At 70.8% G+C, this 51,087-nt stretch carries 49 protein-coding genes and 2 pseudogenes (1 of these 51 only partly in view); 23 read left to right on the top strand and 28 right to left on the bottom strand.

The window, feature by feature from the left end; translation table 11 throughout:
* Positions 1–113: 113 nt before the first annotated feature.
* On the bottom strand, positions 114–887 hold the full coding sequence (locus ACLQ26_RS31130; RefSeq protein WP_425747933.1) for an MBL fold metallo-hydrolase: 774 nt from the start codon (positions 885–887) through the stop codon (positions 114–116).
* Positions 888–1,058: 171 nt separating this feature from the next.
* On the opposite strand from ACLQ26_RS31130, the gene ACLQ26_RS31125 reads away from it, so the two are divergent.
* Positions 1,059–2,276, top strand: a complete 1,218-nt coding sequence (locus ACLQ26_RS31125; RefSeq protein ID WP_344354626.1) for an NADP-dependent isocitrate dehydrogenase — start codon at positions 1,059–1,061, stop codon at positions 2,274–2,276.
* 305 nt (positions 2,277–2,581) lie between these two features.
* Here the strand turns inward: ACLQ26_RS31125 and galT are convergent, their stop codons facing one another.
* The 3 genes from galT to cysC all read right to left on the bottom strand — a co-directional run bounded on the left by galT (position 2,582) and on the right by cysC (position 6,121).
* Complete coding sequence (gene galT / locus ACLQ26_RS31120; protein WP_425747930.1) at positions 2,582–3,658, bottom strand: galactose-1-phosphate uridylyltransferase; 1,077 nt, start codon at positions 3,656–3,658, stop codon at positions 2,582–2,584.
* Positions 3,655–4,479: a DeoR/GlpR family DNA-binding transcription regulator gene (locus tag ACLQ26_RS31115; RefSeq protein ID WP_425747929.1), complete on the bottom strand. Its 825-nt coding sequence runs from the start codon at positions 4,477–4,479 to the stop codon at positions 3,655–3,657. Before ACLQ26_RS31115 ends, galT begins: the two co-directional genes overlap by 4 nt.
* Positions 4,480–4,591: 112 nt before the next feature.
* Positions 4,592–6,121, bottom strand: coding sequence for an adenylyl-sulfate kinase (cysC, locus tag ACLQ26_RS31110; protein ID WP_425747928.1), 1,530 nt, complete (start codon positions 6,119–6,121; stop codon positions 4,592–4,594).
* Between the two features lie 248 nt (positions 6,122–6,369).
* Between cysC and ACLQ26_RS31105 the strand changes: the two genes are divergently transcribed.
* The 5 genes from ACLQ26_RS31105 (at position 6,370) to ACLQ26_RS31085 (ending at position 10,543) form a co-directional block, all read left to right on the top strand.
* Positions 6,370–7,284, top strand: a complete 915-nt coding sequence (locus ACLQ26_RS31105; protein ID WP_425747927.1) for an ABC transporter ATP-binding protein — start codon at positions 6,370–6,372, stop codon at positions 7,282–7,284.
* Entirely contained in the window at positions 7,277–8,182 is a 906-nt protein-coding gene (locus tag ACLQ26_RS31100; RefSeq protein ID WP_425747925.1) for an ABC transporter permease, read from the top strand. The genes ACLQ26_RS31105 and ACLQ26_RS31100 overlap by 8 nt, the downstream gene beginning before the upstream one ends.
* Positions 8,182–9,093: an ABC transporter ATP-binding protein gene (locus ACLQ26_RS31095; RefSeq protein ID WP_425747924.1), complete on the top strand. Its 912-nt coding sequence runs from the start codon at positions 8,182–8,184 to the stop codon at positions 9,091–9,093. Before ACLQ26_RS31100 ends, ACLQ26_RS31095 begins: the two co-directional genes overlap by 1 nt.
* Before the next feature lies 1 nt (position 9,094).
* Positions 9,095–9,805 (top strand): ABC transporter permease subunit, encoded by a 711-nt coding sequence (locus tag ACLQ26_RS31090; RefSeq protein ID WP_393301467.1) that lies wholly within the window; start codon positions 9,095–9,097, stop codon positions 9,803–9,805.
* A 93-nt stretch (positions 9,806–9,898) separates the two neighbouring features.
* A complete protein-coding gene (locus ACLQ26_RS31085) occupies positions 9,899–10,543 on the top strand; it encodes a hypothetical protein (RefSeq protein WP_425747922.1) in 645 nt (214 codons plus the stop codon).
* An 81-nt stretch (positions 10,544–10,624) separates the two neighbouring features.
* On the opposite strand, the gene valS is transcribed toward ACLQ26_RS31085, so the two are convergent.
* The 7 genes and pseudogenes from valS to ACLQ26_RS31050 all read right to left on the bottom strand — a co-directional run bounded on the left by valS (position 10,625) and on the right by ACLQ26_RS31050 (position 20,607).
* On the bottom strand, positions 10,625–13,189 hold the full coding sequence (valS, locus tag ACLQ26_RS31080; RefSeq protein WP_425747921.1) for a valine--tRNA ligase: 2,565 nt from the start codon (positions 13,187–13,189) through the stop codon (positions 10,625–10,627).
* Positions 13,190–13,244: 55 nt separating this feature from the next.
* A complete protein-coding gene (locus ACLQ26_RS31075; protein ID WP_425747920.1) occupies positions 13,245–15,125 on the bottom strand; it encodes an ABC transporter ATP-binding protein in 1,881 nt (626 codons plus the stop codon).
* Positions 15,122–17,002: an ABC transporter ATP-binding protein gene (locus tag ACLQ26_RS31070; protein ID WP_425747919.1), complete on the bottom strand. Its 1,881-nt coding sequence runs from the start codon at positions 17,000–17,002 to the stop codon at positions 15,122–15,124. Before ACLQ26_RS31070 ends, ACLQ26_RS31075 begins: the two co-directional genes overlap by 4 nt.
* Before the next feature lie 37 nt (positions 17,003–17,039).
* A complete protein-coding gene (locus ACLQ26_RS31065; RefSeq protein ID WP_425747918.1) occupies positions 17,040–17,549 on the bottom strand; it encodes a methylated-DNA--[protein]-cysteine S-methyltransferase in 510 nt (169 codons plus the stop codon).
* Positions 17,546–17,902: pseudogene (locus tag ACLQ26_RS31060) on the bottom strand (DNA-3-methyladenine glycosylase family protein); the annotation flags it as partial. The pseudogene ACLQ26_RS31060 and the gene ACLQ26_RS31065, both read right to left, overlap by 4 nt.
* A 92-nt stretch (positions 17,903–17,994) precedes the next feature.
* Positions 17,995–19,018, bottom strand: a pseudogene (locus ACLQ26_RS31055) (bifunctional transcriptional activator/DNA repair enzyme AdaA); the annotation flags it as partial.
* A 98-nt stretch (positions 19,019–19,116) separates the two neighbouring features.
* The gene (locus ACLQ26_RS31050; RefSeq protein WP_425747917.1) at positions 19,117–20,607 is read right to left on the bottom strand and encodes an FAD-binding oxidoreductase; all 1,491 of its coding nucleotides are present in this window, start codon (positions 20,605–20,607) and stop codon (positions 19,117–19,119) included.
* Between the two features lie 205 nt (positions 20,608–20,812).
* Between ACLQ26_RS31050 and ACLQ26_RS31045 the strand changes: the two genes are divergently transcribed.
* Both ACLQ26_RS31045 and ACLQ26_RS31040 read left to right on the top strand, forming a co-directional pair.
* Positions 20,813–21,316, top strand: a complete 504-nt coding sequence (locus ACLQ26_RS31045) for a hypothetical protein (RefSeq protein ID WP_425747916.1) — start codon at positions 20,813–20,815, stop codon at positions 21,314–21,316.
* Positions 21,317–21,445: 129 nt separating this feature from the next.
* Positions 21,446–22,180, top strand: a complete 735-nt coding sequence (locus ACLQ26_RS31040) for a Type 1 glutamine amidotransferase-like domain-containing protein (RefSeq protein WP_425747915.1) — start codon at positions 21,446–21,448, stop codon at positions 22,178–22,180.
* Between the two features lie 7 nt (positions 22,181–22,187).
* Here ACLQ26_RS31040 and ACLQ26_RS31035 read toward each other — a convergent pair whose 3' ends face one another.
* On the bottom strand, positions 22,188–22,535 hold the full coding sequence (locus ACLQ26_RS31035; protein ID WP_425747914.1) for a hypothetical protein: 348 nt from the start codon (positions 22,533–22,535) through the stop codon (positions 22,188–22,190).
* A 126-nt stretch (positions 22,536–22,661) separates the two neighbouring features.
* On the opposite strand from ACLQ26_RS31035, the gene ychF reads away from it, so the two are divergent.
* Positions 22,662–23,747: a redox-regulated ATPase YchF gene (gene ychF, locus ACLQ26_RS31030; RefSeq protein ID WP_425747913.1), complete on the top strand. Its 1,086-nt coding sequence runs from the start codon at positions 22,662–22,664 to the stop codon at positions 23,745–23,747.
* Positions 23,748–23,907: 160 nt separating this feature from the next.
* On the opposite strand, the gene ACLQ26_RS31025 is transcribed toward ychF, so the two are convergent.
* Positions 23,908–24,912: a DUF7161 family protein gene (locus ACLQ26_RS31025; protein WP_425747912.1), complete on the bottom strand. Its 1,005-nt coding sequence runs from the start codon at positions 24,910–24,912 to the stop codon at positions 23,908–23,910.
* A gap of 199 nt (positions 24,913–25,111) precedes the next feature.
* Between ACLQ26_RS31025 and ACLQ26_RS31020 the strand changes: the two genes are divergently transcribed.
* Together ACLQ26_RS31020 and ACLQ26_RS31015 are read left to right on the top strand one after the other, a co-directional pair.
* On the top strand, positions 25,112–26,683 hold the full coding sequence (locus ACLQ26_RS31020; RefSeq protein ID WP_425747911.1) for a mucoidy inhibitor MuiA family protein: 1,572 nt from the start codon (positions 25,112–25,114) through the stop codon (positions 26,681–26,683).
* A 121-nt stretch (positions 26,684–26,804) separates the two neighbouring features.
* The gene (locus ACLQ26_RS31015; RefSeq protein WP_425747910.1) at positions 26,805–27,563 is read left to right on the top strand and encodes a class I SAM-dependent methyltransferase; all 759 of its coding nucleotides are present in this window, start codon (positions 26,805–26,807) and stop codon (positions 27,561–27,563) included.
* Between the two features lie 161 nt (positions 27,564–27,724).
* Here the strand turns inward: ACLQ26_RS31015 and ACLQ26_RS31010 are convergent, their stop codons facing one another.
* Positions 27,725–28,351, bottom strand: a complete 627-nt coding sequence (locus tag ACLQ26_RS31010; protein WP_425747909.1) for a hypothetical protein — start codon at positions 28,349–28,351, stop codon at positions 27,725–27,727.
* A gap of 227 nt (positions 28,352–28,578) precedes the next feature.
* Here ACLQ26_RS31010 and ACLQ26_RS31005 point away from each other — a divergent pair, with 227 nt between their 5' ends.
* Positions 28,579–29,085 (top strand): SRPBCC family protein, encoded by a 507-nt coding sequence (locus ACLQ26_RS31005; protein ID WP_425747908.1) that lies wholly within the window; start codon positions 28,579–28,581, stop codon positions 29,083–29,085.
* Between the two features lie 230 nt (positions 29,086–29,315).
* Positions 29,316–29,645 carry a hypothetical protein gene (locus tag ACLQ26_RS31000; RefSeq protein WP_425747907.1) on the top strand — a complete coding sequence of 110 codons (330 nt, stop codon included), beginning with the start codon at positions 29,316–29,318 and terminating at the stop codon, positions 29,643–29,645.
* 174 nt (positions 29,646–29,819) lie between these two features.
* Here ACLQ26_RS31000 and ACLQ26_RS30995 read toward each other — a convergent pair whose 3' ends face one another.
* Complete coding sequence (locus ACLQ26_RS30995; RefSeq protein ID WP_425747906.1) at positions 29,820–30,578, bottom strand: helix-turn-helix domain-containing protein; 759 nt, start codon at positions 30,576–30,578, stop codon at positions 29,820–29,822.
* Positions 30,579–30,938: 360 nt separating this feature from the next.
* On the opposite strand from ACLQ26_RS30995, the gene ACLQ26_RS30990 reads away from it, so the two are divergent.
* Both ACLQ26_RS30990 and ACLQ26_RS30985 read left to right on the top strand, forming a co-directional pair.
* Positions 30,939–32,129 carry a helix-turn-helix domain-containing protein gene (locus ACLQ26_RS30990; protein ID WP_425747905.1) on the top strand — a complete coding sequence of 397 codons (1,191 nt, stop codon included), beginning with the start codon at positions 30,939–30,941 and terminating at the stop codon, positions 32,127–32,129.
* A gap of 194 nt (positions 32,130–32,323) precedes the next feature.
* Positions 32,324–32,665 (top strand): hypothetical protein, encoded by a 342-nt coding sequence (locus ACLQ26_RS30985; protein ID WP_425747903.1) that lies wholly within the window; start codon positions 32,324–32,326, stop codon positions 32,663–32,665.
* Between the two features lie 21 nt (positions 32,666–32,686).
* On the opposite strand, the gene ACLQ26_RS30980 is transcribed toward ACLQ26_RS30985, so the two are convergent.
* Together ACLQ26_RS30980 and ACLQ26_RS30975 are read right to left on the bottom strand one after the other, a co-directional pair.
* Complete coding sequence (locus ACLQ26_RS30980; RefSeq protein ID WP_425747902.1) at positions 32,687–33,085, bottom strand: hypothetical protein; 399 nt, start codon at positions 33,083–33,085, stop codon at positions 32,687–32,689.
* Between the two features lie 87 nt (positions 33,086–33,172).
* Positions 33,173–33,547 carry a VOC family protein gene (locus tag ACLQ26_RS30975; RefSeq protein WP_425747901.1) on the bottom strand — a complete coding sequence of 125 codons (375 nt, stop codon included), beginning with the start codon at positions 33,545–33,547 and terminating at the stop codon, positions 33,173–33,175.
* Between the two features lie 132 nt (positions 33,548–33,679).
* On the opposite strand from ACLQ26_RS30975, the gene ACLQ26_RS30970 reads away from it, so the two are divergent.
* Positions 33,680–34,120 (top strand): SRPBCC family protein, encoded by a 441-nt coding sequence (locus tag ACLQ26_RS30970; protein WP_425747899.1) that lies wholly within the window; start codon positions 33,680–33,682, stop codon positions 34,118–34,120.
* Here ACLQ26_RS30970 and ACLQ26_RS30965 read toward each other — a convergent pair.
* The 4 genes from ACLQ26_RS30965 to ACLQ26_RS30950 form a co-directional block, all read right to left on the bottom strand.
* Positions 34,104–35,375, bottom strand: a complete 1,272-nt coding sequence (locus ACLQ26_RS30965) for an MFS transporter (protein WP_425747898.1) — start codon at positions 35,373–35,375, stop codon at positions 34,104–34,106. The two genes, ACLQ26_RS30970 and ACLQ26_RS30965, sit on opposite strands and share 17 nt — an antisense overlap.
* Positions 35,376–35,535: 160 nt before the next feature.
* Positions 35,536–36,267: a class I SAM-dependent methyltransferase gene (locus ACLQ26_RS30960; RefSeq protein WP_266246034.1), complete on the bottom strand. Its 732-nt coding sequence runs from the start codon at positions 36,265–36,267 to the stop codon at positions 35,536–35,538.
* Positions 36,268–36,502: 235 nt separating this feature from the next.
* Positions 36,503–36,865 carry a PH domain-containing protein gene (locus tag ACLQ26_RS30955; RefSeq protein WP_007464929.1) on the bottom strand — a complete coding sequence of 121 codons (363 nt, stop codon included), beginning with the start codon at positions 36,863–36,865 and terminating at the stop codon, positions 36,503–36,505.
* Between the two features lie 51 nt (positions 36,866–36,916).
* A complete protein-coding gene (locus ACLQ26_RS30950) occupies positions 36,917–37,801 on the bottom strand; it encodes a LysR family transcriptional regulator (RefSeq protein WP_425747897.1) in 885 nt (294 codons plus the stop codon).
* A gap of 115 nt (positions 37,802–37,916) precedes the next feature.
* On the opposite strand from ACLQ26_RS30950, the gene ACLQ26_RS30945 reads away from it, so the two are divergent.
* The gene (locus ACLQ26_RS30945) at positions 37,917–38,270 is read left to right on the top strand and encodes a DUF1801 domain-containing protein (RefSeq protein WP_425747896.1); all 354 of its coding nucleotides are present in this window, start codon (positions 37,917–37,919) and stop codon (positions 38,268–38,270) included.
* Positions 38,267–38,689: a VOC family protein gene (locus ACLQ26_RS30940; protein ID WP_425747895.1), complete on the top strand. Its 423-nt coding sequence runs from the start codon at positions 38,267–38,269 to the stop codon at positions 38,687–38,689. Before ACLQ26_RS30945 ends, ACLQ26_RS30940 begins: the two co-directional genes overlap by 4 nt.
* On the opposite strand, the gene ACLQ26_RS30935 is transcribed toward ACLQ26_RS30940, so the two are convergent.
* A complete protein-coding gene (locus ACLQ26_RS30935) occupies positions 38,676–38,984 on the bottom strand; it encodes a 4a-hydroxytetrahydrobiopterin dehydratase (protein WP_393301546.1) in 309 nt (102 codons plus the stop codon). The two genes, ACLQ26_RS30940 and ACLQ26_RS30935, sit on opposite strands and share 14 nt — an antisense overlap.
* A 183-nt stretch (positions 38,985–39,167) precedes the next feature.
* On the opposite strand from ACLQ26_RS30935, the gene ACLQ26_RS30930 reads away from it, so the two are divergent.
* Entirely contained in the window at positions 39,168–39,608 is a 441-nt protein-coding gene (locus ACLQ26_RS30930; protein ID WP_425747894.1) for a (deoxy)nucleoside triphosphate pyrophosphohydrolase, read from the top strand.
* Positions 39,609–39,720: 112 nt separating this feature from the next.
* Here the strand turns inward: ACLQ26_RS30930 and ACLQ26_RS30925 are convergent, their stop codons facing one another.
* From ACLQ26_RS30925 to ACLQ26_RS30900, 6 genes are all read right to left on the bottom strand, one after another.
* A complete protein-coding gene (locus ACLQ26_RS30925; protein WP_344354645.1) occupies positions 39,721–40,788 on the bottom strand; it encodes a succinate dehydrogenase/fumarate reductase iron-sulfur subunit in 1,068 nt (355 codons plus the stop codon).
* Positions 40,785–42,713: a fumarate reductase/succinate dehydrogenase flavoprotein subunit gene (locus tag ACLQ26_RS30920; protein ID WP_425747893.1), complete on the bottom strand. Its 1,929-nt coding sequence runs from the start codon at positions 42,711–42,713 to the stop codon at positions 40,785–40,787. The genes ACLQ26_RS30925 and ACLQ26_RS30920 overlap by 4 nt, the downstream gene beginning before the upstream one ends.
* 12 nt (positions 42,714–42,725) lie before the next feature.
* Positions 42,726–43,532, bottom strand: coding sequence for a hypothetical protein (locus ACLQ26_RS30915; RefSeq protein WP_425747892.1), 807 nt, complete (start codon positions 43,530–43,532; stop codon positions 42,726–42,728).
* Positions 43,533–43,769: 237 nt separating this feature from the next.
* Complete coding sequence (locus ACLQ26_RS30910; protein ID WP_425747891.1) at positions 43,770–45,182, bottom strand: TldD/PmbA family protein; 1,413 nt, start codon at positions 45,180–45,182, stop codon at positions 43,770–43,772.
* Positions 45,179–46,615 (bottom strand): TldD/PmbA family protein, encoded by a 1,437-nt coding sequence (locus ACLQ26_RS30905; RefSeq protein ID WP_425747890.1) that lies wholly within the window; start codon positions 46,613–46,615, stop codon positions 45,179–45,181. The genes ACLQ26_RS30910 and ACLQ26_RS30905 overlap by 4 nt, the downstream gene beginning before the upstream one ends.
* A gap of 32 nt (positions 46,616–46,647) precedes the next feature.
* Positions 46,648–47,196 carry a Uma2 family endonuclease gene (locus ACLQ26_RS30900; protein ID WP_425747889.1) on the bottom strand — a complete coding sequence of 183 codons (549 nt, stop codon included), beginning with the start codon at positions 47,194–47,196 and terminating at the stop codon, positions 46,648–46,650.
* Positions 47,197–47,421: 225 nt separating this feature from the next.
* Here ACLQ26_RS30900 and ACLQ26_RS30895 point away from each other — a divergent pair, with 225 nt between their 5' ends.
* The 4 genes in view from ACLQ26_RS30895 to ACLQ26_RS30880 are tightly spaced (at most 10 nt apart) and all read left to right on the top strand, a layout consistent with a single transcriptional unit that may run on beyond the window.
* Positions 47,422–48,465 (top strand): ABC transporter ATP-binding protein, encoded by a 1,044-nt coding sequence (locus ACLQ26_RS30895; protein WP_425747888.1) that lies wholly within the window; start codon positions 47,422–47,424, stop codon positions 48,463–48,465.
* Entirely contained in the window at positions 48,462–49,565 is a 1,104-nt protein-coding gene (locus ACLQ26_RS30890; protein WP_425747887.1) for an ABC transporter ATP-binding protein, read from the top strand. The genes ACLQ26_RS30895 and ACLQ26_RS30890 overlap by 4 nt, the downstream gene beginning before the upstream one ends.
* Positions 49,562–50,569 (top strand): ABC transporter permease, encoded by a 1,008-nt coding sequence (locus ACLQ26_RS30885; protein WP_425747886.1) that lies wholly within the window; start codon positions 49,562–49,564, stop codon positions 50,567–50,569. Before ACLQ26_RS30890 ends, ACLQ26_RS30885 begins: the two co-directional genes overlap by 4 nt.
* A 10-nt stretch (positions 50,570–50,579) precedes the next feature.
* Positions 50,580–51,087, top strand: the 5' portion of a protein-coding gene (locus tag ACLQ26_RS30880) for an ABC transporter permease (RefSeq protein WP_425747884.1). The gene runs 479 nt beyond the window's last position; 508 of the gene's 987 nt are visible here — the first part of the coding sequence; the start codon lies at positions 50,580–50,582; its stop codon lies off the right edge, out of view.

The raw sequence follows: 51,087 nt of genomic DNA, 5'->3' as shown, positions 1-51,087 counted from the left end.
TCGACTGGGCAACCCCAGCCGAACGCCTGGACCACCTCATCGCCGCCTAACGATTGCACTCACCCCTTGACCCCAAGAGATCAACAGCCCCGTTAACCCCATGATCAACTCGCTCACAGGGGGGTGAAGGGGGTGAAGGGGGTGGAGAGGTGGGGAGTTGCCAGGACGGTGGGGTTGTGGGTTTGTAGGGCGGTCACGCGGGAGGCGCGGGCTGCGTCCTGGTCTTCCTCGTGGGCGTACGCCAGGGTGGGGTCGATCAGTTGCACCAGGTGCACCAGGAGGTCGCCGGTGAGCAGCATCCGCTCGTCGGCCGCGGTCAGCAGCACCGACTGGTGGCCGGGGGTGTGCCCGGGAGTGGGCAGCAGTCGTACCGCAGGGGTCAGGGTTGTCTCGCCGTCGACCACCCGGAGCTGGCCGGCGGCGCGCAACGGCGCGATCAGACCGGCCGGCAGCCCCGGGTTGATCACCTCGGCAGCCACCAGCTCGGTGCGCTGGAGCAGGTAACTCGCGTTCGGGAAGTACGGCCGGCCCGGCGTGCCGGTGACCGCCCAGCCGATGTGGTCGCTGTGCAGGTGGGTCAGCACGACGGTGTCGACGTCGGCCGGGTCGATGCCGGCGGCGGCCAGCTCGGCGGGCAGACGGCCGGGCACCGGTGCCCAGCTCGCGGCCGGGGAGTCGGCCGGGCCGACCCCCGCGTCGACAAGGGTGACCGGTCCGTCGCCGGAGCGGATCGCGAAACTGCGAAACGGCAGCCACCACCGCCCGTCGGCGGTGACCGAGGCGGGGTCGCGGCGGTCGGCCTCCTGCCACTGGGCGGCCGTGGCCTGCGGAAATGCCTCCGCGCGGGGTTGGAAGAAGACACCCTCGGCGTCCGTGAGGGCGGTCACCGTGATAGACCCGAGGGTGCGGCTCGGTGGCATCGGGCCATGATTCCAGGGCATTCCTGTTCCGCGCAGCCCGGTTTCCGCCGGTCGGTCGAGGCCGGCTGGGGGCTGCCGGCCCAATTGCAGTACGCTCGTACTGCTTGAGCACGTGTCCCCCGAGAGGAGCGCCGGCCGATGGCGAAGATCAAGGTAAACAACCCGGTCGTGGAGCTCGACGGCGACGAGATGACCCGGATCATCTGGAAGCAGATCCGCGAGCAGCTGATCCTGCCCTACCTCGACGTCGACCTGCACTACTACGACCTGTCGATCCAGTACCGCGACGAGACCGACGACCAGGTCACCATCGACGCCGCCAACGCCATCAAGGAGCACGGCGTCGGCGTCAAGTGCGCCACCATCACCCCGGACGAGGCCCGGGTGGAGGAGTTCGGCCTGAAGAAGATGTGGCGGTCGCCCAACGGCACCATCCGCAACATCCTCGGCGGCGTCGTCTTCCGCGAGCCGATCATCATGTCCAACGTGCCGCGGCTGGTCCCCGGCTGGACCAAGCCGATCATCATCGGCCGGCACGCCCACGGTGACCAGTACAAGGCCACCGACTTCGTCGTCCCCGGCCCGGGCACGGTGACCATCACCTACACCCCGGCCGACGGCGGGGCGCCGATGGAGATGGAGGTCGCCAACTTCCCCGGCGGCGGCATCGCCATGGGCATGTACAACTTCGACGACTCGATCCGCGACTTCGCCCGGGCGTCGTTCCGGTACGGGCTGGACCGCAACTACCCGGTCTACCTGTCCACCAAGAACACCATCCTCAAGGCGTACGACGGCCGGTTCAAGGACATCTTCGCCGAGGTGTTCGAGACCGAGTTCAAGGCCGAGTTCGACGCCGCCGGCATCACCTACGAGCACCGGCTCATCGACGACATGGTCGCCGCCGCGCTCAAGTGGGAGGGCGGCTACGTCTGGGCCTGCAAGAACTACGACGGTGACGTGCAGTCCGACACCGTCGCGCAGGGCTTCGGCTCGCTGGGTCTGATGACCTCGGTCCTGCTCTCCCCGGACGGCCGTACCGTCGAGGCCGAGGCCGCGCACGGCACTGTCACCCGGCACTACCGGCAGTACCAGAAGGGCGAGAAGACCTCGACCAACCCGATCGCGTCGATCTACGCCTGGACCCGTGGCCTGGCCCACCGGGGCAAGCTGGACGGCACGCCGGCGGTGACCGAGTTCGCCAACACCCTGGAGCAGGTAATCGTCGACACCGTCGAGGGCGGCCAGATGACCAAGGACCTCGCGCTGCTCATCTCGCGCGACGCCCCGTGGCTGACCACCGACGAGTTCATGAACGCGCTCGACGAGAACCTCGCCCGCAGGCTCGCCGCCTGATCCGACAGCACCAGCACCGGAGCCCGTCGGCACCCGCCGGCGGGCTCCGGCGTGTCCGCCGGGTGACACGTCTGCGGCGTCACCGGGCCCAGCGCGCCTCGTTGACCAGGGTGGACGAGATGCCAGTCGCGTCCACGGAAGGTTGACCGCGGTCGACCGCGGCGTGCGTGCCGATCAGGCAGCCTTCCCGGCTGTGTCGAGCACAGCCAGCCGTCCCTTCCCTGCGGGGGGCCCTGTCCCGGGCCCCCCGCGCCCTGTTCCCGCCCGGCCCGCGCCCACGTTGAGGACGCGCGGCGAAGAGCCGTTCAGGCGGCGCGGAGCAGTTCGGCGGCGCGCTCGGGAGAGATGTCGTTGATGAAGACGCCCATCCCCGACTCGGAGCCGGCCAGGTACTTCAACTTGTCCTTGGCCCGCCGGATGCTGAACAGCTGAAGGTGCAGGTGGCCCAGCTCGCGGTCGATCCGCACCGGCGCCTGGTGCCACGCCGCGATGTAGGGCATCGGCATGTCGAACAGTCCGTCGAATCGGCGCAGCAGGTCCAGGTAGAGCGGTGCGAAGGCGTCCCGCTCGCTGTCGGTGAGCGCCGGGATGTCCGGCACCACGCGGCGCGGCGCGACATGCACCTCGAACGGCCAGCGGGCCGCCGCCGGCACGAACGCCGTCCAGTGGTCGTTCTCGGTGACCACCCGGTCGCCGGTCGCGCGCTCGGCGGCCAGCACGTCCGCGTACAGGTTGCCCCCGCCGGTCCGCTCGGCGTGCCGGCGCGCCGCGGCCAGCAGCGCCCGGGTGCGCGGCGTCACGAAGGGGTACGCGTAGATCTGCCCGTGCGGGTGGTGCAGCGTGACACCGATCTCGACGCCCCGGTTCTCGAAGCAGAACACCTGCTCGACGCCGGGCAGCTCGCCGAGCACCTCGGTCCGGTCGGCGAGTGCGTCCAACACGGTGCGGACGCGACGGGGCGGGAGGCTGGCGAAGGAGGCGTTGTGGTCGGAGGTGAAGCAGACCACCTCGCACCGGCCCACGCCCGGCCGAACCGGCGTGAACGGGGTGATCTCCCCGGGCTCGTCGGCGACACGGCCGCTCAGCGACGGGAACCGGTTCTCGAAGACCACCACGTCGTAGTCCGGAGCGGGGATCTCGGTCAGTCGGTCGCCCTGCGACGGGTCGAGCGGGCACTCGTTCGCGGGTGGAAGGAAGGTGCGGGTCTGCCGATGCACGGCCACTGCCACCCACTCGTCGGTAAGCGGGTCGTAGCGCAGTTGCGACGCGGGCGGCGGTGGCGGCAGGTCCCTGCGGTCCGGCTGGTCACGGACGGCGTCGTCGTTCTCGTCGAAGTAGATCAGCTCCCGGCCGTCGGCCAGGTCGATCGCGGTGCGCTTCACTTCGCCGTCCCCTCACTCGTCGGCGTGCGCGTCGCGCGGCCCGCCCCTGTTGCCTTTGCCATGATCAATTCGCCCACCTGTTCGCCGAGTACCCGTCGTGCGGGCGGTGGCAACGCCTCGTCGCTGACCAGTACGTGTGCCGCCGCCAGCTCGACGATCGAGGAGATGCCCACCGTGCCCCACTTCGTGTGGTCGGCGAGCACCACCAGCCGGTCCGCCGCGGCCACCAGCGCCCGGTCGATCTCCGCCTCCATGAGGTTCGGGGTGGTGAAGCCGGCCCGCTCGGTGATGCCGTGGACGCCGAGGAAGAGCAGGTCCAGGTGCAGCCGCCGGACGGCGCCGACCGCGAGCGGGCCGACCAGCGCGTCGGACGGCGTCCGCACGCCGCCGGTGAGCACCACAGTCTGGTCGGGCCGGCCTCCGCCGTGCAGGATCTCGGCCACCGGCAGCGAGTTGGTCACCACTGTCAGGCCGGGGACGTCCACCAGCCGTCGGGCCAGTTCGGCGGTGGTGGTGCCGGCAGAGAGGGCGACCGCCGAACCGGGCCGGACGAGCTGCGCCGCCCGGTCCGCGATGGCTGCCTTCTCCGGCAGTTGGCGGACCGACTTGGCGTGGAAGCCCGGCTCGTCGGTCGAGCTGGGGCCGGCCGCTGTGGCGCCGCCGTGCACCTTGGCCAGCAGGCCGCGCTCGTGGAGGGCCTCCAGGTCGCGCCGGATGGTCATGTCGGAGACGCCGAACTCGGTCGCGAGGTCGGTCACCCGAACGCCACCGGAGACCCGGACCCGATCCAGGATGGCCGACTGCCGCTGCTGAGCGAGCATCCGCCGTGCCTCCCCGGGTTCCACGTACTCTCACGCGGTCGAACGTGTTCCAACAAAGATGAACACTAGCGCGTGCCCGGAACCGGCGGAAGGAAAGGGGTGGGGCGACGCCTCAGGCCGACTGAATCTTCAACTCCACCCACCCGCTCTCGGTGAGGTGGTGCAGCACGGCCTGTACCGCGTCGGCGACGCTCAGATCGGTGGTGTCGAGCACCAGGTCCGCGTCCGTCGGCTCCTCGTACGGGTCGTCGATACCGGTCATGCCGGTGAGCAGGCCGGCGCGAGCCCGCGCGTACAGGCCCTTGCGGTCCCGCTGTTCGCACACCTCCAGCGGCGTCGCCACGTGCACCAGCACGAAACCCGCCCCGGCGGCCAGGGCCATCTCCCGTGCCGTCGCGCGGGCCGCCGCGTACGGGGCGATCGGGCAGCAGATGCCCACCCCGTGGTGCCGGGCGATCTCGGCCGCCACCCAGCCGATCCGCCGGACGTTGAGGTCCCGGTCGGCCTTGCTGAAGCCCAGCCCGGCGGAGAGCTCCCGGCGTACCACGTCCCCGTCGAGCAGGGTCACCGTCCGGTCGCCGCTCTCCCGCAGCGTGTCGGCCAGCCCGCGGGCGATTGTGGACTTGCCGGAGCCGGAGAGGCCGGTCAGGAAGACCACCAGCCCTCGATGCCGGCGTGGCGGCCGGGCCCGGGCCAACTCCTTCGCCACCGCCGGAGGGGTGTGCCACTCCGGCAGCGGGAAACCCCTGTCGAGCAGGTCGTCGATCTCGTCCTGGGTGAGGGCGAGGCGGCGGTTACGCGGCGGGATGTCCTCCCGCCAGCGCCACTGCCCGTCCCGGTTGTCGTACGCCAACTCGCGCGGCACCAGCACCCGTAACCCGGCGCCGGAGAGCATCTCCCCCGTGGAGAGCAGGTGGGTGACCCCGTACGCGGCGGAGACGCGCGCACGCAGCAGGGCGTCGCTGATCTCCTCCCGGCGATGCGACAGCGGCACGGCCACCAGGGTGGCCGGGGGCATCCGGTCGCGGGCGGCGAAGATCGTACGCACCAGCGCCTCCGGCGCGAGCCCGCCGACACCGCCCTCGCCGACCGGGATCATCACCAGCAGGTGCGCGGCCAGGGTGCGGGCGGCGTGCGCGATCTGGGCGAGCTGCGGCCGGTGCAGTGGACGATCGGCGATGACCCCGAGCACCCGACCCGGGGGCAGCAGCGCGCGGACCTCCTCCGGGCTGCGACGCAACCGCTGGAAGGGGCCGTGACCGCCGTCGCCGAGCCGACGGAGTTGACCGCCCAGACCCGCCACGCCCTCGCGTACCGGCCAGACGTCCGCGACGTCCAGGGCGGCGGCCGGCGCGCCCTCGCCGTCGGTCAGCACCAGCGCCCGGCGGGCCTCATCGCGCGGGTCGAAGCCCTGGGCCAGCGTGGCCGGCACCTGCAGGGTCACCGGAACCTGCCACGGCGTGCCGTCGGCCAGTCGGCCACGTCGGCTCACCGACACCAGGTCGGCGCGGGTCATGAAGCCGGTCAGGGGGGCGTACGCGCCGGTCAGCAGCAGCTCCAGATCCGCGAGCTCACCGGGACGCGGCGTGTACGCCGGCGCGTCCCGGAGCACCTCGTCGGGCAGCACCCAGCCGTTGCTCATCCACGCCCCCCACTCGCTGACCGGCACACAGTTTCGCAGCCGACCGCCGATCGGTCGAGGCCGCCACTCCACGACTCGCGCGGCCGGTCGGCGCCGGAACCGGCGGCGGAGTCTGGCCGAGCGCGCGACCGGCGCAAACGTTCGTCGTTGCCGTCGGTGGACCCTAGGGGTGGATCGCCGCGAGGATCAGGGGAGCGCCGGGGGCGCGCCGGTGTCGCCACTGGGCATCGACTCCCTACGCTGGCGTCGTGACACTGATCGCGACCCAGTCGCTCACCAAGACGTACGGAGGTCGAGTCACCGCGCTCACCGACCTCACCGTCGCCGTCGAGCCCGGGATCATCGGCCTGGTGGGCGCGAACGGCGCCGGCAAATCCACCTTGATCAAGATCCTGCTCGGCCTGATCCCCCCGACAAGTGGCCAGGTCTCGGTGCTCGGCATCGACCCGACCGCCGAACCGGCAGCGGTCCGTGCGCGCGTCGGTTACATGCCCGAGCACGACTGCCTCCCACCGGACCTGTCCGCCGCCGAGCTGGTCACCCACCTCGGTCGGATGAGTGGTCTGCCGCGCACGGCGGCCCGTGAGCGCGCCTCGGAGGCGCTGCGTCACGTCGGGCTCTACGAGGAGCGCTACCGCCCGGTCGGCGGCTACTCCACAGGCATGAAGCAGCGGGTCAAGCTGGCCCAGGCGCTGGTGCACGACCCCGACCTGCTGTTGCTCGACGAGCCGACCAACGGACTGGACCCGGCCGGCCGCGACGCCATGCTGGCGCTGGTGCACCGGATCGGCACCGAGTTCGGCATCTCTGTGCTGGTGTGCTCACACCTGCTGGGCGAGGTCGAGCGGATCTGCGACACGCTTATCGCCATCGACGGCGGCAAACTGCTGCGCGCCGACCACATCTCCGCGATGACCTCGGCCACCGACGTGCTGGCCGTCGAGGTCAGCGAGGGCACCGAAGAGCTGGCCGCCCGGCTCGCAGAGCTGAACCTGCCGGTGGCGCGGGACGGGCGGCTGCTCCTCGTACCGCTCGCCGACGACAGCACCTACGACCTGATCCTCGGCGCGGTCGCCGAACTGGACCTGCCTCTGCACCGGCTGGACCAGCGCCGGCACCGGGTGGCCGAACTCTTCGCCACGAGGGAGCTCACCCATGCCTGAGCTGTCATCCGCCGCCGTGCGGCCCACGCCGACAGGCGTCATCCACGACATCGGCTACCAGCGCTACGAGGGCCCACGGTTGGGTCGCCGGCACGTCTTCGGCGCGCTCTACCTGCACGGGCTGCGCACGATCTTCGGATTCGGGCGCAGCGCCAAGGCCAAGATCTTCCCGTGGCTGGTGGTCGGCATCGTCACCCTGGTCGCGGCGGCCCTGGCGGCGGTACGCAGCCAGCTCGGCGAGCCGGTCGCCACGTACGCCCAGTTCGCCGACGCGATGAGCTGGCTGGTGCTGTTCTTCGTCGCGGTGGCCGCGCCGGAGCTGGTCTCCCGGGACCTGCGCAGCGGTGTGCTGCCGCTGTACTTCTCCCGACCGCTGCCCCGCTCCGACTACGCGCTCGCCAAGTTGCTGGCGCTGGTCACCGGCCTCTGGCTGCTGCTCGGTGGGCCGCAGTTGGTGATGTTCCTGGGCGCCGCGTTCACCACCAAGGACGGCCTGCACGGGGTCTGGAACGAGCTGCTCGACCTGCTTCCCGGTCTGCTCTACGCCGGGCTGTGGGCGGTGGTCTTCGCCTCGGTGGGGCTGCTCATCGCGTCGCTGACCGGCAAGCGCGCGTTCGCCGCCGGCGGCGTGGTCGCGGTCTTCCTGATGACGACGCCGATCGTCGGGGTGCTGAGCATCCTGCCGTCGCATACGGCCAACCAGCTGGCCGGATTGGCCTCGCCCAGCACGCTGGTGCAGGGAGTGGGCATCTGGTCGCTCGGTGACCTGCTTGTCGAGGGCGATCCGGGCGAGATGATGATCGGCGGGTTCGGCCCGGTCTACGCCCTGGTCGCGGTGCTGCTGGTCGCCGGCGCGACCGCCCTCCTGCTGGCCCGCTACCGGAAGGTCGCCTCCTGATGAGCACGCTGAGCCTGACCGGGGTGTCCCGGTGGTACGGCAACGTGGTGGCCGTCAACGACATCAGCATGGCCCTCGGGTCGGGCGTGACAGGTCTGCTCGGCCCGAACGGCGCCGGCAAGACCACGCTGCTGCACATGATGGCCGGGTTCCTCGCCCCGTCGCGCGGCACGGTGACCCTCGACGACGAGCCGACCTGGCGCAACCCCGACGTCTACCGCCGGCTGGGGCTGGTCAGCGAGCGGGAGGCGGTGCAGGGTTTCCTCACCGCGTACGAGTTCGTGCTCGCCAGCGCGAAGCTGCACCGGCTGGCCGACCCGGCGGCGGCGGCCCGACGGGCCATCGACCTGGTGGAGTTGGAGTCGGCGCAGGACCGCCGGATCGGCACGTACTCCAAGGGCATGCGTCAGCGCGCCCGGGTCGCGGCAGCGCTTGTGCACGACCCGCAGGTGCTGTTGCTCGACGAGCCGTTCAACGGCATGGACCCGCGTCAGCGGCTGCACATGATGGATCTGCTGCACTCCCTCGGCGACGACGGCCGGACGATCCTGTTCAGCTCGCACATCCTGGAGGAGGTCGAGCAGGTCTCCGGCACGGTGCAGGTGATGGTGGCCGGTCGACTGGCGGCCTCCGGTGACTTCCGGACCATCCGCCGGCTGATGACCAACCGTCCGCACGTCTTCGCGGTGCGCTCCACCGATGACCGGGCGCTTGCCGTCGCCCTGATCGCCGAGGCGTCGGTGAGCGGCGTCGAGCTGGACCGCACCGGCCTGACCGTGCGCGCCGGCGACTACGGCGCCTTCACCCGGGCGCTGCCCCGGATTGCCCTGAGCCAGGGCATCCGGGTGCGTCAGTTGGTGCCGTCCGACGAGTCCCTGGAGAGCGTCTTCTCCTACCTGGTGGAGGCCTGAGATGTCGACCATTACCTGGATCACCGCGCGCGGGCTGTTCGGCCGGCGCCGGTTCCTGCTGCTGCTTCCGCTGCCGTTGGTTCTGCTCGGGCTTGCCATCCTCTGCCGGTCGCTGGACGTGGACCCGGGCCAGTGGGGGCCGCCGGTGCTTGTCGGCCTCGGCCTGGCGGTGGTGCTGCCGGTGGTGGCGTTGATCATCGGCACCGGCGTGCTGGGCGCGGAGATCGACGACGGCACGGTGGTGCACATCCTGACCAAGCCGCTGCCGCGCTGGCAGATCATCCTGCCGAAGCTCGCGGTCGCCGCCGGGGTCACCGCGGCAACCGTCGCGGTGCCGCTCTACGTCGCGGGCGTGCTTGCCGATTCGGTACGCCTCGGTCTGGCGCTGGCGTTCGCGGCGGCGCTCGGCGCGCTGGCGTACTCGGCGCTGTTCCTCGCGCTCAGCCTGGTCACCCGGCGGCCGGTACTGCTCGGCCTGGTCTACGTGCTGATCTGGGAGGGGCTGCTGGGCAACTTCGTCAGCGGCACGAAGGTGCTCTCCATCCAGCAGTACGTGATCGCCCTCGCCGACCGGCTCGCCCCCAGCGGGCTGCTGGAGACCACCGTTTCGGTGCCGGTGGCGTCCGTGATGACAGTGCTGATCAGTGTCGGCTTCACCGTGCTGGCGATCGATCGTCTGCGCTCGTTCAGCGTGGCCGGCGAGACGAGCTGACGCCGGTGCGGGGTAGGGGTCCGGCCAGCCTCCGGCGACGGGTAGGGCTGGCCGGATGGACCGGACGGGGTGCCAGGGGACACGCTCGTGGCTGTGAGTGTCGAAGCGGAGTGGACGTCGTTGGCTGAGCCGTACTCCCGGAGTAGCCGGCCGTGGCTCACGAGCCTGGCGGCCGCCGGGCTGGCGTGCGCGACTGTCGCGACGGCCGCCCAGGGCAGTGGCCGGTTCCACTGGTGGGCCGGTTTCATCCTGATCCCGGCCGCGTTGATCGCGGCCAGCGGCGGGCCGTTGCTGGCCCGCGGCGGCGGTCGGGCCTTCGCCGGGTACGTCGTCGCCTGCGTCGGCACGCTTGTGTTCGTGGTGGGTGCGCTGCTGATGTTCGGGGCGATGGGGAAGGGCTGGCCGCTGCTCGTGGCGCTGCCCTGCCTGGCGGTCGCCGGCACGTACGGGTGGCGGGCCGCCCACCCGCTGGCCCGTGGCCTGCACCGCGCGGTGGCGCTGCTCGCGCTCACCGGCGCGCTGCTCGGCGCGACCCTGCAACTGATCCACATCCGTCTGATCCACCTGGAGACGGGCTGGTGGGGGGTGTTCCTGATGCTGGCCGGCGCGATCGTGCTGGGCAACGCGGGCGAGCTGACCCGGCACCGGATGCCGTACCGGCTCCAGGCGATCACCCTGCTGGTCGGCCCGGCCGTGGCGGCCATCCTGCTCGGCCTGCGCTTCCTGCGCGGCTGGTGAACGACGGGTCCGCCGCCGCCCCCGGGGGGTGGGCGGCGGCGCACCCGTCGCGCCCGCGGCCGCACGGGCGGCGGGCGCCGGTCAGAAGGCGCAGGCGATGACGAGTTCCGGGGTGCGGTCCGGGAGCAGGTCGAGCTTGCCGATCCGGCCGGCCGCGCGCAGATCGTCGGCGACAAGGGTGAGCTGCTCCAGCAGCGCCGCCGGGCCCAGCGCCTCGGCCAGCGGCACGTCCGCCTTCATGGACAGCTTCCGCTCCGACTTGGCCCGCCGCACCTGGCCCAACGCGTCACCCGCGAGCCGCAGCAGCGCCGGCTCGCCCGTCCCCTCGATCGTCCGGGCCACCTCGTAGGTGGTGGGCCAGGGCGCGCTGTGCACCGACCCGTACCGCCACCACGACCAGATCTCCTCCGTGACGTACGGCAACACCGGGGCGAACAGCCGCAGCTGCACCGAAAGCGCGCTGGCCAGCGCCGCACGCGCCGAGTCGGCCGCCGCTCCGGTGCCGTACGCACGTTCCTTGACCAACTCGATGTAGTCGTCGCAGAAGCGCCAGAAGAACGCCTCGGTGGCCTGCAACGCGGCCGTGTGGTCGTAGGAGTCGAAGGCGGTACTCGCGGCGCTGACCACGGTGCCCAGCTCGGCGAGCATGGCCCGGTCCAGCGGGACGGTCGCCACCGCGCGCAACGCGTCCCCGGCGCCCAGGCCGAGGGCGAACTTCGTCGCGTTGAGCAGCTTGGTGGCCAGCCGCCGACCGACCTTGATCTGCGCCGGGTCGAAGGCCAGGTCCATGCCGGGCTTGCCACTTGCCGCCCAGTAGCGCACCGCGTCCGAGCCGTGCTGCTCCAACAGGGCCAGCGGGGTGACCACGTTGCCCTTGGCCTTGGACATCTTCTTGTGGTCCGGGTCGAGGATCCAACCCGAGAGCACGGTGTCCCGCCAGGGCAGCACCCCGTGCTCGAAGTGCGACCGGACCACTGTGTCGAACAGCCAGGTCCGGATGATCTCCTGCCCCTGCGGGCGCAGGTCCATCGGGAAGACCTTCGCGAACAGGTCCGGGTCGGTCTCCCAGCCGCCGACGATCTGCGGGGTCAGCGACGAGGTGGCCCAGGTGTCAAGCACGTCCGGGTCACCGAGGAAACCGCCCGGTCGACCGCGCTGCGACTCGTCGAAACCGGGCGCTGGCTCGCTTGATGGATCGACCGGCAGCGCGGACTCGTCGGGCGTGAGAGGGTGGGACCAGTCCGGTTCGCCAGCGTCGTCGAGCCGGTACCACACAGGCACCGGCACCCCGAAGAAGCGCTGCCGACTGACCAGCCAGTCGCCGGTCAGGCCGCCCACCCAGTTGTCGTAGCGGTGCTTCATGTGCGCCGGCACCCAGTGCAGCTCCGCGCCCCGGGCCAGCAGCGTCGCCCGCAGGTCGGCGTCCCGCCCGCCATTGCGCAGATACCACTGGCGGGTCGAGACGATCTCCAATGGCCGGTCGCCGCGTTCGTAGAACTTCACCGGATGGGTGATCGGGCGTGGCTCACCGATCAGGTCACCCGCGTCGGCGAGCATCCCGACGATCTCCCGACGGGCGCCGTTGACGGTCTGCCCGGCCAGCGCCGCGTACGGCGCGGCCGGCACCCCGGCCGGCGGCTCGGGCAGCAGCCGGCCGTCGCGGCCGACGACCACCCGCGTGTCGAGTTCGAGATCCCGCCACCAGGTCACGTCGCTCAGGTCACCGAACGTGCAGACCATCGCGACGCCGGTGCCCTTGCCCGGCTCGGCGAGCGGATGGGCGCGCACCGGCACCTCGACGTCGAACAGCGGGCTGCGCACAGTCGTGCCCACCAGGTCGGCGTACCGCTCGTCGTCGGGGTGACAGACAAGCGCGACACAGGCCGGCAACAACTCCGGCCGGGTGGTGTCGATGAGCACCTCGCGCCCGCCCGGCCCGGCGAACCGCAACCGGTGGTACGCGCCGGGGCGCTCCCGGTCCTCCAACTCGGCCTGGGCGACGGCGGTGGCGAAGCCGACGTCCCACAGCGTCGGCGCCTCCGCCTGGTACGCCTCACCGCGGCGCAGGTTACGCACGAAAGCCCGCTGACTGGTGGCGCGGGCCACCCGGCCGATGGTCGTGTACGTCAGCGACCAGTCCACGGAGAGCCCGAGCCGCCGCCAGAGGGCCTCGAAGACCTGCTCGTCGGCGACCGTCAGCAGCTCACACAGCTCGATGAAGTTGCGCCGCGAGATCGGCGTGGGGTCGCGGCGCGCGGCCTCGTCGACAGGGGTGGCCGGGGGCCGCCACACCGGGTCGTACGCCAGCGCCGGATCGCAGCGCACCCCGTACACGTTCTGCACCCGACGCTCGGTGGGTAGGCCGTTGTCGTCCCAGCCGATCGGGTAGAAGACGGCCTTGCCGCGCATCCGCTGATAGCGGGCGATGGTGTCGGTGTGCGTGTACGAGAAGACGTGCCCCATGTGCAGCTCGCCCGATACGGTCGGCGGCGGGGTGTCGATGGCGTACACGTCGCCCCGCTTCTTCGAGCGGTCGAACGCGTACGTGCCGTCCTCCTGCCAGCGGCGCGCCCAGCGCTCCTCGAGCCCGTCCAGACTCGGACGCTCGGGAACGCCGGCGCGGGCCGTCCTCGCCGTATCGGTCATCTGCCGATCGTAGGCACCAGCAGGGTGTCGAGCCACGGAGTTGCGCATCGCCGGCTCACACGAGCGAGTCGCGCCACTGCCGGTGCAGGGCCGCGTAGCGACCGTCGGTGGCGGCCAGCACGGCGGGTGGGCCGTCCTCGACGACCTGCCCGCCGTCGATGACGAGCACCCGGTCGGCGGTTTCCACCGTGGACAGCCGGTGTGCGATCACCAGCGCGGTACGGTCCCGCAGGATGGTGCCGAGCGCCCGCTGCACCAGCCGTTCCGTCGGGACGTCCAGTGACGACGTCGCCTCGTCGAGGATCAGCACTGTCGGGTCGGCCAGGAACGCCCGGGCGAACGCGACCAGTTGCCGCTGCCCGGCGGAGAGCCGGCCGCCGCGCCTGTGCACCTGCGTCGCGTACCCGTCGGGCAGCGCCGCGATGAACTCGTCCGCGCCGATCGCCTGGGCGGCGGCGCGCACCTCGGCGTCGTCGGCGTCCGGCCTGCCGAACCTGATGTTCTCCGCCACCGTGCCGCTGAACAGGTGGTTCTCCTGGGTCACCAGCACGACCGCGCGGCGCAGGTCGGCGTCGGCCACCTCGCGGAGGTCGATCCCGTCCAGCAGGACGCTGCCGGCGTCCGGGTCGTGGAACCGGGCGACCAGCTTGGCGATCGTCGACTTGCCCGCGCCGGTCGGTCCGATCAGCGCCACCGTCTGCCCGGCCGGCACCTCAAGGTCCAGCTCGGCGAGGATGGGCGTGTCGGCGCGGTAGCCGAAGGAGACGCCCCGAAAGGTCAGCTCACCGTGACCGGGGCCGGTCGGCAGCGGCACCGGCCGGGCGGGCTCGGCCACCGCGGGCCGCTCGTCGAGCACTCCGGCCAGCTTCTCCAGCGCCGCCGTCGCCGACTGCAACGAGTTGTAGAACTGGCTCAGCTCCTGCATCGGTTCGAAGAAGCGGCGCAGGTAGAGCAGGAACGCGGCGAGCACTCCGATCTCGGTCTGCCCGCCGAGCACCCGCCAGCCGCCGTAGCAGAGCACTACCGCGACCGTGACGTTGCCGATCAGCTTGATCGCCGGCGAGTACGTGGCGATCAGCCGGAACGCGTGCAGAGAGCTCTGCCGGTAGTCGTCCCCGAGCGTCACGAAGATCCGCTGGTTGCGGGGTTCCCGGCGGAACGTCTGCACGGCCCGGATGCCGCGCATCGACTCGACGAAGTGCACGATGACAAGCGCGACGGCCTCCCGGGTCCGCCGGTACGCGCTCGCCGACGCCCGCGCGAACCAGCGGGAGAGCCAGAACAGGAACGGGAACGCGAATAGCGTCACCGCGGCCAGCGGCAGGTCCAGCCAGAGCAGAATGCCGGCCACCGACAGGATCGACAGCGCGGCCAGCACGAGGCTGTCGATCCCACCGTCGACCAGCTCGGCGATCGAGTCCAGGTCGCTGGTGAGCCGGGACACCATCCGACCGGACGTGTACCGCTCGTGGAAGCTGACCGACAGTCGTAGGAAGTGCCCGAACACCCGCTGCCGCAAATCCAGGAGTACGGCCTGGCCGATCCGGGCGGAGAGGGCGAGGAAACCGCGGCGGGCCGCGTATTCGGTCAGGGCGGCCACGGCGAACGCCCCGGCGACGGCGACCAGCGGGGTGGCGTTCCCGGCGCGTAGCGGCGCGATGGCCCGGTCGATGCCGATCATGACCAGGTACGGGCCGGCCATCGCGGCGGCGTTCTGCGCCAGCAGCAGGCCGACCGCCGCGGTGAGCCGACTCCGGTGCGGGCGCAGCAGATCGGCCAGCAGGGCCCGGCTGTGCCGGCGTAGCCGGGCCACCGCCTCGGGGGTGGTCTCCTCGGCCCGGCTCCGGTCGGCCTCCGGGTCGGTGGCCGTTCCCCGCCAGCGGGTCAGCTCCGGCTCCTCTGCGCCAGGCGGGTCGGCCTGCTCGGCGGAGTTCATGAGCGCACCAGCCCCCAGTCGTCCGGGGTGGACGCACCCGGCCCCGCCGTCCCGGTGCGCCCCTGTTCCGGCTCGGCGCCTCCGGCCGGCGGCGCGGGTGGTGGCTCGGCGGCCAGCAACGCCCGGTAGGCGGGCACGCTGGCCAGCAGTTCCGAGTGCCTGCCGATCGCGGCGATCCGTCCACCGTCGAGCAGTGCGACGCGGTCGGCAAGCGCGATCGTCGACGGCCGGTGCACCACCAGCAACGCGGTGCTGGCCCGCAGAACCTGCCGCAGTGCCGCCTCGACAAGCGCCTCGGTGTGTACGTCGAGGGCGGAGAGCGGGTCGTCGAGCACCAGCAGCGCCGGGCGGCCGAGCACCGCCCGCGCCAGCGCCAACCGCTGCCGCTGACCACCGGAGAGGGACAACCCCTGCTCACCCACGCGGGTCGCCAGGCCCCACGGCAGGTCGTACGCGAAATCGGCCTGGGCCAGCGCGAGGGCAGCGTCTACCTCGTCGTCGCCGGCGTCCGGGCGGCCCAGGGTGAGGTTCTCCCGCACCGACATGGAGAAGAGCGTGGGCTCCTCGAACGCCATACCTACCAGTCGGCGCAGCGAGGCCAGCCGTAGTTCGCGCAGGTCGTGCCCGTCCAGGGTGATCCGGCCGCCGGTCACCTCGTGCAGCCGGGGCACCAGGGAGAGCAGTGTGCTCTTGCCGCAGCCGGTGGCCCCGACCAGGGCCAGGGTCTCGCCCGGCTCGATGGTCAGGTCGATTCCGTGCAGTACGGCGGCGCTGGCCCCCGGGTAACGGAAGTCGACAAGTTCGAAGCGGAGCCGGCCGTTGACCGCGTCGCGGGTAAGCGTTCGCGCGTTCGGAGCGTCCACGATCTGCGGCGGAGTGTCCAGCACCTCCTGGATGCGGTCCGCGGCGGTGGCCGCCTCCTGGCCGTTGGCGATGATCCAGCCCAGCGACTGCACCGGCCAGATGAGCATCAGTTGGAGGCTGGCGAACGCCACCAGTTCGCCGATGGTGAGCACGCCCTGGGCTGCGGCGGCTGCCCCAGCCACCAGCACCACACCCAGGGTCACGTTGGGCACGAGGTCGAGCAGCGCCGAGCTGTTGGCAAGCAGTCGGCCCTTGCCCACGGCGGTGTCGTGCAGGGTCCGCGCCCCAGCGGCGAAGCGGGCCGCCAACTCGGGCCCCCGGCCGTACGCCTTCATGGTGCGCAGGCCCTGCGCGGTCTCCTCGACCAGGGTCGCCACGTCGCCCTGCTGGTCCTGCATCCGGCGGGACGCGGTGTGGTAGTGCCTGCCGAAGCGGCGGGTGATCAGCAGCAGGGGCACGGCGCTGGCCGCGACCAGCAGCCCGAGCACCGCGTGCAGATGGACCAGCAGCAGCACCACCACCACGTAGGTGGTCAGGTTGAGCACCAGGAAGAAGACGCCGAACGAGAGGAACCGCCGGAGCACCGACAGGTCACTGGTGATCCGGGAGAGCAGTTGGCCGGACTGCCAGCGGTCGTGGAAGCTGGCCGGCAGCCGTTGCAGGTGTGCGTAGACGTCGGCGCGCAGTGCCGCCTCCATGCCCACCGACGAGGAGGACTGCACCCATCGGCGGATGAAGATGAGCACCGCCTCGACCACGCCGAGCAGCAGCGCCAGGCCGCCGAGCTGGAGCAGGCCGGCGGGCTCGTGGCGGGCCACCGGCCCGTCCACCACCCGCTGCACCACGAGCGGTACGGCGATCCCGGCGGCCGTGCCGGCGAGCCCCGCGACAAGCAACCAGGCGAACTCGACGGCGTACGGGCGCAGGTAGCGGCGCAGCCGCCAGAGGTTGTGCACGGGGTGGCGGCCCGCGGCGACCGGGGCGGCCCGGTCGCCGTCGCTCTCCACAGGCACTACCCGACGGTAGCGTCAATAGGTGTCGATGCTGCTGTCAGCTTGCTGTCAACCGCCGCTCATGACCGAGAAGCCACTTCTTCACGTCCAGCCCCCAGCGGTACCCGCCGAGCGTGCCGTCGGTGCGCAGCACCCGGTGGCAGGGCACGAACAGCGCGGCCGCGTTGCGGGCACAGGCTGCCGCCGCGGCGCGCACCGCCGGTGGCCGTCCGGCCAGCGCCGCGTATCCGGTGTAGGTGACCGGGGTGCCCGCCGGAACCTCCCGCAGCACCTGCCAGGCGTGCGCCATGAACTCACCGCCGGTCTGCTGTCGTACCGGCACCGAGTCGATGGCGGTGAGGTCGCCGTCCAGGTAGGAGCGGACGGCCACGGTGGCCGGCCCGAGGTCGGCGCGTTGCCGCAGCGGCGCCCGCAGGGTCGGGTGGATCAGGGGCAGCAGCGCCGCCGGGTCGGGTGTGAAACCGGCCGCCAGAACCTCGCCGTCCGGGCCGGCGAGGATGCTCAGCGGGCCGGTCGGGGTGGTCAGTACGGTGCTGTCGATGCTCATGCCGCTCTCCAGAGTCTGATCGTGGCGTAGGACCGCCAGGGGCGCCACCGTTCGGCGTGCGCGGTGAGGGTCGTGTCGGGCAGGCCGAGCGCGGCTGCGCCACGGCGGATCGCGAGGTCGGTGTCGAGGAGCACGTCCGGGTCGCCGAGGGCGCGCATGGCGAGGTAGCTGGCGGTCCACGGACCGATGCCGGGCAGCGCGAGCAGCCGCCGTACGGTCTCCTCCCGGTCACCCCCCGGCGCCAGGTCGAGCGTCCCGTCCACGACGGCGAGCGCAAGCCCCCGAATGGTCTCCCGCCGCCGACCAGGCATCCCGAACGCGGAGTCCGGCAACCCCAGAACCTCCTCCGGGCTGAGGAACCCCCGCAGGTCGGCCCGTTGATCATGAAGTTGTTGTCGCGACACGCCGTCGTCGGTGGTAATAACTTCATGATCAACGCGGGTGGTCAGGAGGCGGGTCAGGGTGGTTCTCGCGGACGTTACCGAGACCTGTTGGCCTATTACGGCTCTTACCGCCATCTCGAAGCCGTCTACCGCGCGGGGGACGCGGATGCCGGGCTCGGCGGCCACCACCGGGGCCAGCGCCGGGTCCGCCGCGAGCGTGGCGTCGACCGCTACCGGGTCCGCGTCGAGATCGAGCAGGCGTCGGCAGCGGGCCACCGCCGGCGCGAGGTCGCGCAGGTCGGCCAGGCGCAGCGTCGCCGCCACGTGCCCGTCCGCCGGGGTCAGCGCCACCTGGCCGACGCCGTGTGGCAACCGCAACCCCCGGTGGTACGTCCCGTCGCGCACCTCCTCCACCCCGGGCAGCGCGCGCAGCGCGAGGAAGTCCAGGAGCGCCCGGGCGTGCAGCGGCGGACGGTACGCCAGCCGGAGCGTGATCGTTCCCGCCCCGACCGCCGCCAGGTGCCGACCACGGGCCGTCCGCAGCTCCGACGGTGCGCTCGCGTACACCTCGCGGATTGTGTCGTTGAACTGCCGCACGCTGCCGAAGCCGGCGGCGAACGCGATCTCGGCCATGCCGAGGCCTGTCGTCTCGATCAGGATCCGGGCGGTCTGCGCCCGCTGGGCCCGGGCCAGCGCGAGCGGCCCGGCACCCATCTCGGCGCGCAGCATCCGGTGCAGGTGCCGTTCGGTGTAGCCGAGGCGGGCGGCCAGCCCCGGTACGCCGTCCCGGTCGACCACCCCGTCGGCGATCAGTCGCATCGCTCGGCCGACCACGTCGGCGCGGACGTCCCACTGCGGCGAGCCGGGTGCGGCGTCCGGCCGGCAGCGGCGGCAGGCGCGCAACCCGGCGCCCTGTGCGGCGGCGGCCGACGGAAAGAACCGGACGTTGCGCCGCTTGGGCGTGGTCGCCGGGCAGGACGGCCGGCAGTAGATCCCGGTCGACGTCACGCCCGTGTAGAACCAGCCGTCGAACCGCTGGTCACGGCTGTCCACCGCTCGGTAGCACCGTTCGAAGTCCATCTCCACGTCACCCATGGTGCCCCGCTGGTCGGGCCCTCGGCTGGCGGGAATCGGACCTGGGCGTGCGCGGCCGCCCGTCTGATGATTCGCGAGGCTGGCGCTACTCAGCGGCGGCGGCGCCGGTGGGGCTGACCGGACCGCTGCCCGGACTGCGCGGGCTGCCCGGACCGGGCGGGTTGCCCGGACCGGGCGGGTTGGCCGGCCTGGGCGGGTTGGCCGGCCTGGGCGGACTGGCTGGACCGCCTCGGCTGCTTCGACCGGCTCGACTGCCCCGACCGGCTCGACTGCCCCGACCGGTTGGTCTGGCCGTCGAGCAGGGGCGAGCGGAACACGGCGTCCGGGTCGTACCGCTTCCACAGCCGGCGCACCCGGGCGCCGGTCTCGCCCGGGTAGATCCGCGCGAACGCGGCCGGGTCCGGTCGGCTCTCGAAGTTGACGTACTCGCCGTCGGCACGCACGCCGACGGCCCGCCAGGCGATGTCCAACGCACCGTGGCCCTGCGGTGGGAACGTCGAGGCGATGACAAGGGTGTGCTGGTGCCGATGCCGGTAGGCCGTCGCGTCCGCGGCTACGTCGTTTACCGCTCCGCCGACCGAGCGCAGTTGGACCACCGCCCGGCCCGGCCCGGTGGTCGCCCGCATGACCGCTCGGGCGGAGGCCGGGTCCAGCTCGGTGAACAGGCCGTTGGTGGTCGTACCCCGTTGCTGTCCGACGTTCGGGTGCAGGTGCGCCGTCGGCACCAGCGTCGGGTAGGGCAGCAGGTCGCTGCGGTGTTCGAGCACCTTCCCGATGGCCAGCAGCGGCTCCACGACGGGCCGGACGCGACGCAGGCTCTCCGCGGCCACCACTGCGGTGACGGACATGAGCGTCGAGCGGCCCTCGGCGAACAGCACGGCGGCGGCGGACAGCTCCCGGGGGGCCCGCGCCAGGTAGCTCGCCCACTCGTGGACGGTACGGCCGTCCGGGTGCGCCTCGATGACCAGCTGCGCCACGCCGACGTTGCGCTGCTCGGCGGCCTCGATCTCGAACGCCACCACCACACCGGCTCCCGCGCCGGCACCCCGGACCAGCCAGAAGAGCTCGGGTTCGTGCGCCGCGTCCGCGCGTACCAACGTTCCGTCGGCGAGCACGACCTCCACCGCGCGGACGCGGTCGATGGTGAGGCCGTGGGCGCGTACCAGCCAGCCGACGCCGCCACCGGTGGCCAACCCGCCGACGCCGACACCGCCGTAATCGCCCGAGCTGACCATCAGGCCGTACGGGGCCAGCGCCTTCGCGACGTTCGCCCAGCGGGCACCGGCCTCGACCCGGACCAGCCCGGCCCGCTCGTCGAGCACTCGCACCCGGTTGAGCATCGACAGGTCGATGACGATCCCGCCGTTGTTCGAGGAGGCTCCGGAGAAGCCGTGCCCGCCACTGCGGACGGCGATCGGCAGCCGCTGCTCCCGCGCGTACCGGATCGCGTCGGTCACCTGACCGATGGTCTTGGGCAGCAGAACGGCGGCCGGCGAGGCCGTCGTCGTGTACGTGGAGCGCAGCTGCGCGTACCGACGGTCGCCGGGCGTGACGATCTGCCCGGTCAGCGACTGAGGCACCCGGCCCAAACCCATACCTCACCCTCCCACCCCACCCCCTCCCTCCCCGAACGGTGATCAAGAGGTTTGCGTCACGACGCCTCGTGTCCGGTGACGCAAACCTCTTGGTCACCAGGGGGAAAGGGGGCCGGGTGGGGGGTTTCCGCCCGGAAGTGTCGGTCGTGGCGGGTAACGTCCGGCCACCAACTCAAGAAGGGGTACGGCGATGGCGAGCGTGGCGGGTCGGGCGACGGCATCGACACCTGGCGCGTTCCCGCCGCTGCCCCGCGCCGTGGTGCAGTCCTTCTACCGCCGCATGCGGGCCGTCGCGCCGGCCGCCGTCGGCGCCATCGAGCGGGACCGGGCGGGTGACCCCGAGCGGGCGTTCGCCGACACCGCCTGCGGCCGGCTCGCCCGCTCGCTCGACGACGCCGGTCTGCGGGCGCTCGGCATGTGGACGCACCACTGGTGCATGCGCTTCTACGACGACGACACCCGGGCGGCCCGGCGGCTGGTCCGCGAGATCGCCGCCCGGCCGGGGCTGGGCTGGACGGCCGACGAGGTCCGCTGGATGCTGCGCGAGTCGGTCTGGGCCGGGCCGGGCGCAGCCGAACGGTTCACCCTGCCTCGTGCCGCCGCGGCGCAACTGCCCGCGACCGACAGTCCGTTCGACGAGCTGCCCCCGGAGGCCCAGGTGCCCCACCAGCGCCGGCCCGACCGATCGGGTTGATCATGAGTTTGACGGGTTCGTTGATCTCCACGAGCGACGCCAACCTCATGATCGCCGCGCGGAGGGCGACGGGATCGTGTCCGGGTGGTTGCGGCAGGATGGGTGCCGGCCCCACCGAGGAGGAACCCGATGCCCGCAAGCGAACCGACAATCCTCGCCACCAGCATGGGATTCTTTCGCGGCGGTCGGGGGCCGCTCGACCTGCGCCCCAGCCCGATCTTCGAGCTGGCGGCCGAACTGGCCGAGGCCGGCCCGCACCCGCGGATCTGCTACCTCGGGCAGGCCGTCGGTGACCAGCCCACCTCGTTGGCGGCCGCCTACAGCGCGTTCGCCGACACCCGGTTCCGCCTGTCGCACCTCGCGCTGTTCCCGATGCCGAACGTCGACGACGTCCGCGCCCACCTGCTCGCCCAGGACGTGATCTGGGTCGACGGCGGCAGCGTCGCCAACCTCGTCGCGGTCTGGCGGGTGCACGGGCTCGACGAGATCCTGCACGAGTGCTGGCAGGCAGGCGTGGTGCTGGCCGGCGTGTCGGCCGGCTCGATCTGCTGGCACGTGGGCGGCGCCACCGACAGCTTCGGTCGCCGCCTGCGCGGTTTCACCGAGGCGCTGGGCTGGCTGCCGTACGGCAACGGCGTGCACTACGACAGCGAGGCCCAGCGCCGGCCGCTGATGCACGCGCTGGTCGGCGACGGGACGCTACCCACCAGCCACTGCACCGACGACGGCGTCGGCCTGGTCTACCGGGGGAGCCGGCTGGTCGAGGCGGTCGCGGACCGCGAGGGCGTCTCGGCGTACGAGGTCAGTCGCGCCGCCGACGGCACAGTCGCGGAGACTGTCATCACCCCACGCCTGCTCGGCTGAGCACGGGTCAGACCCGGTCCTCGAACGCGGCGCACACGGTCGCCCGCACCTCCGGTCCGTCGATCGCCCGCAGCAGCTCCCGGGCGAGGGCGATCTGGTGCCCCTCGTCGACCGCCCGGTCCATCGGGGTCAGCTCCACCCGCCACCGGAACCAGAGGTAGTCGTCCTCGTCGGTCGCGGCGAGCCGCGGGTCGGCGGCCTCGTTGGGGGTGATCTCCAGCAGGTTGCCGCGGACGTCCACCGAGTCCCGTCGGTGGGGCACCGCGTCGGGTAGTCCGGTACGGATCTGGTTCAGCAGCTCCGACGCCGTCGGCGGGCCGTCGACCATGAGAAGAAACTGCAGGGTCGTCCGCATGCCGGTCACCCTGCCAGATCGCTGCCCTGGCGGGCGGCCCGCCGGGGGCGGGCATCCGTGCTCCGGGCCGGCCGAATCGGAGCCGCGTGGACCGGTCCGGCCGGCACCGGCGTAAGCTGGCCCGTCGTGAGTCTCACCATCGGCATCGTCGGCCTGCCCAACGTCGGCAAGAGCACGCTTTTCAACGCGTTGACCAAGAACGACGTGCTGGCGGCGAACTACCCGTTCGCCACCATCGAGCCCAACGTCGGCGTGGTCGGGCTGCCCGACGACCGGCTCGGCAAGCTGGCCGAGATCTTCTCCTCGCAGAAGGTGCTGCCGGCCCCGGTGTCGTTCGTCGACATCGCCGGCCTGGTGCGCGGCGCGTCGAAGGGGCAGGGCCGGGGCAACGCCTTCCTGGCCAACATTCGGGACGCCTCGGCGATCTGCCAGGTGGTCCGCGCCTTCTCCGACCCGAACGTGGTGCACGTCGACGGCAAGGTCTCCCCGGCCGACGACATCGAGACGATCAACACCGAGCTGATCCTCGCCGACCTGCAGACCCTGGACAAGGCGCTGCCCCGGCTGGAGAAGGAGGCCAAGCTCCGCAAGGACCGCTCGGCCGCGGTCGCCGCCGCGAAGGCCGCGATCGAGGTGCTCGACGGCGGCACCACCCTGTACTCCGGGGCCGCCGCCGCCAAGATCGAGCTGGAGCACCTGCGCGAGCTGCACCTGCTCACCACGAAGCCCTTCCTGTACGTCTTCAACGTCGACGAGGCCGAACTGGCCAACGAGACGTTCCTCGACGAGCTGCGCGCCCTGGTCGCCCCCGCCGAGGCCGTCTTCATGGACGCCAAGATCGAATCTGAGCTGGTGGACCTGCCCGAGGAGGAGGCCCGCGAGCTGCTGGAGTCGATCGGCCAGAACGAGCCCGGCCTCAACCAGCTCGTCCGCGTCGGCTTCCGCACGCTCGGGCTCCAGACGTACCTCACGGCCGGCCCCAAGGAAGCGCGCGCCTGGACCGTCCCGGTCGGCGCCACCGCGCCGGAGGCCGCGGGTGTCATCCACTCGGACTTCCAGCGTGGCTTCATCAAGGCCGAGGTGGTCTCCTACAACGACCTGGTCGAGCACGGGTCGATGGCGGCGGCCAAGGCGGCGGGCAAGGTTCGCATCGAGGGCAAGGAGTACGTCATGCAGGACGGCGATGTGGTGGAGTTCCGCTTCAACGTCTGACTCCGGCCCGCTTCCCCCAAACACGCCCTACCCGGTGATCGTCCGGATCACCGGTCTCGGCAGGGTCAGTAGGTAGGCAGCGAACCAGCCGAAGGCTGTCAGTCGCAGAAGCACAGCCGGCCCGACGACCGTGACCTGAACGGTCCCACTGACGCCGCGGTCACCCTTCCGCGGCCTCATCGCGTATGGCGAGCTGGTCAAACCTGACCCACGCAGTCGTCGGCGCGGCGTCCCCATTGGTCCGCACCTTCAGAGTGGCTGTCGGACTGACAGCGTCCTCGACGATGACCACTTCCGTCACACCGGCGGGCAGGTCCGCCGGCCATCCCGCGTCGTCGGTCGGCTCGCTGGTCAGGAGATGCGCGGCACGTCCATTCAGGCCCGTGTCGGTGGCCCGCACCGGCCGCCACTCCGTCGACGTCGGCCTTGCCGGCTGTTCGACGGGCACGCGCTGGTGGTGCTCGGTCGCCGTGCGGTCGTCGGCAGCGCCTGGGTCGGTCACTGGGCCGATCCACATGTGCAGGAGGTCTTCTTCGTCCACGATGCGACGCTCGGAGAGTTCGGCGAGCAGCTCCAGATGGACGGGTCCGTCGACGATCTCCGCCCGGTCGGGTCGCAGCGCCCCGCCGAGACCCAGGGCCGGGACGAAGCCGTAGATGGTGTCGGGGCCCACGGGGCCACGCAGTGCGAGGACCCGATCGAACAACGGCTTCTTGTCGGTGCCGTGCAGGTCGACACTGCGGCGGTCCTGGCACATCAGCATCGCGTAGAGCCGATCATTGCGGCCATCGTCGGTCAGCACGCGATCCGACCGATCCGTGTGGATCACCCACCCGTACTGCGCGCTGATCGTCAACCGTGAACCCGTCTGCTGCCCCCACACCTGCAGATCGCCGAACGCGCTGCGGCTCACCGCAATCCATCGTTCCTCTTCAGGGAGGGCAAGGCCGTTCGTCCAGGCGTCGACCGCCGGCTGCCACACCTCGGGATCGCACAACCAGAACAATCCGTTGCCGAAGCCGGCGAAGCCGTACCTACGCCAGTACGCCAGCAGCAGTTCGGGCACCACACCTGCGAACGGAGCCAGCCGGCTACCGTGGACCGGAGCGGAATGGGTTGGAGGCCCCCATTTCTCAGCCAATTCCGCCACTTCATCGTGCGTCATCGCTGCGCCCTCCCGTCGTGTCGCGAATCGCGAGGCGGATGGCGTATTCGGCGGGCGCATCCGAAGACGGCGGCAACACCATCCGGCCGTTGGTGAGCCTCGACAAGTCGCCAAAGTACCCCACGAGGGCTGCCGACGGCCGGCCCCTGCGGGCGCTGCGGGGCGCGCTTGCGTGGCAGGCTTGGACTACCCTCGCGCCGTGGAAAGCACCCTGATCGATGCGCCCATCGTCGGCGTCACCGTCTACCCGGACCGGGCCCGGGTCACCCGTCGGAGCAGCCCTCGTCTGACCGCCGGCGAGCATCGCCTACGCGTCGCGCCACTCCCACTCGGCCTGCGGCGCGACTCCATCCGGGTCGGTGGTCGGGGCGCCGCCACGGTGCTCGGTGTGGACGTGACCACCTGGCGGCAGGCCCGCAGCGCCGACGCGCAGATCGTCGGCCTCGAACAGCGACACCGCGAGTTGAGCGACGAGTTGGCCGAGGTCGAGGACGCGGACGGAATCGAGGGACAGCGCGGGGAGTTCCTCACCCGGTTGGCCGAGCGCGCCGGTGGCACGTACGCCCGGGCATTGGCCTCCGGCGACGCGGCGCCGACCGACGTGGCGGCCTTCACCGACTCGGTGGCCGGTCAGCTCGCCGAGTCGCGCGGCCGGCGGCGCGGGCTGTCTCGGCGGCGCACCGACCTGGCCGCGGAGTTGGCCGCGGTCGAGCGCGACCTGAAAGCCGCGCGCGGCAAGCGGACGCCGGACCGGTTGGCCGCCGAGGTGACGGTCTCGGTGGCGGCCGATGACGCGGAGGTGGAGTTGGAGCTGACCTACCTGGTCGACGGCGCGGTGTGGCGGCCCTCCTATGACCTGCGGCTGGTCGAGGACACTGTGACCGTCACCTGGTTCGGTTTGGTCAGTCAGAACACCGGGGAGGACTGGCCGGAGTGCGAGCTTCTGCTCTCGACCGCCCGGCCCGCCGCGACTACAGGCGTACCCGAACTGTCGCCCTGGTATCTCGACCGGTTCCGGCCGGAGTTGGTTGGGCCCGTGGCGGCGGCGGCCGTGCCGGCCGGAATGTCGCCCCCGGCGCCGGGCGGGGCGCTGGGCCGGTCCGCAGCGCCCCTGCCCCGGATGAAGGAGAGCGTCGCCGAGGTCGAGCAGGGCGTGAGCGCGGCCACCTACCGGCCGGCCCGGCCGGCAGCGGTGCCGGCCGACGGCAGCGCGCACCGCGCCACCATCGCCGTGCTGGAGCTGCCGGCCCGACTGGACCACGTGACAGTGCCGGTCCGCGCGGCCGAGGCGCACCTGCGTGCCACGGTACGCAACACGTCGGATCACACGATGCTGCCCGGTCCGGCGGCGGTGTTCCACGGGGCCGATTTCGTCGCGGCCACCGCGCTGCCGACGTGGGCGCCGGGCGAGGAGATCGAGCTGGGGCTCGGGGTCGACGACCGACTGCGGGTGGAGCGGAAGCTGCACCGGCGCTCGGAGACCAGGGCGACGCTCGGGTCGACGCGGCGGCGGGAGGTGGACTACCGGATCACCGTCGCCAACCACACGCCGCGGCAGGCGACGGTCGAGGTACGCGACCAGTTGCCGGTCTCCCGCGACGAGGCGGTGGTGGTGCGGGAGACGAACCTGGCACCGGCACCGACGGAGCGTACGGAGCTGGGAGAGCTGGCCTGGCGGCTGTCGCTCGCCCCGGGCGACAGCGGCGAGATCGCCATCGGCTTCCGGGTGGAGCTGGCCAAGGGAGTGAATCTGACCGGCTGGCGGGAGTAGGCATCGTAGCCGGGCCTGATCAACTCGGATTCCTGCAAAACGGGGTGTCCGGGCGGCCGGGACACCCCGGCATCCAGAAATCCGAGAGGATGTCAGTCCGGCGGTGAGGTAGGAGGAACGGATGTCGCTCAGCTCGTCGTTCGGCTCGGCGGCGTCCGCGTACGCCGAGCATCGCCCGGATTACGCGCAGGCCGCGGTGCGGTGGGCGCTTGAGTTCGCGCCCGGCTCCCGGGTGCTTGACCTGGGTGCCGGCACCGGCAAGCTGACCGCCACGTTGGTCGCCGCTGGTGCGGACGTCGTCGCGGTCGAACCCGACCCGGCGATGCTCTCGGAGCTGCGCCGCGCGATGCCGGCCGTTCGTGCCCTGCCGGGGAGCGCCGAGGCGATCCCGTTGCCCGACGCGTCCGTCGACGCCGTGGTTGCCGGCAACGCCCTGCACTGGTTCGACATGGCCGTCGCGGGGCCGGAAATCGCTCGGGTCCTGGCACCCGGAGGCGTCCTGGCGGGCCTGTGGAACATCCTGGACGACCGGATCGGCTGGCTCGCCGACCTCGAACGGGTCAGCGGGAGTGCGGCGATCGGCCCGCGTGACACGGTCACCAGTTGGCGCGCGGCGACCGCCGACATGCTCGTTCCGAGGACCGGCCTGGCTGCCCGGTTCGGTTCGGCGGAACAGGACGAGTTTCCGCACGGTCAGCGCCGCACCGCTGACTCCCTCATCGCGACACTCGCGACCCGGGCCGGGATGCTGGTCATGCCGGAGCCGGAGCGGGAGGCGACTCTCGGCCGGATCCGCGACTTCCTCGGAAGCAGGCCCGAGACCGCCGAGGGTGAGTTCACCCTGCCGATGCTGACCGGCGTGCTGCGCGCCCGGCGCTGACGCTCAGGAGCTCGTGTCGTCGGCTGCCAGTACGAGCCGCGCCCGGCTCCGGATCGCGGGACCATCTGTCGGGTGATCCTCGCGGGTTGAGGGCGGGCTGTTGCCCTACGGATCAGCACGAGCAGCGGTGCCACGTTCGTCCGTGGCACCGCTGCTCTGGATCAGGAGCCGAGCTGGCTGAGGGGGCCAGCCAGGTTGGGGTAGTTGCGGGTGCTCATGGCCTGAACCCCTGCGGTGTGTTCACCGTTGAACGGGGTGGTGGCCCCGGGGCATCCGGCGGCGACCGCCTCTTCCGGCGAGTTGAACCAGAAACCCAGGTGGTACGTGTGGATCGGGCCGAACGCCGGGTTGGTTGTCGCGTCGACGCCGGGGTGGGTGTCCGGCGCGGGCCGGCTACCGGGCGCGAGGGCGAAGGTTTCGACGTTGAACCGTCCGACCACAGTCACCCGGGCCACGCCGTTCTGGTTGGACCGCAGGTCGCTCTGGTACCACGACACTCCGAACGGCGCGTCCGGCTGCTGCAGGACGAAAAGATCGAAGTTGGTACGCGGTGGCAGGCCGACGGCACGGATGCTGAGTATCTCGTTGACGCCTGCCGGGTGAACCCGCACAACGGCACGGGCATCCGGAAGGCAGCCCGCGGCCTCGGCGCCCTGCGAACGAACCATCGTGAACGCGAAGCTCTGCCCATCGGCGCTCGCGGGTGCCCTCGCGATGCCCGAAGCAACGAGCGTGCTCACCGCGGCCACCGCGAGAAACGCCCCGGCGGTCTTGGTACGGAATCTCATGACAACCTCCATCCGCCGGGTTGACCACTCGTCTCGCCGGCGTTCGCCGGCTTGGGCCGGTGTGGAGGGACGGGTGTCCGGCTAGGCGTACGTTATGGCCATCAATTGCCATCAGTCGCCTAAAGACCGAGATCCGTCAATATGAGCGGTCTTCGATGGCGCGCCCCGCCGAGGTGTGACCTCGGCCATCAGCCTCGGTGTGGTCTGAGCACGACAGCATCCTTCCTGTGGCACTCGGCCCGGCTTACTGTGGCTGGGTGCCGCGCATCGAGCTCACTACCGACGTACAGGCCGTTCCGGAGGCCGTCTTCGACGCCTCTCTCGACGTCGGCACGCACACCGAGTCGATGGGTGCGAGCGCCGAACGGGCGGTCGGCGGCGTGACCGCCGGCCGCTTGAGGGCCGGCGATGTCGTCACGTGGGAAGCGAGGCATTTCGGCCTGCCGTGGCGGATGACCGTTCGGATCACCGACTATCGGCGGCCCGACGGCTTCACGGACGAGCAGATCCACGGCCCGTTCCGCCATTGGCGTCACGAGCACAGGTTCACGCCGGACCCGGCCAACCCCTCGACGACGGTCATGCGCGATGTCATCGACTTCGCCGCGCCGATGGGCCTCGTCGGCCGTCTCGTGGCCGGCCTCGTCCTGCGGCCGTACCTGCGAGGACTCATCGCACGTCGCAACGCCTACCTCGCCCTCACCCTGGGCGCGACGCCGCCGCCCCGGGTGTGACGACGTCGCCGCGGGCAGCGGTCCGTCCGGTCAGGTAGGAGTCGGCTCTCCATCGGGAATGGCCATGGTCGCAGTCGATGTCCAGAAATCCAGCGGCACGGCCCGGAGACGGGACGTGGACTAGCTTCTCAGTTGTGACGACCGTCGGTTGGCTTCGCGCCGTGCGCGACAGGCATTTCAGAGGGCGATCCAGGGAGGCCGCTCCCGCGCCACCCGCCGCACCGGAGTGCATGCCGCTGCTTGAGCTGGCTCGTTTGCTTCCCGACCGTCACAGCCCCAGGGTCGCCGACGCGTACGTGGAGGTCATCACCTTCGCGTCGGCTGACGAGATCGTGGCGATGCTCAAGGTGATGTTCGAAGAGGACTGGATGGGTCTTCCGGTCTGGGCGCGGAACCTTGCGTTCCGGCTGGCGTGCCTTCAACGGCCGCAGGATGTCGACCTGTTGCACGCGGCGGCCAGCGACCTCCGCTCCTTCGGCCCGGACTGGGACAGCATCGCTGAGGAACTCCACCGCCGGGCAGACAGCCTGGACACGGGGCGCAATCCGCACAATGCCTAGCTTCCACCGGCTGGACGTCCGTCTCAGGAGATCGGCCGGTACGACGAGGCCCGCCCGGCTCCGGATCGTGAGCTGATCTGTCGTGGACGGTGGGACGCGGTGTCGTGAATTCCGCTTCGCCCTGCGCCTCTGCAGCGTCCAGTCCTGTTCATGCAGCAATGAACATCGATGAACCTAGCCGATCGGTACGTTGTATCGATCGAGTGTGGCCTTGGACGTCGACGCGTCCTGGAATATCAGCTCCCAGGGGCCGGTGTTGACGTCCATGTCCTTGCCGAATCCGACCCACTTGCCGGCCATCCGCCGGCCAGTCGGCTCTGCCATCAACTGGATTGCGCCGTGATAGCGCGCGCCCCGGTAGTAGCCGCCCGGGTCGGTCTGCTCCACCCACGTGCCGGTGACGACACTGCCGTCCACAGTGAGGTCCAGCGACAGTGACGAGGGTGCCGAGCCTGGGAGGCTGCGCACGTTCAGCCGGTCGCCGTGCTGAATCACGACCACGTAGTGCTGCCCGGCGAACGACTCTGCCCGCCCGCTGGAGTGGTACTGGTAGCGGCTGAGCCACACGCCTTCGTGCGACCCGTGGGTTGCGGTCGGGCGGCGTGCGGGAGTCGGCGTGGCCAGGTCGGACATCGGTGACGTCAGGTCGTGGCCACCGTGCTGGTCCTCGATGGTGCGGCCACCGGGCACCTCGGCAAATCCGAGTAGCGAGATGGGCAAGCCGGTCACGACTTCCAAGGCGCGGGCGTAGACGGGTCTCGGCGCGGCGATTGCCCCCGACTCCCACCGCTGGACAAGCCGCTTGTTGGCGTCGTTGGGTTCGCCTGCGCGGTGCCCTGCGGCTTGGAGAGCGCGGGCGAAGTCGTCCTGACTCATCCTCATGCCGGCGCGGACCGCCCGGAGGGCGGTGTTGGGGGTCGTCATGCGACTCACATTAAGGGACTGTCGTCTAAATGTCGCCCCCAATGTGACCGTTATGCCGCATGCGCTGCCGTCGCACCTGGCGACATAACGACGGCATGGTGAGTGGCAGGCGTTGAAAGGCCGGACGTGGCACGTCCGAGCAGGAGGAAGCGATGATGGCGAGGTTCATGTGGGAGTTCCTGCGCAAGCTGACTGGCCGCTCGACGCCGGCTGTCCCGGGCACCGGGCAGCGGATCCAGAGTCGGGAGCAGACAGAAGCTCGGACTCGGTTGCTGGCGCAGGCACGCCGACTAGCTGCAGGGCGCAACGACAGCGGCGCCGATGCGGTCGACGAGACGACTCGGGCGGTACCGGAGCGGCGGTGGCGCCGTGACCGGTGATCACCTTCCGATCGGTCGGCGGGTCGCATACCTGCGGGCTCGGCGGAAGCTGTCGCAGCAGTCCTTCGCCGATCGCCTCGGCAAGTCGAAGAGTTGGGTGGACAAGGTCGAGCGCGGGGTCCGGTCGTTGGAGCGCGTGTCGACGATCCGGGACATCGCCGCCGTCCTGCGGGTCGACACCGCGGCGCTGCTCGGTCGTGATGCCCGGCCAGTCGGTGCGGGGGAGCGGATCGAGGGCGTCATGCGGATTCGGGCGGCGATGTCGACGTACGTGATGGCTCTTGGCCCCCAGGCGGCGAGCCGTGACGTCCTGCCGGCTGATCGTCTCGCCCGGCAGGTGAAGCATGCCTGGACCACCTTTCAGCATGCGCGGTATCCAGAGGTGGTCGAACTGCTGCCGAGGCTGTTGATCGACGTTCAGCGTGCCCATGTCCGGGATCCGGAGGTCGGCCGGGCGGCGTTGGTGGAGGCGTACCGGGTGACGGCGTCGGTGCTGGTGAAGCTGAACGAGGCCACCCTCGCCTGGCTGGCCGCCGATCGCGCCATGTCCGCCGCGATGGGGGATCGGGTGCTGGTGGCCGCTGCGGCGGTGCAGCTCGGTCAGGTGCTGCGCACGTCTGCTCGGGCGAGAACGGTGATGCTGGCAGCCGCGTACCAGCTCGCTCCTCGTGATGGTGACGAGGGCACGCCGTCGGAGCTGTCGCTGTGTGGGTCGCTGCTGGTGCAGGCCGCGTTGATCGCGGCGAGGTCCGGCGACGATCGCACCACGGCCGATCTGCTGCACGATGCGGCCGGGAGGGCTGCTCGGGTGGGTGATGGGCACGACCATCACCGAACAGGCTTCGGGCCGACGGCCGTCGAGTTGGCCCGGGCCGCCGCAGCGGTCGACCTGGGCAACGGAGCCGACGCGGTGGGTCTTCACCGGGCGGCGACCGCACGTGAAGGGTGGCGATGGTTGCCCCTCGAACACCGGGCCGCGCACCTGCTCGACGCTGCTCGCGCCTATCTCCAGAGCGGCGACTCCATCAACGCGGCTCGGGTCCTGGTGCAGGCCGACAGGATCGCGCCCGCCGAGGTGCGCCATCGCCCGGCGGCCAGGGACTTGGTCGCGCTGGTGGTCCGAGACTCGGACGCCCCGGCGACGATCGTCCAACTTGCCATCCGCCTCGGTGTGGTCTGAGCATGACGGCACCGTTTCTGTCCCTGGCGCAGATCCGTAACCGGTTGACCCTCGCCGCTCGCCAGTGTCAACACGACGAAACTCCTGGACATGATTGCTGCCCGCCTTGTGGCGCAGGGAGGCTCGTTTGGCATGATCGCCTCGTGAGTCGACACCCGGCCGGGCCATCGAACTCCGTGATCGCAGGTGCCGGCGTGGCGCTCGTGGGCCTGTTTTCGGCGAAGGACAGGGAGTTCGGCAGCAAGCTCGATGTGCTGGCCGCCGCCGTGGAGGCGCAAGGTGGCCGCGTGGTGAGTCGGCACATTCAGCGGCGGGGTGTGTCCTCCGGCGGTGTGGACAGGATGGGCTCTCCGTTGTCGCGACGGACGTTGCTCAGCCCCGGTAAGGCCGGCGAAGTCGCCGACGCGTGTCGGTCGGCCGGAGTCGACGTCGTGGTCTTCGCGAACCCGCTGACCGAACACCAGCGGGCTGTCCTGAACGACGTGTTTGACTGTCTTGTCATCAGCGGCGGGGACCTCGGAACAGTCCATGGATGAACTGCGCTGGCAGTCGATCGGTCAGGTCAGGTAGTAGTCGGCTCTCCAGCGGGACTGCTCGGCTACCGAGAAGCCGTCGAAGTTCCCTGCGGCCTCGCACTCCACCAGGTACCGAAGGGCGTCTGCGGCGTCTGGCGAGCCGTCGGCCTCCAGGTGAGCCTTCGTGGCCGCCAGTCCGGCGCCGCACAGCAGTTGGACGTCGATCGAGCAGTGGGCGTCGAAGCTCGACTCCTTGGCCCGCCAGATCACGAGGACGTCGCTCAGGTGGCCGGCATTGAACAGTTGCAGGCAGCACAGCTTCATGAGTTCCGTGTCCTGGTCCTGCTGGTCAGCTTCGGCCAGCAGCACCTGGCGGATCTGTGGCAGGTCAGCGGGGGACGGCCGTAGGCCGTAGCGGCGAAGGCTCTCGTCCTCGTTCACGGCTCTCCCTCAATGGCGCAGCCCAACGCCGACGACGGCTCAGTCTGCCACCACGAATGCCGCCGCCGGCCCGAGCCGTCCTGCGCGCTACTGCTCGGCCCAGACGCCCAGCTCGTTGCCGCTGGGGTCGGTGAAGTGGAACCGGCGGCCCCCGGGGAACGCGTACGGCCCCTCGATCACCTGACCTCCGGCCTCCTTCACGGCCTGCACGGACTGGTCCAGGTCGTTCGAGTAGAGCAGCACCAGCGGGCCGCCCACTCGCACCGCCTCGTCCTGCCGGAGGCCACCCACCTCGGGTGCGCCTTCACCGTGGGGGCTGCGGATGCCCGCGTACCCCGGCCCGTAGTCGGTGAACTGCCAGCCGAACGCGTCGGCGTAGAAGCTCTTGGCTGCGCCGAGGTCGGTCACCGTGAGCTCGATGTAGTCGATGGTGTGGTGTCGCTGGGGAGCTGACTCAGACATGGACCGCATTGTGTGCCTCGGGTACGACGCAATCGCGATGCGCAACTAAAGGTTGCGCCACGAAGGCGGTCGTCGTACGGTCGAGCAACCAAAGGTTGCACGTAGGCGCAGGCGAAGAAGGAGTTTGAAGTGGTGGACATTCTGCATCAGGTCGGCGTCGTCGCCCCGCTCGCCGAGGTCTACGGCGCGGTGGCGACTCCCGAGGGCGTCGCGGGCTGGTGGTCGATCGACACGACCGGAAAGAGCGAGGTCGGCGGCCGGTTGGCCGTGCGGTTCGGTGCCGACGGCGGGTTCGACCTGGAGATCCTGGAGCTGGACCCGGTTGGGCGGGTGCGGTGGCGGGTCGTCGGTGGCCCCGACGAGTGGATCGGCACCAAGGTCGAGTGGCGCTTCGAACAGCGCGGGACGTACACGATTGTTGATTTCACGCACGCGGGTTGGCGCGAGCCGACCGAACTCATGCGCGAGTGCAGCACCAAGTGGGCGATCTTCCTGATGAGCCTCAAGGAGCTGGTGGAGACCGGGCGCGGCAGGCCGGCGCCGGACGACGTCCAGATCAGCGACGGGCACTGACCTCAGTGGCGCCCGAGCCCTGCGCGTTCCGCCGCGCCACCCTGAACCCGGCGGCCACGAGGCCGAGGGTCACGATCGCCACGGCGCAGAGCAGCAGCGTCGGGCGTGCGCCGATGGCACCGACCAGCGGGCCGCCGAGCATCGTGCCGAGCGGCACCGCGAGCACGAGGACTGCGCCGTTCGCGGCGAGCACCGCAGGGAGCTGCTCGGTGGACGCGGTGCGCTGGAACAACGCCATCGACACGGACATGTACGGCGCCCAGATCAGGCCCGCCAGGGCGAACGCCGGCAGGGACAGGCCGACGGGTGCGCCCAGGCCGAGGGGCAGCATGGCGACGCCGAACCCGATGACGATGCCGATGGTGGTGGCGCGGAGCGGCCAACGGCGGAGGTGCCCGGCCACCACGCCGCCGACGAGGCCGCCGACGCCGAAGGCGGTGTAGTACACGCCGAGCAGCGTCGCGGAGGCGTGCAGGTCGTCGGTGATGTGGATCGGCATGGCGACGTACACCGGGCCGAAGAGGAAGAAGAACCAGAGGCTCAACACCAGCAGGCCCAGCAGCGCGGGCTGACGGCGGATGACGGAGAAACCCGCGGTACGCGAGGCGCCGCGCTCGTACCGCTGGATTGTCCCGGTGGCGGGTAGGGCGAGGCGATAGGTGAGCGCCAGCACGGCGAACGTCGCGGCGTCGATGGCGATGACCCATACCGGCCCCGCCCAGCCGATCAGGATGCCCGCCAGCGGCGGGCCGACGATGGTGGCGAACCCGGAGATGGTGGTCAGCACCGCGTTGGCCGGCAGGTGGTGGCGCTCGGGCAGCAGCTCGGCGATCAGGGTGAACCGCCCGGCCGAGCCCCACGAGTGCAGCAACGCGGAAGCGGCGAGCAGGACGACGTACAGCCCGATGGTGAGCATGCCCGCGAGGTGAGCGATCGGGATCGCCGCGAGCGCGGCGGCCCGCAGGATCGCATCCCAGCCGGCGAGCTGGGCGCCGCCGCGCCCGCGCAGCCACCGACCGAAGATGACCGTCCCGGCTGCGCTGGGCAGGGCGTACGCGGCCACCGCGAGCGCGATCCACAGGCCGCGCTGGTCCTGCGGCGCGAGCTGGATGGCCAGCCAGGTCACCGCGACCACCGCCATGCCGTCGCCCAGGGCGGACACGGCCAGCCCGGGCAACACGCGCCGCAGCAGGGGATGACTGACGACGGGCCAGTACGGCGAAGAGCGCGGGAATCGGGCGGCGTTCGGCGGCATGCTGTCAGCTCACCCGGCGGGGGGCCTACGAATCAACAATTGCTGCTGCCAGCAGAATCAGCCGAGGGCGCAAGGCCGAGATCGACTCGGGTTCCTTGAAGTCGGGGTGTCGGCGTGGCGATGACACCCCGGTTTTCCGGAACCCGAGTCGATCAAACCGCTACTCCGCCCGGTAGACGGAGATGTGGGACGGGCTGTCGGCGGTGAACGGCCGTCGGTGCCAGTCGGCGTACCGCTCGGTGAGCCGGAGCCCCGCCTGCCGCGCCATCTCGTCGATCTGGTGCGGCCAGGCGTAGCGCATGGCAAACGGCTTCAGGTGCACACCGTCACCGTCGAAGGTGATGGTCTGCCGGATGAACCGCTGCGCCGGCCGGTCGTACCGGTGCAGCCGGATCGTCGCGGAGTCCTCGGTCACCTCGCGGACCTGCACCTGCTCATCGGCGTCGAAGCTGCGCGGGTCGGGCACGAACGTCTCGATGACGAACGCTCCGCCCGGCGACAGCACCCGGGCGACGTTGCGGAAACAGTCCGCCTGCCGCTCGGCGTCCACCAGGTTGAACAGTGTGTTGAAGACCAGGTACGCCAGGCGGAACGGCCCCGCCACCTGCACGTCGGCCATGTCGCCGACGACCACGGGGATCTGGTCGCCGCCGGGCTTGGCCCGCATCTGCGCCACCATCTCCTCGGACGCCTCGATGCCGTGCAGGGCGAGACCACGTTCGGCGAGTGGCAGCGCGACCCGGCCGGTGCCGATCGCCAGTTCGAGGACCGGGCCACCGTCGGCCAGATCCGCCAGGAAGTCGACGGCTGGCGCCGGGTCGGGGTTGCCGGGGCTGTCGTAGCCGGCGGCCCACAGCCGGCCGAACAGGCCGGGATCGTCGAAGACCGACATCAGCGGCCTCCGGGGTTGGTCAGGGGGTCAGCGGCGCACTCCCGCGCCACGATGGTCGGAGCAGAGCTGCTCACGAAGCCTCGTTTCCTCAGGTCGGATGACATTCGGTCGGGGGGACTTCGTCGAGTGAGGCATGTCGGCTGCTCCTTCCGCGCGGCTGTGGGCTCAGAACACCAGAGACGCCGTGAGCCCGGCAAGGCATTTACGCCCACCGGGCCCACGGTCGCGGGGAGGGTCAGGAGATGTGGTGCAGGATCACGTTGTGCACGTGGTGACTCTTCTGCGCGCCGCGGAACTCCACCTCGTAGGTGTGGGTGCCGACGTGAATCGCGATCGCGCCGGTGGAGAAGAACGTGCCGCCCCACGACTTGTTGCTGACCACGCTCACGCTGGTGATCTTCGAGTACGGGATGCTGGTGATCGCGTGCCGCTTCCCGACGAAGGAGCGGTCCTGGATGATCACACGCCGGTCGGTCAACCCGATGAACCCGGTGCCGGTGCCGACGGCGTCGTAGACGGCGATGATCTGCTCGCCGTCGAGAAGCCCGCTCTCGATCTGCTGCACCTGCTCCTTGCGGTCGTACGCGATGTTCGCCATGAGACCCAGGCTAGAAAACCGGTGCCAACGTGCCGGCGCGGACGGCATGTCTCATCGGGGGTTCGCGTCGGTCGCGGCGCGGACGAACTCGCGTACCCGGGTGGTGGTGTTGCTGGGCAACCAGACCGGCCCCCGTTCGATCGGTGGCGCATCGTGGATGGGCACGTACGCCACGTCAGGGCGCGGGTAGTAGCGCCGCGTGTGCTCGCCGACCGGCAGGACACCCCGGCCCAGCGCGACCAGGGACAGCATCTCGGAGAAGGTGTTCCCGGCAGGACCCTTCGGCACCGGCCGGCCGGCCGGGGTGCGCTCGGGCGTGCGGTTCCGCTTGAACTCCATCGAGGTCACGGTCGGGTACTGCACCACCGGATGGTCGGCGAGCACCTCCAACGACACCGACCGCTCCCGCGTGAGCGGGTGACCTGCCGCCACCGCAAGCACCCGACCCTCGGAGAGCAGCGCCGGGCCGGTGGCCATCCCGTCGAACGGGTACGAGGCGATCAACACGTCCGTCGAGCCGTCGAGCAGCCCGGACCGGGTGGTGGACAACTGCGCCTCGTGCACCTCCACCCGACAGTCGGGGTGTCGTTCGCCGAACAGGGCCACCGCCCGGAGCAACACCGGCGCGGTCCACTCGCCGAGGAACGCCACCCTCAGCGTGCCGGTCACGCCCCGTGCGGCGTCGGTCGCGCGGCGGACGGCCTCGTCCATCCCGGCGACCAGCGGAGCCAGCTCGTCGGCGAGTTGCCGGCCGATCGGGGTGAGCCGGACGACCCTGCTTGTGCGGGTGAACAGCGGTGCGCCGATCCGGCGTTCCAGCTTCTTCACGATGTGGCTGACCCGGCCGGTGCTGACTGTCAACCGCTCGGCGGTCCGGCCGAAGTGCAGTTCCTCGGCGAGCGTCAGGAACGCCTCGACCTCGTACCGCTCCAGCACACCGTTCCCATCGTTGACCTGTGGGCAACGATCGTAGCGGCATCAGGTCTTGGTCGGCCTCCCTCGTCCAGGGATCGTGAAACGCGGCAGGGAACACCGAGCGAGAGGCTCTGACGTGAGTATCGACGATTACCTGGCCGGCCTGGCCGACCCACTGCGTGAGACCGGCGAGAGGCTGACGCCGATCATCGCGGCGGCCCTGCCCGGTGCGACTGGCGCGATGTGGCACGGCCACCCGGTCTGGGGCCTGGGCGACCGGCCCGGCCAGCGCCCGGTCTGCCTGGTCAAGGCATACGGGTCGTACGTCACCTTCGGGCTGTGGCGGGGGCAGGAGATCGCCGACCCGTCCGGGCGGCTGTCACCAGGTGCGCGGGCGATGGCGGCGGTGAAGTTGCGCGACGTCGCCGACGTCGATCCGGCTCTGTTCAGCGGCTGGTTGCGCGCTGCGGCCAACCTGGAGGAGGCGTGAGCGCGGTGCGGGTAACCGGCTTCGACCATCTGGTGCTGACCGTCGCCGACGTGGAACGGTCCCTGGACTTCTACTGCGGCCGGCTCGGGCTGGCGCCCGTACGGGTCGACGAGTGGCGCGCGGGCAGTGTCCCGTTCCCGTCGGTGCGGATCAGTTCCGGCAGCATCATCGACCTCGTCGCAGGTGAGCCAAGAGGCGCGAACGTGGACCACTTCTGCCTGGTGGTGGCACCACTCGACTGGGCGCAGGTGATCGAGTCGAGGGTCTTCACGGTGCTCACCGGGCCGGTCAGCCGGTTCGGCGCCCGAGGCTCGGCGACCTCGATCTACGTGCGGGACCCGGACGGCAACTCGGTGGAGCTGCGCTGGTACCCGCAGGACGTGGTGTGGGACTCGGAGGAGGTCGTCAGGATTCGGTGACCGCGCGGTAGGCGTCCTCGATGCGGGCGGCCAGCAGGACCTCGCCCTCGGTCAGCGGCTCGTCGCTGCCGTGCCCGACCCGGATCTGGGTGCTGTCGGACCGGCGACTGATCTCGGGACGCAGGTGCAGAGCGTCGGCCACGACCTTTACCCGTTCAGTAAGCGCCGCGTGTTGGGTATCGTCGATCACGAGCGTTCGCCGGATCTGTTCACCTTCCCGCGTCCAACCGGTTAGCAAGGTCAACGCGTCGGACAGGTAGTCGTGCTTGGCTCGGCTGTTGAACAGCACGCGCATCACCGCACCCCCCAAGCGCCGTTGCCGGCTTGTGGCCAAATCGTCGCCATCCCGTGTCTTGTCGGTGCCTTCTAGTCTGTCGCCGCTCGCTAGGGGTGTCCACGCCCACACTTCCGTGTTCTATTGGCCTAGCGGATGGCGTCGGTACCCAAACCGCCGATTGATCTGGCACCCTGGACGCCCGTGCAGACCGAACGGGCTAATGGTGACGGGCAGGCCGAACGACGGGACCTGAAGGTGATCGTGGGGGCGGCGATCATCCGGGACGGACGGGTGCTCGCCTGTGCGCGCTCCGCGCCGCCGGAGGTGGCCGGCATGTGGGAGTTCCCCGGCGGAAAGGTCGAGCCGGGGGAGGGGGAGACCGAGGCGCTGATCCGGGAGTGCGCCGAGGAACTGGCCGTACGCGTGGAGATCGGCGACCGGGTCGGCCGCAACGTCCGGATGGCCCACGGCCGCTCGGTGCTCAAGGTGTACGCGGCCCGCCTCCTGCACGGCGACGAGCCGCAGGCGTTGGAGCACCAGGCGCTGCGCTGGCTGGCGGCCGACGAGCTGAACGAGGTCACCTGGCTCCCCGCCGACGCCCCGATAGTGGCAGCCCTACGCCCCCACCTCCGCGCCGTTTGATCATGAAGCTATTGCCGCGACAAGCCGGTCGGCAGGGCAATAACTTCATGATCAACGGGTCAAAGTGCGGGGGCCCCGGCGTTAGCCGGGGCCCCCGTTCGGGTGGTCTTGATCAGTGCTTGTCGTCCTGGTCCGGGTGCGCGAAGTTGAGGTGCTCCGGAGGCAGCGGGAAGGTCACGTCGTCGCCGAACGGCGACGGCGCGGCAGCCCGGTCGAAGGTGAGCTCGGTCAGCGGCAGCCGGCCCCGGTCGTCGACCGCGGGCGCGGTCGGGTGGGGCACCTCCCGGTGCCAGTTGACGCCGCTCTGTGCCTGCGCCTCGGCCTGCGGGTCGTGCGAGCCACCCGCGTGCGAGTGCACCCCGCCCCGGCTCGTGCCCGGCAGGCTCGCCGAGCCCTGACGGGCGGTGGTCACGCTGGTCTGGGGCGTCTCGCCCCGACGGAAGATCTTGCTACCAAGCCACACAAGGGGATCGTACCTGCGGTCGACGACGCGTTCCTTCATGGGGATGATCCCGTTGTCGGTGATCTTGATGTGCTCGGGGCAAACCTCGGTGCAGCACTTGGTGATGTTGCAGAAACCGAGGCCCTGTTCGGCCTGCGCGTACTCCTTGCGGTCGGTCCGGGCGTCCAGCGGGTGCATGTCCAGCTCGGCCGCCCGGATGAAGTACCGCGGGCCGGAGAACGCCTGCTTGTTCTCCTCGTGGTCGCGGATCACGTGGCAGACGTTCTGGCACAGGAAGCACTCGATGCACTTGCGGAACTCCTGCGAGCGCTCGACGTCGACCTGCTGCATCCGGTAGTCGCCCGGGGCGACATCCGCCGGAGGGGCGAACGCCGGGGTCTCCCGCGCCTTCTCGTAGTTGAACGAGACGTCGGTGACCAGGTCCCGGATGACCGGGAACGTCCGCAGCGGGGTGACCGTGACGGTCTCCTCGTCGCCGAAGGTCGACATCCGGGTCATGCAGCCCAGCCGCGGCTTGCCGTTGATCTCCATCGAGCAGGAGCCGCACTTGCCGGCCTTGCAGTTCCACCGGCAGGCCAGGTCGGGCGCGTCGGTGGCCTGCAGGCGGTGGATGACGTCGAGGACGACCTCGCCCTCGTTCACCTCGACCATGTAGTCCTGCAGGTCGCCGCCGGTCTCGTCGCCCCGCCAGATCCGGAACTGACGCTTCGCGCTCATCGGTTGTCCGCCTCTCCAGCGTCGGCGACGAGAGCGTCGAAGTCGGCGAGCTCCTCGTCGGTGAGGTACTTGGCCAGCTCGGCCCGATCGAAGAGGCCGATCAGCTCCGGCCGCATCTTCGGCAGCGGCTTGCGGGTCAGCCGTACGTTGTCGCCGTCCAGCGAGCAGACCAGGTTGACCTGCCGCCACTTCGGCTCCATCGCCGGATAGTCCTCCCGGGTGTGCCCGCCGCGCGACTCCTGCCGCTCCAGCGCCGCCTTCGCGGTGCACTCCGAGACCACAAGCATGTTGCGCAGGTCCAGGGCCAGGTGCCAGCCCGGGTTGTAGCGCCGACCGCCGGCCGCGCTCACCTTGGCGACGCGCTCGCGCAGCTCGGCCAGTCGCACCAGGGCGTCTGCCAGCTCACCCTCACGCCGGATGATTCCGACGAGATCCCCCATGACCACCTGGAGGTCCTGCTGCAAGGTGTACGGGCTCTCGCCAGTGTCCCGTTGCAGCGGAGCCAGGGCGGTCTCCACGGCGGCCTCGACCGCGTCCACTGCCACCTTCGGCCGGGCGGTCAGCCCGTCGGCGTAGCTGGCCGCGTGCCCGCCCGCCCGCTTGCCGAAGACCAGCAGGTCGGACAGGGAGTTGCCGCCGAGGCGGTTGGAGCCGTGCATGCCGCCGGAGACCTCACCGGCGGCGAACAGCCCACGGACGTGGCCGAAGGCGGCGCCCGAGTCCGGGTCCACCTCGACGCCACCCATCACGTAGTGGCAGGTCGGCCCGACCTCCATCGGCTCGGCAGTGATGTCCACGTCGGCCAGTTCCTTGAACTGGTGGTACATCGAGGGCAGCCGGCGGCGGATCTCCTCGGCGGAACGGCGGCTCGCGATGTCCAGGAAGACGCCACCGGCGGGGGAGCCCCGGCCGGCCTTGACCTCACTGTTGATCGCGCGGGCCACCTCGTCGCGCGGCAGCAGCTCCGGTGGACGCCTGTTGTTGTCCGGGTCGGTGTACCAGCGGTCCGCCTCCTCCTCGGTCTCCGCGTACTGCTTGCGGAAGACGTCGGGGACGTAGTCGAACATGAACCGCTTGCCCTCGGAGTTCTTGAGCACGCCGCCGTCGCCACGAACCGACTCGGTGACCAGGATGCCCTTCACCGAGGGCGGCCAGACCATGCCGGTCGGGTGGAACTGGAGGAACTCCATGTTGATCAGCGTCGCCCCGGCGCGCAGCGCCAACGCGTGCCCGTCCCCGGTGTACTCCCAGGAGTTCGACGTGACCTTGTAGGAGCGTCCGACGCCGCCGGTCGCGAGGACCACGGACGGAGCCTCGAAGAGGATGAACTCGCCGGACTCGCGGTAGTAGCCGAAGGCGCCCGCGACCCGGTCGCCGTCGAGCAGCAGCTCGGTGATCGTCGTCTCGGAGAACACCCGGATCCGGGCGTCGTACGAGCCGAACTCGCGCTTGTCCTCCTGCTGGAGCGAGACGATCTTCTGCTGGAGGGTGCGGATCAGCTCCAGGCCGGTCCGGTCGCCCACGTGCGCCAGTCGGGGGTACTCGTGCCCGCCGAAGTTGCGCTGGGAGATCTTGCCGTCCTTCGTACGGTCGAAGAGCGCGCCGTACGTCTCCAGCTCCCAGATCCGCTGCGGCGACTCCTTCGCGTGCAGCTCGGCCATCCGGAAGTTGTTGAGGAACTTGCCGCCGCGCATGGTGTCGCGGAAGTGCACCTGCCAGTTGTCCCGGCTGTTCACGTTGCCCATCGCGGCGGCCGCGCCGCCCTCGGCCATCACCGTGTGCGCCTTGCCGAACAGCGACTTGGAGATGATCGCGGTCTTCTTGCCGGCGAGCCGGGCCTCGATTGCCGCACGCAGACCGGCGCCGCCGGCCCCGATGACGACGACGTCGTAGTGGTGTCGTTCGATGCGAGTGGTAGTGGTCATGTCAGGGGCCCTTTAGTTGATGAACCGCAGGTCGGAGAACCACTTGGCCGCCAGCGCCATGATGTAGAAGTCGGCCAGCGCGAGGGTGCCGAGGGTGATCCAGGCGAGCTGCATGTGCCGGACGTTCAACGCCGAGACGAACGTCCAGGCCCTGTACCGCACCGGGTGCTTGGAGAAGTGCTTGAGCCGCCCGCCGATGATGTGCCGGCAGGAGTGGCAGGAGATGGTGTACGCCCAGAGCGCCACCACGTTGACCAACAGGATGATGTTGCCCAGCCCGAAGCCGAAGCCCTTCGGCGAGTGGAAGGCGAGAATCGCGTCCCACGTGTTGATCAGCGAGATGATCGCGGCGGCGTAGAAGAAGTAGCGGTGCAGGTTCTGACCGAGCAGCGGGAAGCGGGTCTCGCCGCCGTACTCCTTGTGGCCGTCCGGGACCGCGCAGGCCGGCGGCGACAGCCAGAACGACCTGTAGTACGCCTTGCGGTAGTAGTAGCAGGTGAGCCGGAACAGCAGCAGGAAGGGCAGGGTCAGCGCCGCGTCCGGGATGATCCACCAGCCGGGCAGGAACCGGCCGAAGTGCGAGGCCTCCTCGACACACCGGTCCGTCACGCACGGGGAGTAGAACGGGGTCAGGTAGTGGAACTGGTCCACCCAGTACCACTTGTGCATGAAGACCCGGACCGTCGCGTACGCCACCCAGGCGCTGAGCCCGATCACGGTGATCAGCGGGGCGAACCACCAGCGGTCGGTACGCAACGTCTTCGCCGCGATGGCGGCGCGCGCCCGCGCTCCCCGCGGCCTCGTTGCCGTTGAAGTCATTCGAGTCGTCTCCTCGACGGGCCCGTACGGGCGGGCTGGTCTCTCTCCGGTCGGCACGCGGACCGGCGAACCCGCACCCGCTGCCACGTCATGCGCACACCAACGACCACGCCGGATCGACCGACGCAGCTAAGTGACACACGTTACGCCGATCTCTGCGAGCCGTCCCCGCAAGGGAGTGTCCCGTGTGTCTGGCCTGCGGAAAAGCCCTGTTTCCGGCGTGCGTCGTCGAGATCGTCAGCCGGAGGCGCCACCGGTGAAGTGCCAGGACGCGAGCCGCACCGACGGCGCCGCCCACCAGGTGCCGTCCACCCGGTCCGGTTGACGCACCGCCCGCGAGCCCAGCCCGAGCACCGCACCCGGCCCGAGCGCCCGCGGGTACGACTCGGTGAACCGCAGGTCCCGGACCGCCCGGACGACAGTGCCGTCCTCGATCAGCCAGACCCCGTTGCGGGTCAAGCCGGTGACGACGAGGCTCTTCGGGTCGAGCACCCGCGTGTACCACAGGTCCGTGACCAGCAGCCCGCGTCGTACCCCTGCGACCAGCGCCGCGGTGTCCGTGTCGACCACGGCGCCGGCCGCCGCGCCCGTGGTGCTCCGACCCGTCGCGCTGGCCGGGCCCGCCACCGCAGGAGAGAGCCGCAGGTTACGGGCCATCGGGCCCCAGGTGGCGCCGCCCGCGATCGCGTGCCCGGTGGACTCCGCACCCGCCTCGGCGGCGGTCCGCCTGTCGTGCGCGACCGCTCGCGTGGTGCCCGCCTCGACAAGTGTCACAGCCCGCCGGCTGGTGCCCTCGGCGTCGAACGGCAGACCCGACGCGCCAAGCGGGTCGTCCACCAGGGTCACCTGTCGATCGAACTGGGCCGCACCCGGCTCGGCGAACGACTGCCGTTCGGCGTACCGCTTGCCGTTGAAGCCGAACCAGGAGAGGTTCTGCAACAGGTCGGCCACGGCGGCCGGCTCGAACACCACCTCGTAGCGCCCCGGCGGCAGCTCGACCGGGTCGGCCGCCGCCTGCGCCTTCGCGGCCGCGTGCGCGCCCAGCTCCGCACCGTCGAGGTCGGACAGCCGGTCGACGCAGCGTCGGGCCACCCCGTCCGCGCCGTCGCGCCGCGCGATGCCGTCCATCGCCGCCTCCGCCGAGCGACCGTACGCGGTGTGCCCGGCCGAGTTGGCGAACGCCGACGAGCGGTGCGCGGTGCGGCAGTAACCCGCGGTGGTGAGGCCCCCGGCGGCGGCAACGAACGCGCCGACCCGATCGGCCCGCTGGTCCGGCTCGGCAAAGGCGGTGGCCTCGTCGACGGGCGGTGCGTCCACCGCGGGCGTCGGCGGAGCGAGCCCCGGCCAGCCCGGGTCGGGCGGGCACAGTCGCGCCGCCGCCAGGGTGCGCTCGACAAGCGCGCGCAACCCGTCGGTGGTGACCACGCTGCCGCTGCCGGAGGCCGTCCGCCCGTCGGTGTGCAGCCGCAGCCGGACGCCGACCGTGGACTCGGCGACGTTCTGGTGGATGGCCGAGTTGGCGAACCGGGTCAGCGCCAGGTCGGCCCGGGTCACCACGGCCTCGGCCTGCGCGGCCGGCCCGCCGAGACGCCGGACCAGCTCGATGACCTGCCCGGCCAGCTCCAACTCCGTCATGCCGCCCGTACTCATGCCGACACCCCCACCCGGACGTTGCGGAAGCGGGCCGGCGCGGCCGGGTGGCCGGTGTGCCCGATCTGGCCGGGCTGGCCCTTGCCGCAGTTGGGCGTGCCCCAGGAAACCGTCTCACCGGAGAGCATGTCCATCGAGCGCCAGAAGAGCGGGCCGATCCCGGTGTACGTGGGATTGCGCAGCATCCGCCCACGCCGCCCCTTCTTGATCTCCCAGCCGACCTCGCAGCCGAACTGGAAGTTGAGCCGCTTGTCGTCGATCGACCAGGACCGGTTGAGGTCCATCAGGACGCCGTCGTCGGTGGCCGCGATGATCTCTTCGAGGGTGTGCGGGCCGGGTTCCAGGCCCACGTTCGTCATCCGCACCATCGGCAGCCTGGCCCAACCGTCGGCGCGTACGCTCCCGCCGTAGTCCAGGCCGGCCATCGCTGCCGAGTCCCGGCCGGCGAGCACACCCACCCAGCGGCCGTCGCGCACCGCGTCCCGCTTGACGGCGGGAGAGCCCTCGTCGTCGAAGCCGAAACTGCCCAGCGCGCCGGGGATCGTCGGGTCGATCGTGATGTTCATCAGCTCGGAGCCGTAGCGCAGCGAGCCGAGCTGGGCCAGGTCCAGCCAGGACGTGCCGGCGAAGGCTGCCTCCCAGCCGAGGATCCGGTCCAGTTCGATGGCGTGCCCGACCGACTCGTGGATCTGCAGAGCGAGCTGTTCACCGCCGAGGATCAGATCCGTCTCGCCGGCCGGGCACGGCGGCGCGGTGAGCAGCGCCCGGGACTCCTCGGCGATCTGCGCGGCGTGCGCGGCCAGGTCGAGTGACTCGACCAGCTCCCAGCCTGTGGTGCCGTACTGCCCCCGGTAGCTCGGCCAGGACCGCCGCTGCGTCTCGCCGTCACCGATCGAGGTGGCCGAGATGCCGCCGCCGCACTCGCGGATCCGCTGGTCGATGCGGTGGCCCTCGCTCGACACGAACCACTTCGCGGTGTCCCAGATCTGGTAGAGGCCCTCGGCCAGATCGGCGCCGTGCTCGGCCATCGTGCGGGTGGCGCCGACCAGCAGGTCGCCCTTGTCCGACAGGGGAACCCCGAGCGGGTCGATCTGGCAACCGGAGGCCCAGCTCGCCGTGACCGCCTCGACCGCGACCAGGTCGACCGGGGGGCCCGGCACCCGGGCGCTCGCCATGGCCGTCCGGGTCGCGCGCCGGCCGGCGTCGCGGGCGGCGGCGTCCGACAGATCGGGTACGGCGTGGAAGCCCCAACTCGCGCCGACGAGCGCCCGGACGCCCAGCCCGATGCTCTCGTCCTGGGTGAGCTCCTCGATGTCGCCGTTGCGCGCGGTCATCGACTCGTAGCGGCGGTGCATCACCCGCGCGTCGGCGTACCGCGCTCCCGCGTCGAGGGCGGCCTGGACGGCGGCGGCTGCCGCGTCGAACTCGGTCATGGACCGACCCTAGGCCAGCCGACCGACACCCGTCAGGGGACGAGATCCTCCGGCCGGATCGTGGCCCGCACCGGCTCGGTCAACTCCAGCACCTCGCCGCGCTTCGTCGTAGCCTTTTCCACGTAATGCGCACCCTGCCGCTGGTAAAGGCGCATGGCACCCGTCCCCTGCTCCACCAGCAGGTACCACTCGATACCGGCTGAAGCGTAGTAGTGCATCTTGAGCACCTTGTCGGTGGATGCGTTGCTCGGCGAGATGATCTCGCAGACCAGTCGCACATCAGCTGACTCGATGTTGGGCTCGTCGAGATCGATGGCGTTGGTGACCACGAGATCGGGGATCGGTATTCGGCCTGGTCGGAGCCGGACGTTCACCGCCTCCAGCAGCTCAAGGTCGGCCGCCTCCGCAGCTGCTTCCAGTATGTTGCCGAGCTTGCGGGAGATTCGTTGGTGCCGTGGGGTGGGTCCCGGGGTCACGTGGAGGCTCCAGTCGAAGAGTTCGACGCGATCCCGCGTCTCGCCGAGGGCGAGGAACTCCTCTTCGGTCCACGGACCTTCGTGATCGAAAACCGCCGCGGTCATGGGTCACCTCCACCTCTGCCACGGACATCCTCTGCTGGCTGCTCTCGCCATGGTCGCACTTGAGGTGCGGCCTCGGAATGAATGGGCGTGGATGGGGAGGTGAGGGGTGTTCAGGGCCGATGCCGACTCGTTACGCTCGGGCCCGCTGACACGTGCCGACTTTGTAGCTTATTTTCACCCTCGAAAGTTTGATGTAAGTTCTCTTCGTCACTGAGGGAGGCGGCCGTGGACAGTTCGGATGCCTACCTGCGGGTGCACGACCTGCGGGTCCGGTTCGACACCTCGGACGGCGTCGTGCGCGCGGTCGACGGGGTGTCGTTCGCCGTCGAGCGGGGCCGCACCCTCGGGATCGTCGGCGAGTCCGGCTCCGGCAAGAGCGTCACCTCACTGGCCATCCTCGGGCTGCACGACGCGAAGCGGGCCACGATCACCGGCGAGATCTCCGTCGGTGGGCGGCAGCTGGTCGGCCTGCCCGACGAGGAGGTACGCCGGCTGCGCGGCCGGGACATGGCCATGATCTTCCAGGACCCGCTGTCCGCGCTGCACCCGTACTACAGCATCGGCCGGCAGATCGCCGAGGCGTACCGGGTGCACCACCCGAAGGCCAGTCGGCGCGAGGCCCGCCAACGGGCTGTGGACATGCTGGACCGGGTCGGCATTCCGCAGCCCGCCCGCCGCTTCGACCAGTACCCGCACGAGTTCTCCGGTGGCATGCGCCAACGGGCGATGATCGCGATGTCCCTGGTCAACGACCCCGCGCTGCTGATCGCCGACGAGCCGACCACCGCGCTTGACGTCACAGTGCAGGCGCAGATCCTGGACCTGCTCGCCGACCTGCAGGCCGAGTTCCACTCCGCGATCATCCTGATCACCCACGACCTCGGTGTCGTCGGCCAGGTCGCCGACGAGGTGCTGGTGATGTACGGCGGGCGGGCCGTCGAGCACGGCAGCGTCGAGCAGGTGCTCCGCTCGCCGCAGCATCCGTACACCTGGGGGTTGCTCTCCAGCGTGCCGTCGCTGCACGGCGACGCGGACGCGGACCTGGTGCCCATTCCCGGCAACCCGCCCAGCCTGATCAACCTGCCGACCGGCTGCGCCTTCCACCCGCGCTGCCGCTACGACGACCGCGTCGGCGACCGGTCCCGCACGGAGGTTCCCGAGCTGCGCGCGGCCGGGGCGGAGGGCCACCTGGTGGCCTGCCACCTGAGCGCCGAGGAACGCGCGGCGATCTACGCCGAGAATGTGGCATCCGTGGGGGTGGCCCGATGAGCGACGAACCGCTGCTGCGCGTACGCGGGCTGACCAAGCACTTCCCGGTCCGCCAGGGCCTGCGGGGCACCGGCCTGGTGCGGGCGGTCGACGGGCTCGACTTCGACGTGCGCCCCGGCGAGACGCTCGGCCTGGTGGGGGAGTCCGGCTGCGGCAAGACCACCACCGGCCGGATGCTGGTGCGGCTGTTGGAGCCGACGGCCGGCAGCATCGAGTTCGACGGACGGGACATCACCCACGCCGGTCGACGGGAGCTGCGTCCACTGCGGCAGGAACTTCAGATCATCTTCCAGGACCCGTACGCGTCGTTGAACCCCCGGCACACGGTGGGTCGGATCGTGGCGATGCCGTTGCAGGTCAACGGGATCAAACCGCCGGGCGGAATCAAGGCGCGGGTGCAGGAGCTGCTGGAACTGGTTGGTCTGAACCCGGAGCACTACAACAGGTATCCGCACGAGTTCTCCGGCGGCCAGCGCCAGCGCATCGGTATCGCCCGCGCGCTGGCACTGCGGCCGAAGCTGATCGTCGCGGACGAGCCGGTGTCGGCGCTGGACGTCTCGATCCAGGCGCAGGTCGTCAACCTGCTGCGCGACCTGCAACGGGAGCTGGGCCTGGCGTTCGTGTTCATCGCGCACGACCTGGCCGTGGTCCGGCACTTCTGCCAGCGCGTCGCGGTCATGTACCTGGGGCGGATCGTGGAGATCGGCGACCGGGCCGACATCTACGAGCGCCCGCAGCATCCGTACACCCGAGCTCTGCTCTCGGCGATCCCGGACGTCACGCAGCTCGGCCCGGCGGGCCGGATCCGGCTGACCGGTGACGTGCCCACCCCGCTGGACCCGCCGTCGGGCTGCCGCTTCCGCACCCGGTGCTGGAAGGCACAGGACATCTGCGCCACCGAGAAACCGGCGCTGATCCCCCGCGACGGCGGCAACCAGGCCACCGCGTGTCACTTCCCCGAAGGGGAAGCGGCCAGCACGAGCCCCGAAGGGGAACCAGCCAGCACGAGCCCCGAAGCGGTCAGCACGAGCCCCGAAGGGGAAGCGGCCAGCACGAGCCCCGAAGTCGCGGCCCCGATCATCGAGGAGGTGTCGTCGTGAGCCTGTCCCCGGTGGAGGGTGTGGCGCTGGCCGAGATCGAGTCCGACCCGGACGCGATCACGCCCGCGGCGAAGGGCGTCGTCGGCCGTTCGCCCGGTCAGCTCGCCTGGCTGCGGCTGCGTCGTGACCGGACGGCAGTGGTCAGCGGCGTACTCCTGGTGTTCTTCCTGATCCTGGGGTTGTCCGCCCCGCTGATCGAGATGGTCTACGGGATCGGGCCGCGCGAGCAGTTCCAGAACCTGCTGGACGGCTTCGGTATGCCGCTGGGCTACGCCGGGGGCGTCGCCGGGGACCACTGGTTCGGCCTGGAGCCGAACCTGGGTCGGGACATCTTCATCCGGTTGATCTACGGACTGCGGACGTCGCTGTTCATCGCGTTCGCCGCCGCGCTGATCACCGCCACGATCGGCATCGCGCTCGGCGCGCTCGCCGGCTACCTCGGCGGCTGGCTCGACGCCGTGGTCAACTGGATCACCGATCTGACGCTGGCGATGCCGTTCCTGATCATCGCGCTGGCGCTCACCCCCACGATCACGCTGCGCTTCTACGGCGAGCGGGGGCAGGTGTCGTCCGCCTTCGGGGTGGGCGTGCTGATCGCCGTGTTCGCGATCTTCGGCTGGACCAGCACGGCACGCCTGGTCCGCGGTCAGGTGATCGCGCTACGCGAACGGGAGTTCGTGGAGGCGGCCAAGGCCAGCGGCGCCGGGTTGGGACACATCATCTTCCGGCAACTGCTGCCGAACATCTGGGCGCCGATCCTGGTGTCGTTCTCCCTCGCCGTGCCGCAGTTCATCACCAGCGAGGCCGCGCTGTCGTTCATCGGTGTCGGCCTCAGCGACGAGACGCCCAGCTTCGGCCGGATGATCTACGACAGTCTGGACTTCCTCCAGACCGACCCGGCGTACGTCTTCTTCCCGGGCATCACGATCTTCGCGCTGGTGTTCGCCTTCAACCTCTTCGGCGACGCGTTGCGGGACGCGCTCGACCCGAAGTCGTCCCGGTAGGGGTGGACTCATGTTCCGGTTCCTGATCAAGCGGCTGTTCTCCGCCACGCTGACCCTGTTCGCGGTGAGCGTGCTGACCTTCCTGATGTTCTTCGCCCTGCCACGCGACCCGGTCACCAGCATCTGCTCGAAGAACTGCAACCCGGAGCGCCTGGAGCGGGTCCGCGACGACCTGGGCCTCAACGACCCGCTGATCAGCCAGTACGCCGGTTACATGAAGGGCATCGTCACCGGCCGGGACCTGGGCAGCGCGCAGGGCGGCAGGTGTGACGCGCCCTGCCTCGGCTGGTCGTACGTCTCCAACGAGGCGGTCTCGGACACCATCGGCCGGGTGCTTCCGGTGACGCTGAGCATCGTGATCCCGGCGGCGATCCTCTGGCTGCTGCTCGGGGTGGGACTGGGCATGGTCTCGGCGCTGCGCCGGGGCACCTGGCTGGACCGCCTGGCCATCGGCTTCTCGCTTACCGGCGCGTCGTTGCAGCTCTACTTCGTGGGCGCGGTGCTGCTGCTGGTGTTCG

Origin of the sequence: Micromonospora sp. DT43, assembly GCF_049841645.1 — a bacterium.
Lineage (GTDB): Bacteria > Actinomycetota > Actinomycetes > Mycobacteriales > Micromonosporaceae > Micromonospora.
This window is presented reverse-complemented; position numbering and strand designations above follow the sequence as displayed.

Bases quoted from the DNA above. Each gene is read 5' to 3' on its own strand.
- ACLQ26_RS31125 (WP_344354626.1), top strand. From the start codon at position 1,059: ATGGCGAAGATCAAGGTAAACAACCCGGTCGTGGAGCTCGACGGCGAC.
- ACLQ26_RS31115 (WP_425747929.1), bottom strand. From the start codon at position 4,479: ATGCTCGCTCAGCAGCGGCAGTCGGCCATCCTGGATCGGGTCCGGGTC.
- cysC (WP_425747928.1), bottom strand. From the start codon at position 6,121: ATGAGCAACGGCTGGGTGCTGCCCGACGAGGTGCTCCGGGACGCGCCG.
- ACLQ26_RS31100 (WP_425747925.1), top strand. From the start codon at position 7,277: ATGCCTGAGCTGTCATCCGCCGCCGTGCGGCCCACGCCGACAGGCGTC.
- ACLQ26_RS31095 (WP_425747924.1), top strand. From the start codon at position 8,182: ATGAGCACGCTGAGCCTGACCGGGGTGTCCCGGTGGTACGGCAACGTG.
- ACLQ26_RS31090 (WP_393301467.1), top strand. From the start codon at position 9,095: ATGTCGACCATTACCTGGATCACCGCGCGCGGGCTGTTCGGCCGGCGC.
- valS (WP_425747921.1), bottom strand. From the start codon at position 13,189: ATGACCGATACGGCGAGGACGGCCCGCGCCGGCGTTCCCGAGCGTCCG.
- ACLQ26_RS31075 (WP_425747920.1), bottom strand. From the start codon at position 15,125: ATGAACTCCGCCGAGCAGGCCGACCCGCCTGGCGCAGAGGAGCCGGAG.
- ACLQ26_RS31065 (WP_425747918.1), bottom strand. From the start codon at position 17,549: ATGAGCATCGACAGCACCGTACTGACCACCCCGACCGGCCCGCTGAGC.
- ACLQ26_RS31045 (WP_425747916.1), top strand. From the start codon at position 20,813: ATGGCGAGCGTGGCGGGTCGGGCGACGGCATCGACACCTGGCGCGTTC.
- ACLQ26_RS31040 (WP_425747915.1), top strand. From the start codon at position 21,446: ATGCCCGCAAGCGAACCGACAATCCTCGCCACCAGCATGGGATTCTTT.
- ACLQ26_RS31035 (WP_425747914.1), bottom strand. From the start codon at position 22,535: ATGCGGACGACCCTGCAGTTTCTTCTCATGGTCGACGGCCCGCCGACG.
- ACLQ26_RS31025 (WP_425747912.1), bottom strand. From the start codon at position 24,912: ATGACGCACGATGAAGTGGCGGAATTGGCTGAGAAATGGGGGCCTCCA.
- ACLQ26_RS31015 (WP_425747910.1), top strand. From the start codon at position 26,805: ATGTCGCTCAGCTCGTCGTTCGGCTCGGCGGCGTCCGCGTACGCCGAG.
- ACLQ26_RS31010 (WP_425747909.1), bottom strand. From the start codon at position 28,351: ATGAGATTCCGTACCAAGACCGCCGGGGCGTTTCTCGCGGTGGCCGCG.
- ACLQ26_RS31000 (WP_425747907.1), top strand. From the start codon at position 29,316: ATGCCGCTGCTTGAGCTGGCTCGTTTGCTTCCCGACCGTCACAGCCCC.
- ACLQ26_RS30975 (WP_425747901.1), bottom strand. From the start codon at position 33,547: ATGTCTGAGTCAGCTCCCCAGCGACACCACACCATCGACTACATCGAG.
- ACLQ26_RS30965 (WP_425747898.1), bottom strand. From the start codon at position 35,375: ATGCCGCCGAACGCCGCCCGATTCCCGCGCTCTTCGCCGTACTGGCCC.
- ACLQ26_RS30960 (WP_266246034.1), bottom strand. From the start codon at position 36,267: ATGTCGGTCTTCGACGATCCCGGCCTGTTCGGCCGGCTGTGGGCCGCC.
- ACLQ26_RS30955 (WP_007464929.1), bottom strand. From the start codon at position 36,865: ATGGCGAACATCGCGTACGACCGCAAGGAGCAGGTGCAGCAGATCGAG.
- ACLQ26_RS30935 (WP_393301546.1), bottom strand. From the start codon at position 38,984: ATGCGCGTGCTGTTCAACAGCCGAGCCAAGCACGACTACCTGTCCGAC.
- ACLQ26_RS30925 (WP_344354645.1), bottom strand. From the start codon at position 40,788: ATGAGCGCGAAGCGTCAGTTCCGGATCTGGCGGGGCGACGAGACCGGC.
- ACLQ26_RS30920 (WP_425747893.1), bottom strand. From the start codon at position 42,713: ATGACCACTACCACTCGCATCGAACGACACCACTACGACGTCGTCGTC.
- ACLQ26_RS30915 (WP_425747892.1), bottom strand. From the start codon at position 43,532: ATGACTTCAACGGCAACGAGGCCGCGGGGAGCGCGGGCGCGCGCCGCC.
- ACLQ26_RS30910 (WP_425747891.1), bottom strand. From the start codon at position 45,182: ATGAGTACGGGCGGCATGACGGAGTTGGAGCTGGCCGGGCAGGTCATC.
- ACLQ26_RS30905 (WP_425747890.1), bottom strand. From the start codon at position 46,615: ATGACCGAGTTCGACGCGGCAGCCGCCGCCGTCCAGGCCGCCCTCGAC.
- ACLQ26_RS30900 (WP_425747889.1), bottom strand. From the start codon at position 47,196: ATGACCGCGGCGGTTTTCGATCACGAAGGTCCGTGGACCGAAGAGGAG.
- ACLQ26_RS30890 (WP_425747887.1), top strand. From the start codon at position 48,462: ATGAGCGACGAACCGCTGCTGCGCGTACGCGGGCTGACCAAGCACTTC.